This window comes from Paenibacillus provencensis (genome assembly GCF_042678545.1).
Lineage (GTDB): Bacteria > Bacillota > Bacilli > Paenibacillales > Paenibacillaceae > Paenibacillus > Paenibacillus provencensis.
The window spans coordinates 691660-749330 of sequence record NZ_JBHTKX010000001.1; the positions used below are offsets into that span (position 1 = coordinate 691660).

Here is a 57671-nt window from a genome sequence, read left to right on the forward strand (position 1 = left end):
CATGCCGGGTGCATCCCCAATAGGCTCAGGTCAAGGTTTAAATAATCCAAGAGCACTGGAGCTGATCATTGAACAGGCGGTTGTTCCTGTTATAATTGATGCAGGTATTCGGTCTCCTCGTGATGCTTCCTATGCAATGGAGCTTGGGGCGGATGCTGTGCTGCTGAATTCCGCAGTTTCTGGAGCAGGAGACCCTGTGAAAATGGCGGAAGCGATGAAATATGCCATATGGGCGGGAAGGAAAGCCTACGAGTCTGGAATGATCCCGGTCAAACGCTACGCATCGGCAAGCAGTCCGATGGAAGGGATGATTCATAAGTGAATAGATCGCAAAGTACAGAAGATATAAGCGCAGCTGCAAAAGCAACACCTGATCGATACTCGAGACAGGAGCTATTCGTGCCATTCGGCAAAGAAGGACAGCAGAAGCTGAGTAACAGCAATGTGGTCGTTATAGGAGCCGGGGCGCTTGGAACTGGAATTGCAGAAACGCTGGTTCGTTCAGGTGTAGGTCGTTTAACTATAGCTGATCGAGACTATGTTGAATGGAGCAATCTCCAGCGACAGCAGCTGTACAGTGAAGCAGATGCAATATCCCGTCTTCCTAAGGCAGTCGCTGCCAAGAACAGACTTCGTCATATTAATTCTGAAGTAAATATTGATGCTCATGTTATGGATGTAGGCGCAGAGGAATTAGAAGAAATCATCATTGGCTCAGATTTGATAATGGATGCCACGGATAATTTTGATACTCGGCTGATCATCAATGATATTGCTCAGAAGAACAACAAGCCCTGGATTTACGGAGGTTGTGTCGGCAGCTACGGTATTACATATACCATTTTACCTGGAGAAACCCCTTGCTTGAATTGCTTGCTGGGTGAGGTCCCGCTTGGTGGTGATACCTGCGATACGGCAGGAATTCTTCCACAAGCAGTCCAGATGGTTACAGCGAATCAGACAGCAGAGGCGTTTAAGCTCCTTACCGGAAACTATGATGCGCTAAGGAGAAAGCTTCTCAGTTTTGACATGTGGCGTAATGAATATACCACGATAGGTGTTGATTTGGCGAAGAATCCGAACTGCCTATCCTGCGGGCATCAGCGAACTTATCCTTTTCTTAGTGCAGCAAACACGGATCGATCAGATGTGTTGTGTGGGCGGGACACCGTACAGATTAGGCCTGCACGTAGAAGAGAGCTTGATCTTCAAGAAACGGCTGATCGTTTACGCAGCCTAGATCAAGGCAAAGTTGAGGTGAATCCTTTTCTTGTCTCTTTTCAGCTAAAAGAAACGGTTCGACTGGTCATATTCAAGGATGGAAGAGCGCTGGTTCACGGAACGAAGGATATATCGGAAGCAAGAACGATTTACCATCGATATTTTGGCTGATAAAAAGGAGTTGCACAACAAAAATCCATTCGTTATCGAATGGATTTTTGTTGTTGAACTCAATCCTTGCTCTGTACTACAAGCAGAATACCTTCTTTAATTGTTATTGTCCCTGTTGTGTCCACAATTTGATTACTGATACCGAGCGAGTCTCCGATTGACAGAACAGCATTGGATAGAGGGTACATAAAACCATCAAGATCAATACCGCGAACCTCAGTCGTTAAAGGGAGTATAGATACGTAGTCATATTCACTCTTATGTAAAGTAATACGAGAATCCGTTGCAGTAATCAGGTTGTTTCTGTTTAGAATGCTGCAGCGTACACCCTGCTTGAGAGTTTTGGATAAGATCTGTATATTCGCCAGCGTGTGGTCGAGTCTTGAACCTGTTGCACCAAAAATAACAATTTCTGCTGGATCAAAGGAATAGGCATATTTGAGGGCGAGCTCTGTATCAGACAGATCCTTATCGATGGGATCACACCTGACGACTTGATGACTATTTTCTTCAATGCATCTATATTGCTCTTCTGATACAGAATCAAAATCTCCAACAGCTAAATTAAGTGTGAGATGCTGATTTACTAAATACCAAGCACCGTAATCCGCACCGATTAAGATGTCATCTGCATTCAGCTTCTCAATATATTCCTCATGAAGATCCCCGCCTGTAAAGATGGCAACTCTAGTGTTGGGCATTTGGCCACTTCCTTGCTACTTGTTGTTCATTTCTATTGAGTATAATCCACAAATAATAGTTGCACAAATGGACGGCACTTGACTACAATGGTACAAGTGTAAATATGACCTAATGAGTGAGGTATAGATGGCAAGTGGAAATGAATGTGTTTGAGATTTTTAGTATTATCGGAACGATCGCCTTTGCAATGTCTGGTGCCTTCGTTGCAATGGAGGAAGATTATGATATATTAGGTGTCATCGTTCTCGGTATGGTGACGGCATTTGGCGGCGGAGTCATACGAAATATATTGATTGGCGTACCCGTGACTACATTATGGAGTCAAGGAACGTTTATTATGCTGGCTTTGTTTTCCATTGCGATTGCTTTTATTCTCCCAAATCCATGGATCGGCCATTGGAAGAAGACAGAAATGTTCTTTGATGCTATTGGATTGTCGGCTTTTGCCATTCAGGGCGGACTCTATGCTGCCGATATGAATCATCCCATCAGTGCAGTAATTGTAGCTGCAGTGTTGACCGGGATTGGTGGAGGAATTATTAGAGATCTGCTGGCTGGACGCAAGCCGCTGGTTCTCAGAGATGAAATATATGCGGTGTGGGCTATTTTGGCAGGGCTGATGATCGGACTTCATATTGCGGACAGCACCGTGAGCTTGCTGATTTTGTTTGGTGCGGTTGTCTTTTTCCGTATGCTGTCCGTTCACTATCGATGGAGGCTGCCGAAGCGTACGCTACAAACTGTAGAAAAAGAAACTTCGGTAGCACCAAACAAACAGCACACTTTGAATAAATAATTGATTTGCTGGCTATATCCTCTTGCACAATTGGGGAGTTGTAGTTATGAAGTGAAGAAGATTAGATAGAATGCTGGAAGGGAAGCGTGGAAGAGATGATTCGCGTACTATTCGTATGCCTGGGCAACATTTGCAGATCACCGATGGCGGAGGCCATTTTTCGCCACAAAGTGAAAGAGCGGCAATTGGAGGAGCGCATTCTGGTTGATTCAGCTGGGACAGGGGATTGGCATATTGGAAAGCCTCCTCATGAAGGAACACAGAAGATTTTGAACCTTCACTCGGTAAGCTTTGAAGGTATGACAGCAAGACAAGTAACAGATAGTGACTTTGGTTCCTTTGATTATATCGTGTGCATGGATGATTCGAATGAGCGCAATGTCCGAAAATTACCCGGTGCAGAACAAGCGAACATATTAAAATTTATGGATCTACTCCCCGATGAAATACACAGAGAGGTGCCTGATCCCTATTACACAGGGAATTTTGATGAGGTGCACAGACTGATTGATCTGGGAAGTGACGCGCTGCTGGATCAAATTACGATAGAGAAGCTGAAATAAAAAAACAGACCGGCTCAAGCTCAAGCAGAGCCGGTTTTTTTGTGTCAAAAATTGGTGTATGATAGAAGCTGGATGTAAACGCTAACACCAATATTGGGCTAAGCGGGGAGGAGAGAGTGCTCCTTCCCGAAGTGACTGTATTATTGTTTATCCAGGAAGTATTCGAGCGCGCCTGGAAGCTCATTTTGCCAAAATCCCCACTGATGGCGTCCGTCTTTTTCAGCATACTTCACTTTGGCACCACGCGCTTCTAACAAGTCACGAGTGTTCTGATTCATTTCTACGAAGTTGAAGATGCCATAATCGGTCTCGAAGCTGTCCTCCTGAAGTCCCACGATCATCCACACATTTAGCCAGGACAGATCCGAGGACTTAGCATACAGCTCCTGTGATTGGGGATAGAAGGCACCGGACAAGCTGATAACTTTGCTGAACAATTCGGGATACATAAGCGCAATGTGGAGTGAAACACTGCCTCCAAGGGAGTCACCTGCAAGAATTCTTTCCTCTTTTGTGCGGCGGACTGGATATTTTTCTTCGATATAGGGAATGATTTCTTTCGCAAAGGCAGAAGTGTATGCCTCAAATTGTTGTCCAAAAGGCGCATACTCCTGAGTACGAATTTTCACGTCGACTTCAACGCCAACAATGATAAAAGGCTCTACGCCTTCATCTAAAATTAAGCGATTGGCAGTTGTGGCTATGCGGCCGAAGTTGAAAAATTCCTCCCCGTCCTGACAGTAGACGACAGGATAGCTTAATACTTCATTGTAGCCCGGCGGGAGGTAAACCCGGAGATTTCTTTTTGCGTTCAAAAACCGGCTTTCAATTTCATCCTTAAGGATGGTTCGTTTCAAGTAGCGAGAATCCGTCATAAATCGTCACCTTTCTTCGTCTTTGTTTTGCATTCGTTTTGACAATAAGATAAGATTAACCCTAGTTGCTCGGCTAGTACAAGCAGCAGGTATTTTCCACAACTGTTATACTAATATAAAACAACTGTTATACATACAAACATAAGAAAAGCTTAAAAAAATCAACGTTTATCTTTGACGTATGTGACAAAACAGGTGTATAATAATTCTATAACAGCGGAACTTGATATTCAAATTTTTTGTTGAGGTGAAGAAAAAAATGAGCAAGGTTCCTTATGAAGTTTATACAGAGGATGTAGAGGCTCTCTCCGTATTGTCTCCTGACGGTGAAATCGTTAACAAAGACAAGATGCCTGAGCTGTCCGATGAGCAATTGAAAGAAATTATGTACCGTATGGTATTTACACGTACTTGGGACGACCGCGCAGTTAACCTGGGCCGCCAAGGACGTCTTGGATTCTACGCTCCAGTATCCGGTCAAGAAGCTTCCATGATCGGCAGTGAGTTTGCGCTTGAGAAGGAAGACTACGTAGTACCTGGTTACCGCGATATTCCACAGCTGGTATGGCATGGACTTCCGTTGTATCAAGCATTCCTGTACTCCCGTGGACATCAACATGGTGGTCAAATTCCTGACGGTGTAAACGTGATGATGCCGCAAATCATCATCGGTGCTCAAATTTTGCACGCGATGGGTATTGCTATGGGCTTCAAACTGAAAAGCCAAAAGAACGTTGCGATCACTTACACAGGTGATGGCGGTTCTTCCGAAGGTGACTTCTACGAAGGTCTGAACTTTGCAGGACGTTTCAAACTGCCGGTTATTTTCTTCGTGCAAAACAATGGCTATGCCATTACAACACCTTTCTCCAAACAAACTGCATCTCTGTCTATTGCACATAAAGCAGTAGCAGCTGGTATCAAAGGCATCAAAGTTGACGGAATGGACGTATTCGCAGTAATCACCGCTGTTAGAGAAGCTGCTGAACGTGCTCGCAACGGAGAAGGCGCTACTTTGATTGAAGCAGTGACTTACCGCTACCGTCCGCATTCCCTGTCTGACGATGCTTCCAAATATCGTACAAAAGACGAGGAAGGCGAGTGGAACGAAAAAGATCCAATCAACCGTCTTGCTAAATATCTGGAACAAAAAGGTCTTTGGACTGAAGAAGATACAGCTCGCGTGAAAGATGAAGCAAAAGCGAAAGTGAACGAAGAAATCAAACGCGCTGAGAAAACAGAAAAAATGACAATCCCTGGCTTGATTGACAGCATGTTCGAGCATACTCCAAAACATCTGGAAGAGCAAAAAGCTGATTTTCAATAAAACTTTGGTGTAAGTAATTGTTCCGCTGATCGGAACTCATATAGGCACGAACTGTTAAATGTTTAAGGAGGATATGAAGCAATGGCACAAATGAACATGAAAGAAGCAATCCGCGACGCCATGCGCGTCGAGCTTAAACGCGATCCGAATGTCCTGATTTTCGGTGAAGACGTGGGTAATGTCGGCGGTGTATTCCGTGCGACGGAAGGTTTGCAAAAAGAATTCGGCGAAGAGCGCGTATTTGATACTCCACTTGCGGAGTCCGCTATCGGCGGTCTGGCAGTAGGGCTTGGTGTAACTGGCTTCCGTCCAGTTGCAGAAATCCAATTCGTAGGTTTTATTTTTGAAGCACTGGACCAAATGGCGGTTCAAGCTGCACGTATGCGTTACCGCTCCGGCGGCCGCTACAACTCCCCGATCGTGTTCCGTACACCTTTCGGCGGCGGCGTAAAAGCAGCTGAGCTTCATACAGATTCCCTTGAAGGTTTGCTTACGCAAACACCGGGTATTAAAGTAGTAGTTCCTTCTAACCCTTACGATGCAAAAGGTCTTCTGATTGCGTCTATCCGTGATAACGATCCGGTATTCTTCATGGAGCACTTGAACCTGTATCATGCATTCCGTGCAGAAGTTCCAGAAGAAGATTACACAGTTGAGCTTGGTAAAGCGAACGTGGTACGTGAAGGTTCTGACGTAACGATTATCGCTTATGGCATGATGGTTCATACTTCTGTTAAAGCAGCAGAAGAACTGGAAAAAACAAAAGGAATCAAGGCAGAGGTTATCGATCTTCGTACGATCAGCCCGATCGACATCGATACAATCCTTGAGTCCGTTAAGAAAACAAACCGCGCTATCGTGGTTCAAGAAGCTCAAAAGAGCTCCGGCGTAGCAGCTGAAGTCATTGCCCAAATCAATGAAAAAGCAATTCTGCACCTGGAAGCACCTGTGCTACGCGTTGCTGCTCCTGACACGGTATATGCATTCGCACAAATTGAGGACTCTTGGCTCCCAACTCCTAATCGTGTAATTGATGCGGTTAACAAAGTACTTGAATTCTAATAAATAGAATGAACGATGGACGAATCGTTCGTCCTAAACAGCATAAGGAGCTGAAACTTCAGCTCCTTATGCACAGTTCTTCTATGTAGTCATCCAAAGTAGGAGGTAATACAAGTGGCAAAATTTAATTACAAATTCCCTGAGCTCGGTGAAGGTCTTCACGAAGGCGAAATCATCAAAATGCACATCAAACCAGGTGATAAAGTTACAGACGACGATATCATCATGGAAGTACAAAATGACAAGGCTGTCGTTGAAGTTCCTTGTCCAGTCAACGGTACAGTACAAGAAGTATTCGCTAAAGACGGCGACATCTTCACTGTCGGTGCTGTTGTCGCTGTAATTGATGCAGAAGGCGATATTCCTGATCAAGAAGAGGAAGAACAAGCATCTCAAGAAGCGGATGCAGCTAAAGGCGGAGCAGACACGACTTCTTCTCCAGCAGCAAGCAGCCCAAGCGAAGCAAAAGAAGGCGGAGAAAAAGAAGTTTCTTCTGCACCTGCAAAAGAAGTTCTTGCGACTCCTAGCGTTCGCAAATTTGCTCGTGAGCAAGGCGTTAACATTGCTGAAGTTACTGGAACTGGCAACAACGGTAAAGTAACTAAAGAAGATGTTGAAGCATTCAAGAACGGCGGCGGTCAAGCAGCTCCAGCAGCATCTGCAGCTGAAGAAACAAAAGAAGCAGCCAGCGCACCGGCGGCAGCAGCTAATGCTCGTGCTGAAGAAGAGCGTGTACCATTTAAAGGTATCCGCAAAGCAATTTCCAATGCGATGGTTAAATCTGCTTACACAGCACCACACGTTACAATTATGGACGAAGTCGATGTAACTGAGCTGGTTGCGTTCCGTACTCGCATGAAACCAATTGCAGAGAAAAAAGGCACGAAAGTGACTTACTTGCCATTCATCGTCAAAGCGCTTATTGCAGCTACTCGCGAGTTCCCTGTAATGAACGCAATGATCGACGAGCAAGCTAACGAAATTGTTTACAAAAAATACTACAACATCGGTATCGCTACAGATACAGATAATGGTCTGATCGTGCCTGTTATCCATGATGCAGATCGTAAGAGCATCTGGATGATCGCAGACAGCATCCGTGATCTTGCAGCACGCGGCCGAGATGGCAAACTGTCTCCTAACGAAATGAAGGGCAGCACAATTTCCATCTCGAATATCGGTTCTGCAGGCGGTATGTTCTTCACTCCGATCATCAACTTCCCTGAAGTTGCAATTCTCGGAACTGGACGCATCAGTGAAAAAGCGGTTGTTAAAGACGGTCAAGTTGTAGCAGCTCCTGTTATGGCTCTGTCCCTAAGCTTCGACCACCGTATCATTGATGGTGCAACAGCTCAAAACTTTATGAACTACATTAAATCCCTGCTCGCTAATCCCGAGCTGCTGGTAATGGAGGTATAAAACATGGTAGTAGGAGACGCTTCTCTCGATATTGATACTCTAGTCATTGGTGCTGGCCCTGGTGGTTATGTTGCTGCAATTCGTGCGGCACAGCTTGGACAAAAAGTTCTTATCGTTGACAAATCCGAGCTTGGCGGTGTGTGTCTGAACCGCGGTTGTATTCCTTCTAAAGCTTTGATCTCTGCGGCACATGCATATGAGAACGCAAAACACGCAGATCAATTCGGCGTAACTGCTGAAAACGTCAAAGTAGACTTTGCAAAAACTCAAGAATTCAAAAACGGCGTTGTTAAAAAGATGACTGGCGGCGTAAGCTCCCTTCTTAAAGGCAACAAAGTTGAAGTATTCAACGGCGAGTGCATGTTCATTAACGAAAACGAAGCGCGTGTATTCAATGATCATGAATCTCCGCGTTACCGTTTCAAAAATGCAATCATCGCTACAGGTTCCCGTCCAATCGAACTTAAGCCATTCCCGTTTGGCGGACGCATTCTGTCTTCCACTGAAGCATTGAACCTGCAAGAAGTACCTGGCAGCATGATCGTTATCGGCGGCGGCTACATTGGTGCTGAGCTTGGTCAAATGTACTCCAAATTCGGAACGAAAGTAACCATCATCGAAGGTATGGATACAGTACTTCCTGGATTTGATAAAGATATGACTACGCTTGTTGCGAAGAACATGAAGAAAACAGGCATCGAAATCGTAACAAATGCAAAAGCGGAAAGCGCTGAGCAAACAGATAAAGATGTTACTGTTAAATACAGCGTAAACGGCGAGAGCAAAGAAGTTACGGCTGACTACCTGCTTGTAACTGTAGGACGTCGTCCTAATACGGATGGTGAGCTTGGTCTTGATCTGATTGGTGTTGAGACAGACGAGCGCGGCTTCGTTAAAGTTGACAACCAAGGTCGTACGAACCATAAGCACATCTTCGCAATCGGCGACATCGTTGCAGGTCTTGCACTTGCACACAAAGCTTCTTACGAAGGTAAAGTAGCAGCAGAAGTTATCGCAGGAATGCCGTCTGTTGTTGATTATAAAGTAATGCCAGCAGTTGTGTTCACTGATCCTGAGTGCTCCAGCGTTGGTTACACTGAAAAAGAAGCAAAAGAGAAAGGATACAAAGTTAAATCCGGTAAATTCTCTTATGCAGGTAACGGTCGTGCCGTTTCCCTTGGACATCCTGAAGGCTTCGTTAAGCTTGTTGCTGATGAAGAAACAGGTCTGGTACTGGGTGGACAAATCGTGGGTCTGGAAGCTTCTAACCTGATTGCGGAAATCGGTCTTGCTATTGAGATGGGTGCTACACTTGAGGATATTTCCTTGACGATCCACGCGCATCCAACACTCGGTGAAATCGTAATGGAAGCATCTGAAGTGGTTCTGGGTCATCCAATCCACGCAATGGTACGTTAATTACTTACATTGAGTTGATTCATTAAACAGCATGCATTGATTTGGAGGCAAGAGAGCGATAACTCGTTCTCTTTGCCTCTTTTTTTCTGCTGACTGACATATGCTCAGCATGGTAAACTATTATAATAGGGAATCAATTTCATATTACATTTAGCTGCTTAAATCAAGAGTATATATAGATCGAAATGAATTAATTTGTCTATATAGTTTCGAATACACCTTTTTAATGAGTTATGAAATTGATTCAAGTTTTACCATGATGTTAATTACTTTACTTATGGAATTTCTCTTTTAATGGAATGGTTACTCAGAAAGGGGCAAGGTTTGCTGTGAAAGACTATCAAGCGCTGCTTAGAGATATTTTAGATCATGGAGTCAAAAAAGAAGATCGCACTGGAACAGGTACGATCTCTGTATTCGGACGTCAACTGCGATTTGACCTGTCCAAAGGATTTCCACTTGTAACGACAAAGCGTATCCATCTTAAATCCGTTATTCATGAACTGCTATGGTTTATTAGTGGTGAAACGAATATTCGCTATCTCAAAGAAAACGGAGTCCGTATCTGGGACGAATGGGCTGACGAGAATGGAGATTTAGGACCTGTTTATGGTTCACAGTGGAGAGCTTGGGAGACACCTGATGGAAAGTTTATAGATCAGATTGCGAACGTCATTCATTCAATCAAGAATAATCCGGATTCCAGAAGACATATCGTCAGTGCCTGGAACGTAGCCGAGATTGAACAAATGAAGCTGCCACCGTGCCATTTTGTGTTCCAATTTTATGTAGCTGGTGGAAAGCTGTCTTGTATGCTCACAATGCGCTCGGTGGATACCTTCCTGGGGCTGCCGTTTAATATTGCAAGCTATGCACTACTGACACATATGGTAGCACAGCAATGCGGCCTGGAAGTCGGCGACTTTGTATGGTCAGGAGGAGATGTTCATATCTATTCTAATCATCTGGAGCAAGTGAACACTCAGCTGGCACGTGAGCCGTACCCATTGCCGACACTCGTTATTAAACGCAAGCCAGATTCTATATTCGATTATAAATATGAAGATTTTGAGTTTGAGAATTATGAGCATCATCCCGCTATAAAGGCACAGGTATCTGTCTGATTATATAAGGAGGTATACCATGGGAATTACAATGATTTGGGCCATGAGCGCTAACGGTGTAATTGGCAAAGACAATGGCATGCCTTGGCGGCTTCCGAAGGATATGGATTTTTTCAAAGCGCAAACTACCGGGCACACCATCATTATGGGCCGCAAAACATGGGAATCCCTCAAGGGGAGAGCACTGCCTAAACGCAGAAATATCGTTCTTACTCGTCAAGAGCTCGAGCTTCCAGGTGCAGAGGTGATTCATTCGGTTATTGAGGGTGTTGAGATTGCAAAGAATGAGGAATTGTTCGTCATTGGCGGTGCCAAGGTGTATGAGGAATTTCTTCCTTACGCGGATCGGCTCATCGTCACACGAATCCATGACACGATGGAAGGGGACACCTATATGCCTGATATCAAGTGGGATGAGTGGGTTTTGACGGAAGAGATCCAGGGTGAGAAAGATGAGAAAAATCCATATGAGTTCACGTTCCAGTTTTTCAGAAAAATAGTGTAAACAGCTTGAGCAGCACGATTGAACAAACACTTTTTATGAAAACTCCGATAAATAAAATCGATCATAAGTTGACGCGATTTGTGATGAATAATACAAATTATTATGCGCATAGTCCATTTAATATCAGGATTTGCAGGTGCTACTATAGTTGAAATATAGATTTAGGCGAGCTTTTGAATGTTGTACTATTTAAAGGATATAAGCCGATTGTACAATAAGATTTAAAATTCGTTATTCGGATAAGTACAAATTGTGCTTTTTTGTGATACAATAGTCAAAAACTCTACACGAAGTGTCAACTATATCGCTATTGTTCGGATTTTATAGGATAGCCCGTATCGTTGAGACAGATGAGAATGGATGGGGGAAAATGTAACATGTCTACACCTACAGGATTTATGGAGTATAAAAGACAGCTGCCGGCTGACAGACCTCCCGAAGAGCGGATTAAGGACTGGGAGGAATTCCACAAGCACATGTCAGAAGAAGAACTCCGTACTCAAGGTGCACGATGCATGGATTGCGGAACACCTTACTGTCACACCGGGATTGATATGATCGGCGGCACTTCCGGCTGTCCGGTGCATAACCTGATCCCAGAATGGAACAATCTTGTTTACCGTGGTCTCTGGAAGGAAGCGCTTGACCGTTTGCATAAAACGAACAATTTCCCTGAGTTTACAGGTCGTGTGTGCCCTGCCCCTTGTGAAGGTTCATGTACGGTGGGCTTGATTGGTCAGCCTGTCACGATCAAGACGATAGAAGAAGCCATCATTGAAAAAGGGTTTGAAGAAGGCTGGGTCGTTCCTAACCCACCTGAAAAACGGACGGGCAAGCGTGTAGCAGTCGTTGGATCAGGTCCTGCCGGACTTGCAGCAGCAGCACAGCTGAACAAAGCTGGACACCTCGTGACGGTTTATGAGCGTGCGGATCGTGTCGGCGGACTGTTGACCTATGGTATTCCAAGCATGAAGCTGGATAAAGGTGTTGTAGAACGCCGTGTGAATCTGCTCCAAGCGGAAGGGATTACGTTCATTACGAATACAGAGATTGGCAAGGACATCTCTTCACAGGAGCTTACTGAACAATACGATGCGGTTGTATTGTGCGGAGGGGCGACGAAGCCGCGTGAGTTCAATATTGAAGGCAGCGAGCTTAACGGAGTTCATTATGCGATGGACTTCCTGAATGGAACGATCAAGAGCTACCTTGATTCCAATCTTGCAGATGGCAACTATATTTCTGCAGAAGGCAAGAAGGTAATCGTCATTGGTGGCGGTGACACTGGATCTGACTGCGTTGCCACTTCACTGCGTCATGGCGCCAAAAGTGTGACTCAGTTCGGTACTCATGAGAAGGCACCGCTAGAACGTGATCCGATTACAAATCCGTGGCCGCAATTCCCTAACGTGTACACGCTGGATTATGCACAAGAAGAAGCAAAAGCCGTGTTTGGCAATGATCCGCGTGAATTCTCCATCATGACAACTAAATTTGTAGGTGACGAGCAGGGGAACCTGAAGGAGCTGCATACCGTACAAATTCAGCGTATTGTCGATGAAACTGGCCGCAAAATCTATCAGCCGATCGAAGGCACGGAGCGTGTCTTTGAAGCGGATCTGGCTTTTATCGCCATCGGATTTGATGGACCAGAGCAAACGATTCCTCAGCAGCTCGGTCTTGAAACGACTCGTCGTTCCAACGTGAAAGCCCGTTATGGCAAATATACGACGAACGTAGACAAAGTATTTGCAGCAGGTGACATGAGACGTGGACAAAGTCTTGTTGTGTGGGCAATTAACGAGGGACGCGAAGCCGCTCGTGAAGTAGACAAATACCTGATGGGCTCCACCGTTCTCGTATAACTTATAATTTTGTAATAGCGATACCGTTAATATCTATATCCTAATATCAGCCCCTATGAACTGGAATTGGTTCATAGGGGCTTTTGTATCCCCACCCTTAACTTGAAGGAGCGAAGCGTGCGTTTTTGTTTATTGATATTCGCCCGGAAGGACCATCCATGGATGAAGCGGTCATGCGAGCATCAACAAGAATGCTTGAAACTTACGAAACATCAAGTTTTCTGCTATAATGAGGTTACTTAGAAGCAAGGAGCTTCCGTCAAATCATGAGGGAAGCTCCTTTTTGGCTCGTACAGGGCTAAAATAGGGAGGAACGGACGGATGAAGACGCTCATTATCGCGGAAAAGCCCGACATGGGACGAACGATAGCAGCCGTGGTGGAACCGCGTGCCAAAAACAACCGAACGTATCTGGAGGGAGAAAGGTACATCATTACTTGGGCGATTGGCCATCTGCTTGGACTGGCTCAGCCGGAGGCATACGATTCCAAGTATAAGAGATGGAGTATTGATGATCTGCCCATCATACCGGATCGATTCAAGATTGTACCGAATCCGAAGACCAAAGATCAGCTCAAAACCATTGGAGAGCTTGCGCGAAAAGCGAATCTGATCATTAATGCATGTGATGCAGGGCGTGAGGGTCAGTACATATTTGATCTCATTCAGCAGCAGCTTAAGCTGAACCAGCCTGTTAAGCGGCTATGGATTTCGGATTTGACAGCAGAGAGCATTAAGCGTGGCTTCGACCAGCTGCATGATGCGTCGGATTTCTATCATTTGACTGAAGCGGCAAGAGCACGGAGCGAGGCAGATTGGCTGATCGGGATGAATGCCTCCAGAGCTTTTACTACCAGACATAATGCTCTTTTGTCTGTCGGCAGAGTACAGACTCCTGTCCTTGCCCTTATCTATGACCGGGAGAAGGAGATTGAAGCCTTTGACTCGCAAACCTACTATGAAGTAGCAGCCACCTTCAAGCAGGATAAAACGGAATATCGCGGCGTATGGCAAGGGGATCGACTGACGTCTAGTGAAATTGCCCAGAATATAGCCGACAAGGTAAAAGGCAAGCCGGGTCGCGTCGACAAATACGATGTGAAGAATACGAAGGAATATCCGTTTAAGCTGTATGACCTGACGCTATTGCAACGAGAGGCCAACGCTAAATTCGGATTCCCTGCCAAAAAAACATTGGATATTGCTCAGGCGTTATATGAGAAGCACAAGGTTATTTCCTACCCGCGGACAAATTCAAATTATGTGACCGAGCAAAATATTGATGGCATGCAGAAGACACTTCAGCTCCTGAAGAATGGTCCATACGCCGAGCTGGCGGGAGGAGCTAATCCCTCACTCGTACACAAAGGCAATCGAAGTGTCTGTAATCCGCAGCGGGTCGAGGATCATCATGCCATTTTGCCAACACTCAAAAAAGCAGGCACCTTAAGTAAGGATGAGAATCAGATCTATGATCTGATCGTGCGCCGCTTTCTCTCACATTTCTATCCACCGGCAGAGTACAAGCAGCACACCGTTTTTACGGAAGTGGAAAAAGAGACATTCAAAACGAATGTGAAGGAGCTGCTGTCATTAGGCTGGAAGGTTGTTCTGCCACCAGAAGATTCAGCTGCCAAGAAACGTCGAAGCAAGAAAGACGGGGAAGATGAGGAGCAGGAGGAACATACGTCTGAACCTTTTCATCTGAACAAGGAGCAGCCGGTGTCATGCAAGAAGAGCGAAATGAAAGAGAAGCAAACTCAGCCGCCAAAGAGCTATACGGAAGGAACTCTGCTGAAAGCGATGGAGAGCGCAGGGAAGCAGATTGAGAATGATGAGCTCAGAGATGCGATGAAGGACGCTGGCCTCGGAACACCAGCGACAAGAGCGGCGACCATTGAACGGCTTAAGCAGGTTGGTTACATCCAGCTGACGGGCAAGAAGATGACGATCACGCTAAAAGGCCGCACCGCTATAGAATTAATACGAAGTGCAGGAGTCGATCTGCTCGCCTCTCCCGAAATGACAGGCCAATGGGAGCGCAGGCTGAATCAAATATCCAAGGGAGAAGCTGCTCAGGACAAGTTCATGGACAATGTCAAACGCTTTACAATCTCAATCATTGAAAAGGTCCGCGTACAGCAGCCTGCGGCGAAGAATGCCTTTGGTGACGAGGACATGACAAAAAAAGGCAGAGGAAGCCGTAGTACAAAGGGCAGTAAGCGAGGAACAAGAGGGTCGGCCTCATCGGGTACTAACACATCTAAAAGAAGTACCGTCTCTAGCGCATCATCTGCATCTACTTCCCTTGCGGCATCTAGCCGTACATCGAGCGCTGCCAAGACTTCCAGTGTACGAACAGCACTCGGCAGCTGCCCGCGCCCAGGCTGCGGCGGGACGATCATCGAAGGCAGGAAAGGATATGGCTGCAGTCATTTTAAACAAGGCTGCGGGTTTGTCATATGGAAGGATTTTGCGGGCAAACAAATCTCCGAGAAGATGCTTGAGTCATTACTGTCCAAAGGCAAGACACAACTCTTGTCATTCAAGACCCATACAGGGGCTGTGAACAAAGCTAGAATTGTGCTGACCGACCGTGCATCGGGGAAATTAACATTAGAGCGAGAGCATTAACCCGAACAGTAATCCCCGGAACATTACAGATTAACAATTAGCAGCTAATAATAAGAAAAAGAACTGTCTCACTCCCATGAATCGTTAATATCTAAGGGAGAAGGACAGTTCTTTTTATAAACCGGGGCATTAATTTTGAAGACCTGATAAGTATCCTTGGATTACATCGGGAACGTCGACGAGTTGCTTAATTGTGTATAAGGAATAGTCCTCCGGCTTGTTCAGCTGAATTACATTATATTGCCATTCCACATCCTGTTCGATGTAGATCGCGTGAATTCCTGCAGAAATCGCAGGCTCAATATCCGTCCGCAGTGAATTGCCAATCATCCAGGTGACGGAGCGGTCAAAATTCCCTTTTTGTATGATGGCTTCGAGTGCCTCAATATTTTTGTGCTTCGTAATGTAAATTCGATCATCAAAGTACTCGCCAAGCTTCATTTGGTCGATTTTGCGCTGCTGGATTATATGTTCACCACCTGTATACAGATGCAGCGTATGACCCTGGTCACGAAGCAGCTCCAATGTTTCAACCATTCCTGGGTATGCTTCAACCTCCTGCTCGTATACGCTCATGCCGAGGTCTTGAAGCTGAGCCTGCTCATCCTGGTCGATGGCACGATGATATTTTTTGGAGAAAAATACGTATGTATCAATCAGGGATTGCGGAAAATGCTGGGAGGCAAACCCGAAAATGTTAACCCCGGACACATCGATTTCTATTTGCTTCGATCTCACTTCATCAATCGTAATGTTGTAATCGCAAAACCATTCCTGCATGAGTTCGTAAAACGCACCGAGCGTTAAATTGAAATATTTGTTACAGTGTATGAGTGTATCGTCAAGATCGAATATAATCTGCTGCGGCACGTTTGATTTCATTATCTTCACTCCTTGCTGTTCTAAAGTTGTCATATTTGAATGTAAGCTTCCAGATACATATTAAGTTCTGATAGTCCGTCGGTTCTCAGGCTATATTTCTCATTCTGATCCTTGCCTAGGTGTGTCTGCAGCAAGCCTGATACACGTAGAGCCATTAGATGGGGGCGAAGAAATTCCGCGGACTGACCGAGCTCAGTTGACATCTGGTTAATCGATTTAGGTTGGTTTGATATATAACGAAGCAAGCGTAGTCTCTCGGGATCGGAAATGGCTTCCGTAAGTCTCAGCAAGCTGACAGGCGGTTCATCATCACGCTCAACAGGCACATCAACCGGATACTGAATCAATAGCATACCTTCGTAGAAGCAATACATATTAATGGGTCTGTTATGAACGGTTGGAAACAATATGATTTTGTTTAATCCCGGAATGTCCTCCACAATGAGGCCTGCTGTTGCATAGTCAACCAGTCGGTCAGGACTCATCTTGGTCAATAGCAATTCTTTCTCTGAACTGTCTTCCTCTATTAGCTTACGGTATTCGGGAAGAAGCGATTGATAATAATGCTTATCCCATAACTGAAGCAGAGGAATGTAATGATCCCGTATGCGGGAAGCTTCTTCGATCGTCAGGTCTGGAAGCACGGAATGGACCATATGAAAGAGCTCCTCGATCGGTCTTTCGGACATTTCTGCAAGGAATGGCTGCACCTCGCTTGTCTGCTCTCGCAGCGCCGTCCATGCAAATAGCACGTCATAATCGCTGAAAGGCCATGAAGCGGCAGCTCTAATGGATTCCCGAACATCCAAGCTTAGTGTGCTGTCTATGTCCTCAATCCATTCAGGACCGAGATCAAGACTGCGAACCCATCTTCTCGTCACATAGACCATAAAGCTGTTCAGCAGTTCATAAATGGGAGAAACGTCAACTTTCACCTGATAACTCATCTGTATAAACAGACCTCCTATCACAGGTATCAGCTTAACTTTTACGAAAAGTAAGCGTTCATTTCATTATCGCTTGTATTTGGGCGTATTGTCCACTATAATGTTGAATACTTTGTAACCCGTTTCCTCACCCGGAGGACTATAATAGAGGACAGTGACAGGTCGTCAGCGATGACGATTTTTCTTTTTGTTCGAGTGAAAGGTAGGTTCGCATTGCAGAAGGGAATACACCAAGAAGGATCATCAAGGCATTTTTTGATCTTAATCGCAATTATTATTGTGGCAGGCTTAAGTCAAGGTTTATTATTGCCCGTTCTTTCCATATTTATTGAGAAGATGGGAGTTTCATCAAGTGTCAACGGCATGAATGCCGCAGTCATGTATGTCGGTTCTTTTGCCATGACTTTGGTTGCAGAACGAATTCTTGGTGCAGTCGGATTTAAAAAGCTGATTGTCGCAGGAATTATTGTCGTCATGATTCCATTAATGTTATTTCCAATCATCCCGGATTTGCGGTTATGGTTTCTGCTTCGGCTCCTGGTCGGAATTGGAGACAGTGCATTACACTATGCAACACAGCTATGGGTTTTACTGGTGACCCCCGCTGGTTCAAGAGGACGAAATATATCCATCTACGGAATGTCATATGGGATTGGATTCAGTCTTGGGCCGTTAGGCATTAAATTGCTGGATTACAATCAAATGCTGCCGTTTGCAATATTGTTCCTCATTATGCTTGTTGTACTGTTCTTTGCTCTTCGACTGCCTGATACACGTCCTGAGAAAATGAGTACGAAGGACCAGGTTAAGGGACGGTACAGAAAAGGCTTCATTCTTGCCTGGTATGCACTCTTGCCGGCCTTCCTGTATGGCTATATGGAGTCGGGAATGAACAGCAACTTCCCAATATATGGGCTTAGAATCGGATTCTCCGAGAATGACATCTCGACACTCCTGCCCTTTGTGGGTATTGGCGGACTGCTGCTGCAGCTCCCGCTAGGTGCACTTAGTGACAAATATGGGCGTAAAAAGATACTGATGATCGCAGGAATATTAGGTGGTTTGTTCTTTCTGATGATTCCGGCAGTCGGCACTCACTTTTGGTACACTTTGATTCTACTTACTTTTGCCGGCGGACTCGTTGGTTCGTTCTTTTCGCTGGGGCTCGCGTATGCGGCTGATATTCTCCCTAAGCAGCTCCTTCCATCTGCGAATGTCGTTGCTTCTTTTCAATTTAATATAGGGAGCATTTTGGGACCGAATCTTGGAGGAATCATGCTGGGGCTGGGTGCTCCGGGAGCCATGTTCTGGCTCCTTGGCGGCTGCTACCTCGTATTTGGAATAGCGGGCTTCTTTTTTCGATCGAAAGAGCAGTCACATCGACTCTGATCTCAGGAATGTTTGTTCTCATATGGTAAATCGACTCTTTTTCCAATAAACTAAGAATATACAATCTACGGATAAGAGGAGTTTAAGCGTAAATGATCAGAGTAGAGAATCTAGCAAAAAGCGTAGGTCCGGACAGGCTTCCGGTACTTCGAGAGATAAGCTTTGACATGCAGCAAGGGGAATTTATCGGGATTGTGGGCGGCAGCGGGAGCGGAAAAAGTACGCTTCTTCGTTGTTTGGCCCTGAAGGATCAATGGGATAAAGGGAAATTTACGGTACATGGTACTGATATTTTTAATGCTGGTTATGCTGGTAAAAAGCAAATTAAGCGCGAATGGGCCTATTTGGAGCAGAATCCGGAATTGTTCACGAACAAAACGGTGCTCAAGAATGTACTCATCGGTCGTTCTGGGCAAACGCCTTGGTGGAGAATGGTGACTGGTATGGTACGTTCGGATGACTATATGGGAGCCATGGACATTATTGAAAATGTTGGTTTGCTCGATAAAGCCCATATGAAGGCAGGACAACTCAGTGGAGGAGAGCGGCAGCGTGTGGCTATTGCAAGAGCGCTCACCCATGGGGCCAAAGTTATTTTGGCGGATGAGCCTGTCATTGGATTGGATCCCAAATCAGCGGACAGTGTGCTTGAGAATTTCAAAAAGCTGTGCTCGGAAGAAAATGTTACTGTGATTGCCGTACTTCCTATCGAGCTGGCTGAACGTCATGCGGCTAGGATATGGGGGCTTTCCGAAGGAAGAATTGCTTTTGATATCCGGGGCCGGCGTCTTACCATGCACGAAAAAAACAAGATTTAACGAGTGGAAAGAGTGATCAGGTGTTAAATGCACAACATATAAAAAGGATAATTCATGCAGCGCTGTTATTTGCCGTACTTATGCTTCTTACTGCTTGCGCGAACGGACTTGATTCATTCAATGATCCAAAGTCGCTTATGAAAACGCCGCAACTGACATCGGAGCGGGAGAATCTGCTCAGCGTCATTCAGGGTGAATTGCCTGAAGGTTCTACGATTACACAGCCAAGAGAGATGTCCAACAAGATTATTCAGAAAGACTTGAACAATGATGGTGTGATGGAGGCAGTTGTTTTCTACGACACACCCGATGAAGAAGTGAAAATTCATGGTATGGTGCTTGAGAAGCGAGGGGTAACATGGGTTAAGAAATTAACCTTTGATGGTCTCGGATCCGTACTCAATTCATTCCGCCTGCAAGATATAACGGGAGATGACGATTTGGAAATTATCGCCGGCTTCTCCAACAGTGTAGAGCAGAATGCCCAGAACTGGCTTGCTTCTTATATTTATAACGGCAGCACACTTCAAAAGATACTGGAAATGCCTTACTCCAAGTATGTCATTGTAGATGAGTCCCGTAATCCGATGGATATGAATGGTGATGGGATTAATGATCTGACCATCATGAATATATTGCCGACAAGCGGTCAAGGAACCGTAACGGTCTACCAATATAAGGACGAAGTCTTCGAACCGATTGACAAGCTGACAATCGAAACTCGTATGAGGGACTTCTACAACGTATCTGCGGGTAAAATTTCACCCAATCATACAGGTATTTTGCTAGATATTGGTTTAGATGCATCCAATTCCTATACGGATGTTGTGTATATGGAGAACAACCAGCTTGTTGAGGCTTTTAAAGGAATTGATATCACTTTCAAGCCTAGAAAGATAATGAGTGAAGATATCAACAACGATGGTATTGTTGAATTTGGTCTGCTGGAAATCCCACCAGGCTGGGAGATGTTTGTCGACAGCGAGAAGCTCTACTTCTATTCCTTCTATCAGTGGAACGGCAAGGATGACATGACCTTTGTTATGCAGCAATATCGGGATGACCAGGATCGTTTTTACTTCAACCTTAAGCCTGAGCAGCACGGAAATGTTACACTGGATACGAAATCGGTCAAGGATAAATACCTTCGCTTCAAGCTGATTGATACGGATGAGACCGTAGCAGAGATTAATTTCTTCTCACTTGATGAATGGGAGAAAGTAAAAGATGAATGGAAACAGATCGTCCGGTCAAGTAATCAGGTGATTGGATATCGTTTACCAAAACAGGCAGGTGTAACTGAACCGGACAATATTCCGCAAGAGATGGAAGAGGAAGGAATGAGTGAATAAATGAGTAAAGTTTTGATTATGGAAGACGAGGAATCGATCCGCAGTTTTATCGTGTTGAACTTGAAGCGTAACGGCTTCGAAGTGCTTGAAGCAGGAGACGGAATGGAGGCAATGAGAATCATCAATTCTGTTAATGATATCGATATTGCTCTTCTCGACGTCATGGTTCCTGGAATTGACGGTTTTGAAGTCTGCCGCAGAATTCGGGAAACGAACGAGCGGATCGGGATTATTTTCTTGACAGCTAAGGTGCAGGAGCAAGATAAAGTATATGCCTTGTCTGTCGGAGCGGATGATCATGTTAGCAAGCCATTTAGTCCTACTGAGCTTATTGCACGAATTCAGTCACTGCTCCGGAGAGTGAACGTTCATCGTGAAACAGCTGCCAAGGTCACATTTGAATCAGGTCCGTTCTCATTAGACCTTATTTCCAAGCAGTTCAAAAGAAACGGTCAGGCTATTGAACTTACTCCGACAGAATTTTCACTGGTGCAATTTTTCCTGGAGAAAGAAAATACGCCGCTCAGCCGTGATGTTCTTCTTGATCATGTCTGGGGCAAAGAATATATGGGAGATCCCAAAATCGTGGACGTGAATATTCGGCGTCTGCGGCAAAAAATCGAAGACAATCCTTCAGAGCCGGAATACTTGCAAACGGTTTGGGGACATGGTTACAAGTGGAAGGGTAGAGCTCAATGATGAAAGGCATACGCAGGCAAATAGTTCTGCAATATTTTATTCTCGTTCTGCTTGCGCTATTGCTGATCGAATCTATTTTTCTGGTTGCGATGCAGAAATATTATTATGACAGTATCTATAATTACATCGAATCCAATTCGAAAAATGTAATCCGATACTATAATTCTTCGTTTATAGACAGCAGCAACGAAAGCTCGTTTATTTCCAATCTGATGTACTATCTCAAGCTGGACAATACATCACTTGAAATACTCGATACAGAAGGCAATGTGCTTGCATTGTCCTCGGGCTTCGAGTCCGATCGGACCATTCAGACGAGTGATATTCCTCAGGCATTGAAGGGCAGCACAGGGCGCTGGATCGGGAAAGACTCGGTAACAGGTGAGTCCGTAATGGCGGTGTCGACGAAGATCGACTACGGTAATGACAATGTATACATTGCCCGTTACGTGACAAGCATGGAGCGTGTAAACGAAGCACTGATTGATATTCTCATCTGGTCCAGTCTTATTGTCATTGGTGTACTGGTGCTTGTCTTTACGATAAGTATCGGGCTTGCCAATTCCATTGTAAGGCCCATCAACATCATTACAGGAGTCTCCGCTGAAATGGCGAAGGGCCGGTTTGATGTCCGGATCGAGGGTGATTACAAATATGAGATTGGCGAGCTTGCCTCGACGCTGAATTATATGGCCCAAGAAATTGTTCGCAGCAATCAGGTCAAGGATGATTTTATCTCCTCGATATCTCATGAGCTCAGGACTCCGCTCACCAGCATCAAAGGCTGGAATGAAACTCTTGAATCCGGCGGCTATGATCCAGATGAGACACGGATGGGTCTGAAGATTATATCTAACGAAACGAATCGATTAATTGGACTGGTTGAGGAGCTGCTCGATTTCTCTAAACTGCAGCAAAATGAAATGAAAATGGTTAAAGGCTCGGTCAGTGTACGTGAAGTCATGCAGGAAGTGATGCTGAATGTCTGGGCGAAGGCAGAGCAGAAGCATATCCAGCTTAAGCTGGATGCAGAGGAAGAGGAATATCTTATTTTGGGCGATGGCAATCGTCTGAAACAGGTGTTTCTCAATGTCATAGATAATGCAATCAAGTTCTCCCATATGAATTCTTGGATCTACATTATCCTTCAACGCAAAGATGAGTTCATTATCGTGTCTGTACAGGATACGGGAATCGGGATCAGTGAAGAGCATTTGGCGAAGGTAAAAGACCGCTTCTATCAAGTGGATCACCAGCATGGGGGTACAGGTCTGGGACTTGCTATTAGTCAGCAGCTCATTGAGCTTCATGGAGGGACAATGAGTATGCATAGTGAACTCGGCAACGGTACGACAGTTACCGTTCGCTTGCCTGCCTTACAAGAAGAGGCTCATGAGGAGCAGGATCAGCAAGGGACCATTGAAGCATGATGGCTATTAGAGGGGAGAGAGAGCATGTTAGACAATCTGGAGCTTATTAAGCAAAGAGAAGAACAAGAGGGCAACCTTGTATTGGTCAAAGCTACCCCTGAAGAAACGAATGATATTGTATTCTTGCTGAAGGAAGCAGCTGAATGGATGGTCACAAGCGCTCTGAAGCATTGGACACCGGATATGTTTACTTCAGAATCCGTTCGCTCCTATTTTGATGACCGTGAAGTATATGTCACTTATTTGAACCAAGCACCTGTCGGTATGTTCACACTGCAAGGAAGTGATCCTTCTTATTGGGGTCCTCTTAATGATGATCGTTACGGCTACTTGCATCGACTCACGGTCCGCCAAGCGTACCGCAAGCGAGGCATTAGCGAATGGCTGCTTGATGCTGCAGAAGAAATCGTGCTCTCCAAAGGTAAGAAGGCATTAAGGCTGGATTGTATTACACACAGTCCGAAGCTAAATGCATTTTATCAAGGGCTTGGATTTAAGCATCAAGGTGTAACGGACATGGGTGTCCGGGTCGTAAATTTGTACGAACGATAGAATGTAAAATTCACGCTACATTATATATGATAAGTGAAAAGAGCACTCCTAGAAGAAGGAGTGCTCTTTTCGTTTGAAAATGTTATTATGAGGATAAGCCTTCCGCACGAAGGCGGCCCGTTTTTTCATATACTTCTTTGAGCAGTCGATTAGGCTGAGAACGAACAGCAGGCTTAGAAACGACGGTCTCGTGTGGTCCAATGACCACAATTTCGTCCACTTTGCCTTTAATGACCGCGCCATCTCTAACAATGGCACCTTCGCCAATAATAGCGTGCTCAATCGTTACATTACGGCCTATTTTTGCATTCGGCATAATTACACTATCTTTAATGGAACTGGATTTTCCAATCTCGACACCGTAGAAGATGACCGAACGGTCTGCATCACCTTCAATGGCGCATGTTTCATGAACCATACAGCTGTCAAAGCTGCTTGTTCTCGGTTTATGTGCACTTGGTTTAGTACGCCATTTGCGAGTGAACATCGGCCATGTTTGTTCAGATTCCTTATTCAAGGTTACTCCGTTCAAGAGATCCATATGCGCATCCCACAGCGATTGAACAGTGCCTACATCTTTCCAATACCCGTTAAAGTTGTATACGTACAGCGGCTCCTCACTCTGCAGCATGGCTGGAATAAGGTCTTTACCGAAATCATGTCCAGAATCATGAATCGCAGCATCACGAAGCAAATGCTCCTTCAAGTAGCTCCACTTAAATACATAAATACCCATTGAAGCCAGGTTGCTTTCCGGTTTCGCTGGTTTTTCTACGAACTCGGTAACACGCATATCTTCATCAGCACCCATCACACCAAAGCGATGCGCCTCATTCCATGGCACTTCAATAACAGCAATCGTTGCTTGAGCACCTTTGTCTGTGTGGTACTGCAACAGCTCACGATAATCCATTTGATAAATGTGATCTCCGGAGAGAATAAGTACATCTTCTGGATCATGTTGATCTATAAATTCAATATTTTTATATATGGCATCCGCAGTGCCGCAATATCCTTCTTCACAACCGATATTCCATGAAGGAAGGAGTGATATACCATTTCCTCCAGTCTGGTTCAGCTTCCAAGGCTCTCCTTCACCAATATGTTGATGCAGAGATTCAGCCTCATATTGTGTTAATACTCCTACTGTATCAATTCCTGAATTTACGCAGTTGCTGAGAGGAAAATCGATTATTCGATAATTTCCACCAAAGTGAACAGCAGGTTTAGCAATGCTCGATGTCAAAGGCGCAAGGCGCTTTCCTTCTCCTCCTGCGAGCAACATGGCGATGCAATCTTTCTTAGCCATTTTCGTTTCCCTCCCGAATGTAATTGTTGACGTTGAGATATTATTAAACGGCGACCTTCGCCCGTGAAACAACCTTTTCAGAAAACATGACAAATAAATAAAAAAATTGTGTTTGAGCTATTTTTGCTATTCAAATTGGTGAAAATGGGGTAATAATGTGATTGAAATTCTAATTGAAAAAGCAGGTGATCTTTTGATCGAGAACAAATGGTTGGAACAATCCATCTCTTCTGAAGATATTTATTATTTTCATGAAGGGACATCTCATTTCAGTCATCACTTTTTGGGGGCTCACCCCGTAGTGGAAGATGGAGTTAAGGGTTACCGATTTACGGTATGGGCTCCCAACGCGATAAAAGTGGGTCTTGCTCACGATCGTAACGGTTATCACGGCCTAGGCGAGTCTGATCTCTTATATAAGATACCCGATTCAGGACTTTGGACTCGTTTTTTTCCTGAAATTATAGAAGGAATTTTTTACAAATATCATATAATTTCTCCCCATGGTGAATCCTTACTCCGTGCGGATCCGTATGCCTTCCAGGCAGAAGTAAGACCGGCAACGGCTTCGGTAACAACGGATATCGAAGGATATGTATGGCATGATGCTGCGTGGCGCCGTAAACAGAAGGAGCCATATAACAAACCGCTCCATGTATATGAAATGCATTTTGGAACATGGAAGCAAAAAGATGACATGAGTTTCTATACATACCGTGAAATGGCGGAGCTGCTCATCCCTTATCTTCTTGAAATGTCCTATACTCATGTCGAGTTCATGCCGCTGAGTGAGCATCCATACGATCTGTCTTGGGGATATCAGAATACAGGTTATTTTGCCCCAACCAGCAGATATGGTACTCCTAAAGATTTGATGTTTTTGATTGATCAGCTTCATCAAGCCGGTATAGGCGTAATTCTGGACTGGGTACCTGCTCATTTCGCCAGAGATGCACACGGACTTCGTATGTTTGATGGTACACCGCTCTACGAATATGCGGATCCACTCAAATCCGATAAGCCGGGCTGGGGGACACTGAGCTTCGATTATTCAAAGCCTGAAGTAAGATCGTTTCTGATCTCAAACGCCATTTACTGGATGGAAAAATATCATATTGATGGTCTGCGGATTGATGCGGTAACGAGTATGCTAAGGCTGGATTTTGAGAAAAGTAATGGTCAATATACATTGAATGAATTTGGCGGCGTTGAAAATTTGGAAGCCATCGATTTTATTAAACAGTTAAATACGACGATCTATCACTATTATCCTAATGCACTCATGATGGCTGAAGAATCAAGCGCTTGGCCCGGTGTGACAAGCCCTGTATTCGCTGACGGACTTGGATTCAATTACAAATGGAATATGGGCTGGATGAACGATACCTTGGAGTATTTCAAAACAGATTTTAACGAGCGGCCTCATAAGCACAATTTCCTTACCTTTCCTGTCGTTTATGCACAGGCGGACAACCACCTGCTTCCTCTCTCTCATGATGAAGTTGTTCATGGGAAGAAGTCGCTGCTTGACAAGATGCCGGGCAACTATGAGCAGAAATTTGCAGGTCTTCGTACTTTACTCGGTTATTTCATGACCTTTCCTGGCAAAAAGCTGCTCTTTATGGGAGGGGAATTCGGTCAGTTTATCGAATGGAAGGATGAAGAGCCCCTCGATTGGTTCTTGCTGGATTATGAGAGTCATCGTAAGCTTCATGCTTACTCCAAAGCGCTAAATGAATTGTATATCCGGGAAAAAGGACTATGGGAACTGGATCATGCTGGTGAAGGCTATGAATGGATATCAGCAGATGACCACTCGCAAAGTGTCATTTCCTATCTTAGAAAAGGCAAGAAGCAAGGTGATACGCTGATCGTGGTCATTAATCTTCAGCCTGTAGCTAGACAGGATTATCGTATAGGTATTGCAAGGCCTGGCTCGTATACAGAAATTTTTAATAGTGACCTTCAGGAATTCGGCGGGGAAGGGCTGCATGTAAATAACGAAATTCGCACTGAGAAAACTTCCTGGCATGGACAGCCGAACAGTCTGGTACTCAAGCTTCCGCCACTTAGTGTCGTGATTTTGAAGAAGACAACCCGTGGCAAGGTGAAGCCGGACGCTAAACCCGCAGATCTCAAAAATGAGACTACACAAGATAAGAAAAAAGCGGTCAAGCCCAAAAAACGACAATCGAAGAGAGTACTGCAGGATGTTCCGATTGTATAAACACACCAGCAGTGTATATGTAGAGCGAAAGCATTGATCAAGGAGGAAGCACAAATGAATGTACTATTCGCCGCAGCAGAAGGGCATCCATTCATCAAAACGGGAGGGCTGGCCGATGTCATCGGCGCTTTGCCTCAGGCATTGCGTAAAAATGGGGTTGATGTTCGAGTTGTGTTACCCAAATATAAAGGCATTCATGACCGTTACCGTGAGAAGATGGAGCCTGTAACGGTGACCGATGTATACGTCGGCTGGCGTAAGCAGTATTGCGGAGTAGAGCGTCTTGTTCATAACGGCGTCACATTCTATTTCCTCGATAACGAATATTACTTCGGCAGAGATGGGATATACGGTTATATGGATGATGGTGAACGATTCGCCTTCTATAATCGTGCAGTTCTGGAAGTGATACCTCTACTGGATTTCGAGCCGGATGTGATTCATTGTCATGACTGGCATACTGGAATGATCCCGCTAATCAAGATGGCACACTATGATCATCTTCCAGAGTATCAATCTATTCGAACGGTGTTCACGATTCATAATCTGTTGTATCAAGGTATATTCCCATACGAGGTACATCATGACTTGTTAAATTTGCATGACCGATATTTTACGATGGAAGGTGTAGAATATTACGGTAACCTAAACTTTATGAAAGCGGGCTTAGTCTATTCCGATCATGTAACTACCGTTAGTCCGACCTATGCTGAGGAGATTAAGACAGCTCACTATGGATATGGACTTGATGGGCTGCTTCGATCACTTGGCGGCAAGCTGTCGGGAATCGTTAATGGGATTGATACGGACAGTTATAATCCTATAAATGATAAGGATCTTGCAGCTGTATATTCCCCAGCAGATATGAAGCAAAAACAAAAAAACAAAGCTGCTCTTCAACAGGAGCTTGGATTGCCGGTTCGACCTGAGGTTCCTGTCATCGCGATGGTTACTCGTCTTGTGGAGTCCAAAGGTCTTGATCTCGTATGTAGAACACTTGATGAACTATTGTATTACGACGATGTCCAGTTTATTCTGCTGGGCACAGGTGAACATGCATACGAGCATTGGTTCTATGAGGCAGGGCTTCGTCATCCTGAGAAGATGTCAGCACAAATAAGGTTTAATGAAGGCTTGTCCAGAAGATTCTATGCCGGAAGCGATTTGTTTCTTATGCCTTCGATGTTTGAACCTTGCGGAATCAGCCAGCTGCTCGCATTGCAGTATGGAAGCATCCCGATTGTCCGGGAGACAGGTGGGTTGAATGATACGGTACAGGCTTACAACGAGTTCACTGGAGAAGGAACAGGATTCACCTTTACCAATTACAATGCACATGACATGCTGTATACCATAAGAAGAGCAATGATGTTCTATGATCGCAAAGATCATTGGCAGAAGATGATGTCCAATGCCATGAGCGGAGATTATAGCTGGGGAGTTTCTGCACAAGCCTATATCGATATTTACGAGAGTCTGATGAAGAATTAACTCCATATCATTCAAGCATTTACGGTTTAGTAAAGAGCTATAAATAATTATAAATAGGGTACCGAGAAGTGAACTCGGTACCCTATTTGCTTTGACGTGAAATTAGTTGTTGTTCGTAACACGGTGGGCCGCTTTAATGCGGCTAAGCAGCTCTGGTTGTGTAATAACATCATATGCCGTATTCCCAAGAGCCTTGGCAGCGAGAATCATACCTGAGAGTGCTCGTTCCTGCATCGCCAAATCTCTAAATTCCTTTGAGTGAAGCGCATGCTTCTCTTCAATTATTTTGATGTAGGGATGAATGGCTGGAATTTTTACAGACACATTGCCCATATCCATGGAGCCGTGATCATCTCCTGTACTGATCTCTTCCTCACGAATTCCAAGCTCTATTAAGTTGGCGCTAAAGGCATCAGACAAAGTCTCATTCGTGTTCATCTCGTCATATGAAGTTTCATAATTGGAGGTTCTCAGCGTGCAGCCGGTTTGCAGAGCAGATCCTTCTGCAATTTTGATGACACGATCAGTTAGCACTTCAAGCTCTTTCCGTGTAGATGCCCGGACATAAAACTGGGCAGAGGCGTAATCCGGAATAATGTTGGCAGCTTCACCGCCATGGTTAATAATGCCATGGATGCGGACGGTGCTCTTCACTTGTTGACGAAGTGCATTTATTCCATTAAAAGTTTGGATAACAGCATCGAGTGCATTAATCCCTTCATGGGGACTTGCGGCCGCATGTGAGGACTTGCCGAAGAACTCAAATTGAATAGCGTCCATGGCCAGGGAAGTGCCTGACTTCTCATACGCATAGAAAGGATGCGTCATCATGGCAATATCGCAGTCATCAAATAATCCGGCAGCAGCCATGGGTACTTTGGCTCCTTTTGTTTCCTCAGCAGGTGTACCGAATACTTTGATGGAACCTCCGATCTCATCAATGACCGATTTGAGACCCACTGCAGCGCCCAGACTCATCATACAGATTAAGTGATGTCCACAGGCATGTCCTAGTTCTGGAAGGGCATCGTACTCACACAGCAGTGCAATTCGCGGTCCGGGCTTCGCTGCGTTATAAGTGCCGATAAATGCTGTCGCAAGGCCAAGCACAGGTGCCTCAACTTCAAAGCCGTGGAAGATCAGCTCTTCTTTAAGTCTAGCGGATGCAAGGAACTCCTCATTCCCGAGCTCCGGGTTCTGACCAATATATAATGAAATCTCTTTGAAACGGGAACTATATTGATCAATGGTTTGATTAATGGTCTGTTTGCTCAATTCAAATCGCTCTCCTCTTGTATGCAATGCAATGTTTATAAATGAAGGTTTACATAAATCCCCAAAAGAAAAACAAACGTCTATTGATGAATGGTCTCATCACACAAGCATTATAGCATTGTAAGCACGTGAACGTCTTTAACTTTGTCGCATTTCAGCAGGTAGAGTCGATTAGTATCGGATATCTGTGAAAATTATTGGAAGTTCATTGCATATTCATACATTTTCACTTATAATGATGTTTCGATTATTAATAATTTATGATTATAAGTCAGTTAAGGAGAGACAAAGGTTGAAGAAAACATTTCGGTTGCTAATGCTCTTTATGTGCATGATCATCCTGCTTCCTGCAGGACTTCAAGCGGCTTATGCACAGGATGCAAATAGTGACAAACAAGAGTTAATATTGGGAACAAGTGCAGATTTTCCCCCTTATGAGTTTCATACAACAATAGATGGTCAAGATCAGATAGTAGGTTTTGATATCGAAATTGCGAAGGCGATCGCTGAGAAGATGGGAGCCGAGCTGGTCATTCAGGACATGGGCTTTGACAGCCTGCTTCCAGCGCTGCAGAGCGGCCGTGTTGACCTCGTAATATCCGGTATGACGCCGACGGAAGAACGTCGTCAGAGCATTGATTTTTCGGATCCCTATTATAAGGCGAGACAAGTTGTCATCGTTCGTGCTGAAGATAAGGACAAGTACCAGACAATGGCTGATCTAGAGAATACGAGGATCGGAGTTCAGAAAGGTTCTATTCAAGAGGATATCGCGATGGGTGTGCCGAATGCGAGTATAACCTCACTGGATAAGATCGGCGATATCGTAATGCAGCTTGAAACCGAGCGTGTAGATGCACTGATCGTAGAGGATACGGTTGCTGCCGGTTATCTCAACGATGATATTGTGCTCGCGGATGCTGTACCGGATGAATCCGAATCCGATGCTGCGATCGGTGTTCAAAAGGGGAACACAGAGCTGCTAGCGGTCATTAATGAAACGCTTGCTGAGCTTAAGGCTGACGACAGAATTACGGAAATGGTGGAGGAAGCAAGTCTTCTGGCAGCAGGCAAGACGGGTGAGAAAAATATTTTGGAAGTAGCTTGGGAGTATCGCAGTTACTATGCAAAAGGGATCGGATATACCTTATTGCTGTCCGCTCTCGGTGTAATCTTCGGTTTCCTGATTGGTCTTATCATTACACTGGTTCGCATGTCGGGACTTAAGATCCTTGCATGGCTGGGTACCGCTTATGTTGAAGTGCTGCGTGGAACACCGATGCTCGTTCAGCTTATGATCATTCACTATGGATTGGCACTCGTGTTCGGTATTAATCTGTCTCCACTGCAATCAGGTGTGATCACACTATCCATTAACAGCTCGGCCTATCTTGCTGAGATTTTCAGAGCAGGGATTCAGGGCGTGGACAAAGGACAGATGGAAGCAGCCCGTTCACTCGGTATGACTCGTGGAGCAGCGCTTAGACACATCATTTTGCCACAGGCAATGAAGACGGTTCTTCCGGCCATCGGGAATGAATTCATTACCATTATTAAGGAATCGTCTATTATTTCAGTCATCGGTATGATGGATATTATGTACCAGGCTAATACGGTTCGCAGTATTACGTATCAAGGTCTTAGCCCGTATATAATTGCAGCGGTCATCTACTTCATCCTTACCTTCATGCTGTCCAAGCTGCTAGGTGCATTTGAAAGGAAGTTGAGAACAAGTGATAAGCGTTAAAAATTTGCATAAATCCTTTGGAGATCTAAATATTCTGAAGGGAATCGATATCGAGATTGGCAAAGGAGAAGTTGTCGTCGTGATCGGTCCTTCGGGATCTGGCAAAAGTACATTTCTACGCTGCCTGAATCTGCTGGAAGTGCCGACAGATGGCACTATATTGTTTGAAGGCAATTCCATAACCGATCCGAAGCATAACATTAACTCTACCCGTGAAAAAATGGGCATGGTATTCCAGCATTTTAATCTGTTCCCTCATAAGACAGTTGGAGAGAACATAACGCTTGCCCCGGTCACGGTGAAGAATATTGCTGCACAAGAAGCAGACAAAATTGCAGATGATCTTCTCAAGACAGTGGGATTATCTGATAAAAAGAATATTTATCCTAACCAATTGTCAGGCGGACAAAAACAGCGTATTGCGATCGCGAGAGCTCTTGCCATGCAGCCGCATGTTATGTTGTTCGATGAACCAACCTCAGCGCTGGACCCCGAGATGGTTGGAGAGGTGCTGGATGTGATGAAGAAGCTTGCCGAAGGCGGAATGACAATGGTCATCGTGACACATGAGATGGGCTTTGCCCGCGAAGTCGGTGATCACATCCTATTCATGGATGGCGGTAAAATTGTCGAAGAAGGAACGCCAGAGGAAGTATTCACGAATCCTAAACATCCGCGCACAAAGGATTTTCTTAGCAAGGTATTATAACTATTATATCTGTAAAGAGATTAACCCCAGACATTCGTGTCTGGGGTTTTTTTGTGTATCAATAGGAGTTGATCAGATTGTTTCCAACATTTACATAATACAAGGTTACAAAATTGTGATATATTTACGTCAGTCAAATTCATGAGGGAGGACATTATGTTTAAATCTTTCAAGAAGACTAGCATTGCTGCAGCGGTCGTCTTAGGTGCGGCATTGATGGTTCAGGTAGTTCCTGCACACGCAGACAAAGTACATACTGCTGTAGAAGGAGACACATTTTACACACTATCCAAAAAGTATAAAGTGAATTTACAACAGCTTATGAATGCAAATAAAAAAATCTCGCCATACAACATCTACGGCGGATTAAAGATTACAATCCCGACAACCTCCAAGCTTACTGCCCAAGCAGCTGGCAGCAACCCAGCAGTAACTGCCAGCTTAAATGTAGACAGCTCGAACAAAGTGGTTGAAGCATGGGGTAAGAATTTCGATTACAGCAAAACGCTTAATGTCAAAGCGACAGCCTACTCCTCCGATCCTGCAGAGAACGGTGGATACGGAGCCGTTGATTATTTCGGTAATGATCTGGAGCTCGGTACCATTGCTGTCGATCCCGATATCATCCCTCTCGGTACCAAGGTACTCGTGACAGGACATTCTCATGACGGACTGCCTGACAAGGCTTTTGTAGCCACGGCGACGGATATTGGCGGAGCGATTAAAGGTAACAAGATTGATATCTTTATTCCTGGAAGCCCAAGCTTTGTAAGCAAATTTGGAATTCAGGATGTGAAATTATATTTCATTAAAGAATAAGTTGTGAAAATGGATTCGATTATTGAACGCTGTAAACCCGTGAAGAGCCGCTCTGCTTTCACGGGTTTTTTATTTTTCCAGGCTAATCCCAAGCAGCTCAGGGACAGTAACAAGCTCATATCCCAAGGCTTGGAGCCTAGTAATTACCTCAGGAAGAGCCTGAATGGTACCGCTGAGATTGGAACCTACTCCGCCCCCGCCATGCTGAAGGACAATCGCTCCAGGCCTTATCCCCGACATAATATTTCTTATCACCTCATCCTTGCCAATTCCCTTCCAGTCGAGTGAATCCACGTTCCAATTAACCACACGATAAGAATGGGCCATAGCCCACTGTAACTGCTCCTCGGTAATCTCACCGTAGGGGGGACGAATCATCTTAGGATAATAATGAATGTATGGGTATGCAGCCTGTTCTGTCTTTTGAATCTCTTTAATAAATTGATCTAGAGTCAGTCGGTTAAAGTCAGGATGTGAATAGCTGTGATTACCGATGGCATGACCTTCTTCGTGAATCCTTTTAAACAGTTCAGGGTATTTCTCAATCCGATGACCATTAGCAAAGAAGGTGGCTGTCACACCATGGCTTTTCAGAATATCAAGAATTTGCGGTGTAAACCTGGGATCAGGAACATCATCAAATGTGAGAGCAACCTTGTTAACCCTTGGTCCATTGGTCAGAAAATAATGGCTGTATTTCTTGCGGAGCTGCCCGAGAGTTGGTGAATTTTGTTCTGAGGAAGCCTTTGAAGAATCCGGTTTGTTTATGGCTGCTACTTGCTTTGTACTAATATAGGCATCTGACAAGTCTGTGAAAGTGAAAGCACTTACTATGGCAATAAAAGGCATCAAAATAAAAATGTAGTTTAACAAACGCTTCAATATAATTAACTCCTCTGTTATGTATTTGTGGCATAACTACTGCGAATTAGGCAAAATCCGGGATACGAATAAGGGGTTACTTGTTTGTTATTACCTTAGCAGGATGATATTATTCTAGAAAAAAGGACAAGGAGCTGAGATGCGTTGAGTCAATTGTTCGAGGCCTTTAAGGTGAAGGGCATGGAATTAAAAAATCGTGTTGTCATGCCGCCGATGTGTCAATACAGTGTTACGGAGGAGGACGGAATTCCCGGCGATTGGCACTATGTGCATTATGTCAGCAGAGCTGTAGGCGGTACGGGCTTGATTATCGTGGAAATGACCGGTATTCATCCGGACGGAAGAATTACCAATCTGGATACAGGTCTATGGAGTGATGAACAGATCCCTTCCTATCGAAGGCTGGTTGATGCCGTACATTCCTATGGGTGTAAGATTGGGATACAACTCGGCCATGCAGGCCGTAAGGCTCAGGATGCGAAGCCGCCTGTCGCACCTTCAGCGATTCCATTCAGCGAGCGGTATGAGGTGCCAAGAGCGCTAGAGTACGAAGAAGTGAAGCAATTGGTAATCGATTATAGAGAAGCGGCGAGAAGAGCTGTAGAGGCCGGTTTTGACACAGTTGAAATCCACGGAGCACATGGCTACTTGATTCACCAGTTTCACTCTCCCTTGACGAATAATCGCGAGGACGAATACGGTCAGGACTTATCACGATTTGGTGTTGAGATCATCACAGCGGTTAAAGAGGTGATTCCAAGTGACATGCCGATCATCATGCGTATATCCGCGAAAGAATATGTAGAGCATGGCTATGATGTTCCATATGCTGTTGAACTTGGCCAAAAATACAAGGACGCGGGTGTGGATATCTTCCATATTACCTCGGGAGGAGAAGGTCCGATCGGTTCGGATGGCGGCCCCGCTGCCAGAGCCGGATATCAGGTGGAGCTCGCGCATGTATTCAAGAGTGAGCTGGATCTTCCGGTAATTGCTGTTGGCCTGTTGGAAGATTATGAGGATGCGAGAAATGTGATTGAATCGGGTCAAGCCGATCTTGTTGCAGTCGGTCGGGGAATGCTGCGTGATCCGTATTGGGCGCTGCACGCTTCTCAAGCCATTGGCGGCAAGCAGTCTGTACCCAAACCTTATTTAAGAGGATTTTAATGTGCCGCCCCTGTCTACAGCTCCATTGAGGCAGGGATTTTTTGTGTTAAAGGTTTAGGTTTAATAAATATTTGAAACGGAATTTAAAGTGATCCGTAATATTGGATTAGAAGCAACTTGCTAAGTTATGAAGATTGATGCTTATAGAAAACCAATTTGGGAGGAATATGAAATGTCGTTTTTTAAAAGATTGCGTGATGTTACCATGTCTAACCTTAATGCACTGATTGACAAGGCTGAGGACCCGATCAAATTAACGGATCAATATATTCGTGATATGCAGGAAGACCTTGAAGATGCGGAGAAGGCCGTTGCATCTCAAATTGCCCTAGAGAAAAAATTCAAGTCTTTGTACGAGGAACAAGAAGCGTTGGTTAAGAAGCGTGAAGAGCAGGCACATACCGCTGCCAAAGCCCAGAACATCGATCTGGCTCGTCGTGCATTAGAAGAGAAGAAGAATGTTGAAGCGAAGCTTGCTGAGTACAAAGTAAGCTATGAGCAGAACAAGGCAGCAGCTGACAATCTCCGCAGTAAGCTTGAGGAGATGCGGAAGCAGCTCGCTGAAATGAAGAGCAAGCGTGAAACTCTGGTTGCCCGATATAACGCAGCCAAAGCACAAACTGAAATTAACAAGGCGATGAATGATTTTAGCTCGGATTCCGCAACAGCCGGTCTAAAACGGATGGAAGATAAAATGCTGCAGGCTGAAGCCTTGGCAGAAGCAAGCAATGAAATGAACAAGAAGGATAAATCTCTCGACGAAGAGTTTGAGAATATTGGTAAAGACCAGGCTGTTGAGGACGAACTCGCTGCACTGATGAAGCAGTACGACAATAAATAAGTATTTTATTGATGAAGAGATGAATGGATAACATGATCAGCACATATATAAGCGAGGGAGAGACCTTTACAGTTTCTCCTTCGTTTTTCTTGAGGAGTTATCTTGAACAGTGGGGGATGTAAGCCGAGATGGAATTTATGGATATTTTACGCATGCTGGTATGGACAGGATCGGGAGCTGTATTACTTTTTATACTGATGTATATCGATTCGCTGTTTACGAAGTATAAGGATTTTGCAGAAGTGAAGGCAGGCAATATGGCGGTTACAACGAGACTGATTATGAAGCTGTTTGCACAAGGATACATTTTGTCTTCGTCAATATCTGTTTCGTATCATTTAGGGGACGCATTAATTGTATCGGTTATTTCTTTTATCATTCTGCTTGTGATCGAAGCCGTGGTCCATTTTATTATTCGCAGGTTTGCTGCCTTTGATATTGATGGAGGTATGCAGCAGGGCAAGATCGGATATGGGTTGTTCTCCGGAACACTGCATATGGTTGGGGCACTGATCATTTCGGCTTCACTATAATTAAGATCGAGAAGACGTAGGGGATTGATAGATAATGAGTATATGGAAAAGAGTAACGAGTCTGTTGTCGAAGCCAAAGCCGGAGCCGCAAGAGAAGAGCATGCTGCAGCTGGCTCCTGGAGATATATGCGAGGTTTCACTCATTACTTACGAGGTCGTAGGAAGAGTGCAGAATCGTGGACGCAATGCAGTCGTGCTTACGATTCAAGACGGAAACCAGCTCGCATACTTGCATATTGAAGAGAGAGAACGACTCACATACGGACTGTATCAGCCGATTGATGGACGGCTCGACAGCCCGGATGAAGTACCGACAACAATAGAGCTTGATGACCGAGATTATCATATGGAAGAACAATACGCGGGGCATGTGCTGACAACAGGAAGAACTCCTTTCTCCCAGAGCGGAGAGCAGCATGTCTGGCAGTATCAGTCTGATGACAATCATCTGCTCAGGATTGAATGGCAAAATGGGCGTTTCATGCTGTACGAGGGAGAGCACATCATTCCAGCAGATGTTAAAGTTATTCGGGCAACCTAGGAGAGGTTAACCATGAACAAGCGTTTTTTTTACACGATCAAAATTGTACTTGTCCTCAGTTTATTCGTCTCTGTACTTAGTGGATGCGGAACAGCATCTGCGGTCAAAGAGAACTACCCGCTCGAATCTGTGAATGGCAGCGGCAATTCAACTTCCTATGTGTATCGTGCTGCGGGTATGACGGTGCCTGAAGTTGCGGATGAGCTGATGGAAGAGAGATCACCGGAAGAAGTATCTCCACAGGATACAGAGCGAATGTTCCTTGTATATCCTGATGAATTGTATCATCTCCAGCAAGATCCAGAGACACCGGAAGATACGCTTATTGAAGTAGACTCACAAGAATATGTTAGACAGAACTACAGCTCCTCCTTTCTCCAGGGATATATAACGGCATCGATTCTCGACAGTATGTTTGATTCCTTAAAAGGCGCGGGGAAATATCGGGGTTATACAACTCAGAAGACTTATAAACCGTCCCAAGGAACGTATCGGACGCCTACGGATAACGATAAGTCGATGGCACCTCCACTGACAACGAATAAGAGCGGATCCATTATCAGGAGAGGGCTAGGAGATACAGCCGACACAAGCAAGTCAACATCAGGAAATAGTGTGCTCGAACGAGGATCTTCATCATCCTCTTCTAGCAAAGGAAAGATTGAACGAGGGAAGAGCGGCGGATCAAGCATATTCTCATCTCCTAAGAAGAGCAGCCGGCCCAAAATCAAAATGGGTTCAGGGCGAATTTCAAGGCGAAGGTAAGTAGGGGAATAATTATAAGAGCTGGACCTAGAGTTGATTTAAACTTTAGTTCCAGCTCTTTTTTTGAACAGAATCCTGGAATCAGGCTGTACAGACCTTGCAGGGGCAGAAAGAAGCCGCTACACTTTGGAAAAAGATGATAAACATAAGGAGTATATGATGGCAAATATATCAACGGATCCAAAGTTCAACCGCAAAGCGATGCAAGTAGAAGCTGCTCAGCAGATGATCAGCAGGCATGTACAGGAGATGGACACAGAGCTCGTAAGCATTGATAAAGTGCATGGCCGTACGATCAGCAGAGATATTCGCGCACCGCATCCCTATCCTTATTTTCGCAGATCGGGGATGGATGGTTACGCTGTGAAGAGCAGCGATCTTGATGGGGCTTCTGGCAGGAATCAAATCTGGCTCCAAATCGTCGACGAGATTCCATGTGGATATGCATCGGACAAAGTCATCTACGCTGGAACAGCTGCCAGAATTATGACGGGAGCACAGGTGCCGGATGGAGCCGATGCCGTCGTCATGATCGAAGCAACTGAGGTCCGGAATGAAGCTGGAGCTACAGCTGTCGGTTTCAAACGTCCCATCACAGCAGGCACCAATATTACACCCATTGGTTTAGAAATTTCAGAGGGTGAGCTGCTAATCAAAAAGGGAACACTGTTGTCTGCAGGAGAAATATCGGTCCTCGCTACCTTCGGATTTCACGAGGTACCGGTATATCGCAAGCCGCAGGTCGCTATCTTCGCAACAGGAACGGAGCTGCTTCGTGTAGATGAAGAGCTGCAGCCCGGCAAAATTCGAAACAGTAACAGCTATATGCTCGTATCTCAAGTGAAGCAGGCCGGTGGTGAGCCTCATCTGCTGGGTTCGATCGTGGATGATATTGAGCTGGCACGGCATATGCTGGAGGAAGTCGTCCAGAAATACGATGTGATTATAACGACCGGTGGAGTCTCCGTGGGAGACTATGATATTATGGGAGATCTTGTGCGACAGGACGATGTGGAAATGCTGTTTAATAAGGTCATGATGCGTCCAGGCAGTGTGACGACGGCGGCTGTCGTACAACATAAATTGTTATTTGCGTTGTCTGGTAATCCAGGTGCATGTTATGTCGGGTTCGAGTTGTTCGTAAGACCAGCTCTTCGGATGATGCAGGCTTCGGATTCGCCTTATTTGGAGAAGTGGACAGCAACCTTAGGAGAAGATTACTCCAAGGTTAACAACTTTACCCGATATGTCCGGGGTAAACTAAGCATTAAGAACGGAAAAGTGTACGCATCTGCGGCAAAAGTGGACGAGTCGAGTGTCATGGTCACGATTAAAGACAGTGATTGTCTCATTATTGTTCGTCCTGAATCCAAGGGACTTAAGGCAGGGGAACCCATAGAACTGCTTAAGCTAAATACAGCATCCGGATGCTAGAAGGGGGAGCAGGATGAATTCTGGGCATACACATTTCGATCAATCGAGGATTTGGCAAGTCATCGGGTATAAGAATGCAGGAAAAACGACGCTGATTACAAGATTGGTACGGGAGCTGCGAGAAAGAGGCTATACGACGGCTGTCATTAAGCATGATGGACATGACCACTTTGATATGGATCATCCGAATACAGACAGTGGAAAGTATAGTCAAGCTGGTGCTGAAGCCGTTGCTGTCATTTCGAATTCCAGACATGCTGTCATTGAGAAGCGGAGCACATCTCTTGAAGAGATCATCGAACGATTCTCTGCCTATGATTACATTCTGGTGGAGGGCTTCAAGAGAGCTCCCTATCCTAAACTCCTGATGGTGAAAGAACAAGAGGACCTCGCTCTACTTCAGCTAGAGCAGATAAGAGCAGTTATCGCTGTCGATTCAAAAAGGCTGGATAAAGAACAGCTGCCTGACTCGGCAGCCTGTTATGATCGTGATCATGTCACGAAAATTGCAAATTTTATGATTCAGTGCGGCGTTCAATAGCTTCGGACATCGTTTTATCAGTTAGATGGGCATAAACCTCTGTCGTTTCTGTAGAGGCATGCCCCAGCTGTTCCTTGGTCTTGTAGATATCATTCTGTAAATAGTAGTCGGTTGCAAAGGAATGCCGAAGCTTATGAACAGTAAGATAGGGCTTCCCAAAGCGTTTGGCATATTTGATAATCATGGCTTGAATAGCACGTTTTGTCATGCGTTTCCCTTCCTTTTGACCATTGGGGACCGTGACGAAGAGTGCCTTTTCTTTCTTGGGTGTATGATAGCGTAATGTCCGCAGCTGCATATAGGTTAGAAGATCGTCTTTTGCCTGCTCTCTGAAATAGACTGGATTCTTGAATGTTTCATCATTGTTACCCTTGCGATATACATAGAGCACCTTGTTATTGAGATCAAGATCATCGACGTTTAGATTGACGACTTCGGATACCCGCAGTCCTGAATTGAGAATGAGACTGGCGATACACGCATCTCTTTCCTTATTTTGTTCATGGGAATACAGGGCTTGCTTATTCTTCTCGACATCCTTTGCATAGCCCTCTAATATGTATCCGATAAATTCAAGGAGCTCATCTTCCTCCAGTATTTTACCTTTGAGCTTGGCCGCTGTATCCTTGGGCTTATGAACCCGCTTGATCTCGATTTTGGCCATAATATTGCGCTTTAAGAGTGGATAAAACTCCTCATCCTCGGCAATCTGGCTGAGATAGTGAAAGAGTGAGCGAAGAGAGGACAGCTTGCGGGATATCGTGATACGGGAATTTGCGCCTTCTCTCTTCGTCGTTAAGTAGATCCGATAGCCTGTAATGCTGTCCATTCGGAGTACTTCCAGATCCTTCAAGGTGACATCTGAATTCTTCTCTGCCGTGGAGAGTCCCTCTGCACGAAGCCATGTAAAAAACGTATCATAATCCCTGACATACTCCAGCAGGGTGGAGGGTGACAGGTCCGGCAGTTTGTAGTCAATGAATTGCTGAACGAACCAGGGCATGGTTACGACACGTTCATCAAGCTTTTTACGGTCGGTTTCTTTTTGTATATTCATAGCAATGTAACCCCCGGTTTTTTTGGATTTGTATATGGATTGACCTTATTTTACCACATTGATTTTTCAAAGGAAAAAACAAGCCTGCTTAGAAGAAGGATGAAGACTAGAAAGTACGCTTGAAGGTCCGAATTGAAAGTTTTATATTTTATATAAAGGTGTTAGTGTTTAATAGACGGAGAGTATACAAAAAAAAGAACGAGCGCGAGGTGATATGAATTGGAACTAAGCCTCACCATTATATCCAGGGAAGAGAGCCAGATTATAAGGCATTTGATGCAATTTTATTTATATGATTTTACCAAGTATTTAGATATTGATGTGAACAGCGACGGGGTATTCCCCGAATATCCGAACTTGAATGAGTATTTTATCCATTCGGATAAGTTCCCCTTTCTCATTCGAAGTGGACAAGCGCCAGCCGGATTTGCCTTAGTTGAACGATTGTCTGAACGGCGAGAAGGCGATTACTATATGACGGAGTTTTTTGTTATGCAAAAATATCGTCGCAGCGGTGTTGGCACCTGGGCAGCCCAGGAACTGTTTCGTCGTTTCTCAGGCGAATGGAAGGTGTCGCAGGTCCGTACGAATGTCGTTGCGCAAGCATTCTGGAGAAAGGTGATTGGTTCTTATACGGACGGGCAGTTCCGTGAGAGGTTCCATCCGGAGTCAGGTAATCCAAGCCAGCATTTCGTCACCTGAGCTTCAGTTACGATCGCACGAGGCAATTCCGCATTCCTCCTTATCTAGATTCCTTACGGGTTTGCGCATTGTAAACGGATAATTAACCTTAATCAAACAAACCTTTACGATGAGTTGTTGGTTTTCTTTTACAATAGGATGGGAGTAAGCCGCATTTAGAGCACGGGAGGACAAATGAAATAATGAACTCGACAAATACAGTTACGATTACACTGCTCCAGACAAGTGACGTACATGGGCATATCTATCCAACCGATTATCGGGGACCGGGGGATAAGCCCCTCGGCTTTGCCAAGCTGTCAGAACTCATCCGCAAAGAAAGGATGGACGACCCGTCTCTTCTGCTGCTGGACAATGGAGATCTATTGCAGGGAACTCCCTTCATGTATCATTATGCCAAGTACGATAGAAAGGGTGTTCACCCTGCAGCGGCCGTGCTGAATACGCTGAGATTCGATGCAGCAATTATTGGCAATCATGAGTTTAATTACGGGATGGGGCTGTTAAACAGCACGATTAAGGATGCGAACTGCTCCTATCTGTCGGCTAATATCGTTAATCAGACCGATGGTCAGCCAGCGTTTGGACAGCCTTATCGTATATTTGAGATGCAGGAGGGTATTCGAGTAGCCGTTCTGGGAGTGACTACCCACTATATTCCGAATTGGGAGGAACCCTCCAACATTCAAGGCTTGGAATTCGAGGATGCGCTTGCTTCTGCGCAGCGCTGGGTAACTCACATTCGGGATACCGAGAACCCGGATGCCATCGTTGTAAGCTATCACGGCGGGTTTGAGCGTGACCCTCACACCGGAGACGCTACCGAGCCTCTAACAGGAGAGAATCAGGGTTATGAAATGTGCATGCGACTTGAAGGCATCGATGTGCTGCTCACGGGTCATCAGCACCGTCTGCTTGCCGGAGAGCTGAACGGAGTAATCTATGTGCAGCCTGGCTCTGCAGGACAGGCTATATCCAAGGTACAGCTGATGTTTAGCCGCAATCCCGAAGGTAGATGGGTAATTAGTGATAGAAATGCGATGCTCCTGTATGCAGTGGATGCAGAGGCAGATCCTGAGATCCTTGAGATCTTTGCAGAAGGTGAGCGAAGAACTCAGGCATGGCTGGATCAGCCGATCGGCAGAGTCGAGGGGGACATGACGATTGTAGACCCTATGGCTGCCAGACAGATGGATCATGCCTTTACGGAGTTCGTCAACCAGGTACAAATGGAGGCAACAGGGGCGCAAATTTCCTGTGCTGCGATATTTACCAATGAAGCGAGAGGGTTCACTGAGCACATTACGATGAGAGATGTCGTCTCCAATTATATTTATCCGAACACACTCAAAGTGCTTCTACTGTCCGGCAGCGATATCCGGGCTGCACTGGAGCAGAATGCCTGTTATTTTCGACTAAATGAGAATGGAGAGGGGCTTAGAACTTCCGAGAGTTATCTTCAGCCGAAGCCGCAGCATTTTAATTATGACATGTGGGAAGGTATTGAATATGAATTAGATATTTCAAGACCTGAGGGAAGTAGGGTCACCAAGCTGCTGTTCAGAGGCACCCCTATAGCAGATGACACTGAGTATGAGGTTGTCATGAATAGCTATCGGGCAGGAGGTGGAGGTAACTTCTCCATGCTGGTAAACAAGCCGGTAATACGGGAGATCCCGACAGATATGACAGAAATTCTGGCAAACTATATTATGAAGCGGGAAATCATACATGCTTCCTGCAATAACAACTGGAGGGTTATTTACTAAGCAATCTTCACTCTCCAATTGGGAACATAGATAAACCTCCGAACGTATTCGGAGGTTTTTGCTTGTGTTGTTTATATTTAGTGTGATTCATCGACAAACCGAGAGAAGATTAGCCATTAACGAGCTTGGAACGAAGTCTGTTGGACATCCATTCGATGAGCAGGATAAATATGACTAAGCCGATCAGGATGGAGCCGACTTGGTTCCAGCGGTAGCTGTTCATCGCGAAGATGAGAGGAGCACCAATTCCTCCTGCGCCAACAAGCCCTAAGATCGAGGCTTCACGCATATTCATGTCGAACCGGTAAATCGTCACCGACAGGAACAGTGAAAATAGCTGCGGGATTATACCGTAGCGGATTTTTTCAAAAGTGTTACAGCCTAGAGAGGTCATCGACTCCAGTACCTGCTTGTCCAGTTCTTCGATGGAGTCAACATACAATTTGGACAGCATGCCGATAGAGGTTAATCCGATGGTCAGCACCCCTGCAAACGGTCCGGGTCCAGTTACACCAATGAACATGAGTCCATATACGAGTGCGGGAATCGTGCGGATCATAATAAGCAGCAGTCTTGTAAGCCAAGCGATAGGCTTTGGCACTATATTGGATGCTGCCAAGAAAGAGAGCGGAACAGACAGCACTGCCCCGACGAGTGTTCCCAGTATGGCGATGGCTGTCGTTTGAAGCAGCAGATAAAGAACCCCTTGCTCCGTTAGACTGAACAACAGTTCAAGATCGGGAGTAACAATCCCTGTCAAAATATTCATTGCTATCGAGATTCCTTTTTGATTCACATCCTCGAAGCTTACGGTGTCTAGGGACCAGATGAATAGTATGAGCACAATAATGGTAACGGTCAAAATATATCGATGATTCCGAGGGGAAGCACTCAATTGCTTCTCAATGGTTGTCATAGCATGGATCTCCTCATGTTAACTTTTTTCTGAAATGTTCACTGATCGATTCGATGATATAAACCGTGATGACCAGTGCAAAAACAATCATGCCTACATTCGAATAATCACGCCAGCCGAGATTCTCCTTAATCAGTAGACCGATACCTCCCGCCCCTACATAACCAAGAATGGCTGCATAGCGAACGTTGCCCTCGAAGCAGAACAAGGAGGTAGATAGATAACGGGAGAGCACCTGTGGAAATATAGCATAGCGAAAAGCTTCGACCCGGTTCATGCCAATCGACTCCATGGCTTCAAACGGACCCATTTCGACGTTCTCAATTTGCTCGTACAACAATTTTCCGACATAGGAAAGCGTGAATAAAATAATTGCGACTAGACCCGCCATAGGACCGAGTCCAAAGATAAAGGTTGCGATCAAGGCGGTTACCAGTGTCGGAAGTGTTCTTAACAAGCTCATAATGATCTTAAATATAGAGGTAATCACCTTGTTCCGCATCACGTTGGAAGAAGCGAGCAGGGCGAATGGCAGGGCGAGTATCGCTCCAATCATCGATCCTAACAGCGACATTTGAAGTGTCGCGAGAAGTGCTTCCAACAGCTTGGGGAAGTAGCTCCAATTCGGAGGAACCATTTGGCCTAATATTTTGAAGAAATTTTCGATTCTTGAAAAGAGCAATTGAAGATCAAAGCCGGTTAACTGAACAGATGCTGCAGTCAGAATCGCAAGAATAACGAGAACAAGCGGAAGCCGTGTTCTTTTTTGCATAACGACTTTACCGTTATTCAGCACCATCTTCTTCGGAGGAAACAATTTATCATACATGGGTAAGTGCCACCTCCTCCGGGAGGGGAACATCGCTTAGCTTACTGCCGTAAATTTCATCCAGGGTGTCCTTCGTAACTTCAGACGGAGGACCGTCAAAGACAATCTCTCCTGCTCGAACCCCGATAATGCGCTCGGCATATTCTAGTGCAACTTCCACATGGTGGATGTTCATAATGACCGAAATATTCAAAGTTTCATTGATATTCTTAAAGTCATCCATCACAATTCGGGAGGTAACCGGGTCAAGGGAAGCGATTGGCTCGTCCGCCAGGATGATATCAGGATTCTGGGCGAGTGTCCGTGCGAGCGCAACCCGCTGCTGCTGTCCGCCGGAGAGCTGGTCTACCCGAACATAAGCCTTATCCAGTATGCCTACTTTATCTAAAGCCTCTAGTGCTTTTATTTTCTGAACTTTTGTAAATGTTCCTGTCAGCTTGCGCCACATCGGCAGATGCGGGACAAAGGCGACAAGGACATTGCTCATGACACTGATTCGGTTGACTAAGTTGAAGGATTGAAAAATCATGCCAATTCTTTTGCGAAAGTTCCGTACTTGCCTGCCTCTTAGCTTGGATACATCAACTTGATCTACGAACAACTGCCCGTCCGTAATATCATGCATGCGATTAATACATCGAATGAGGGTAGACTTACCTGCTCCGGACAGACCGATAACCGCAACGAATTCACCTTGCTCGATCTTGAGATTAATATTCTGTAGTGCAATTGTGCCGTTCTGGTAGGTCTTTTGTACATTGATAAACTCGATCATGGGTCAAGCTCCATTCCTATAGTTTTTGCTGCCGAGATGAAAAAAGGAGAACATCATTAGAAGCCTGATGCTCTCACTTTTTTAAAAGCATATCATTTTAAGTTTGATTCATTTTATCTTATTGGTTTTTCATGTTGCGAATAAGCTCTTGCGCTTCTCTTTCTCCGTCATAATCAGAGGATTGTGCTTCTTGGTAGCCCTCGTGGCTGTAAACAGCAATGACGTTCTTGCCTTCTTCTGTTTTGGCGATTTCGATAAATGCTTCCTGAAGAGCGGCTTTGAGATCATCGGTAATTACTTCACTGTTCTTGCTCACACTGATCGTATCATTGTAGATCCCTTGGGTTACACCGATGACATTCGTCTCATCCCAGATTGGGTTCGTGCGGTTGAATTCACTTGTCCATTGCTCCGCGTAATCACGTCTTGCGTCAGCAAAGGCAACGATCACATCGACCTGCTCTGCAGCCAGACGGCCAAAAGAGCTGCCGTAGGAATCGGATGTCACGACATTGGACAGATCTGTGATACTCTTCTCATAGTTGCCTTGCAGCCACAGTGTTGGATAAATATAACCTGCAGAAGAAGTCGTTGACATGACTGCCCAGTTGGCGTCATTCAATTCTTCCCATGTCAGTTCTTCGCCGTTATTGACTTTCTCTGCGAGTTCTTGTCCTTTAGCGGAAGGACCTGCGATGACCAGGGAGCGATAATATGTTGCTTGTTCACTTGTCGGTTCAGTTGGTTTGTTATCGTTCCAATCTTTTGGAGCATCAGAGTCGTTGGACAATCCTGCACGTGTTGCAGTCAGAATTACATCGGCTCCGTCATCGTACAGCGCGTAAGTTCCACCGGGAATAAAACCGATATCTGTCGTTCCTGCGGACAGTGCTTCACCGACGGCTTCGTAGGTCGTACCAACGTCAATGCTGATTTCTCCCACTTCAAAGCCTTGTGTAGACAGCTGCTCCTTCAAGAGATCTTTGAGCGGGTCAGTAGCAGTAATAATATCTTCCGGGTCTTTGGAAGGAACGAAGCTGATTTTGAGCTGATCAATTTCTTTTGTTGTGCTGGCTGCTTCGCCAGATGTTCCTGTGTTATCAGAAGCCTGTGAAGTCGTAGGCGTTGGTTCCTGTGATGAAGTGCCGGCATTAGAGCCACAGCCTGCAATCAGAGCGGTAACCAGAGTAAAAGTGGTAAGAAGCATGTTTCTTTTTTTCAATTCATAACCCCCGATAAATTTGATTATTCAAGGCAAGGCACGTATCCCTATCTTGAAAGACAAGCTTATTGTACCTTTGGAATGTTAATAATTTATAAACGTGATGTCAGCGGGGTTATAAATTTGGATAGGTTTCCATCGATTTCAACAAAATGAGTCATGTTTCGTGGTGTTTTTCGAGTGAAATGTAAAAACATTGGACTTCAGAGAAGCAAATTTCGTTATTATACCTGTGGTCGAATTTCAAAAAAAATTTACAATTAGTAATGAAATTTGTAGATATACTAGATGGAATGGCAGCGATTTATATTTTTAATGTCATTGGCTGGTTATCATAGATTTGATCATCAGTAAATTTAAGCAGACTTAACACCACAATTAAGACAGGTTTGGTTACATCCCAACTCGACGCAGAAAAGCAGCCTTTATGATTCGCTGCTTTTTTACTTTCACTTAACATAAAAAATTTTAAATAGTTGAAACCTGATTGACATTCTCTTGCATCTAACATACGAGTTGAAAGGGGGGAAGTTATGGACGTTGCAAAGGAAGTGAAAAAGGCCCAACGAGGTAACCTTAGATCATTTGAACACTTGATTAGTGCTCACAAAGTTACAATGTATCAGGTAGCAAGAACATTACTAGCCAGCGATGCTGATTGTGCAGATGCCATTCAAGAAGCAATTTTAAAGGCTTTTTCCAAACTAAAGAGCTTGAGAGAGCCCAGTTATTTTAAAACATGGCTGCTACGAATCGTTATCAATGAATGTAATCAAATCCACAGGCGAAACAAAAACGTAATTGATTTCAATGAACTAACATTCCCTTCTACCAGTGAGAAAGGATATGAAAGAGTGGAGCTAGAACAATTGCTGGCGACGCTGCCTGAAGAGGACAGGCGATTGCTGAAGCTGTATCACATTGAGGATATTTCGATTAAGGATTTAGCTGATATTTATGAAAAACCGGAAAACACCATAAAAACATGGCTGCGCCGTGCTCGTGAAAATGCCCGGTCACTCTGGGGAGAACAGGAGGAGTTAGAATGGAAAAATGGGAGCAGGAAATCATGAAGCAGGTAAACGGAGCTATGCCTGAAACGATCGAAGATCGTGTAAACCTGACTCTTAAAGGATTAAAGAGAGAGCGTAGTCGATTATTAAAGCAACGTTATGGCATCTTAACAGCAGCAATACTGCTCATCACCATAGGAATGTCCTCTTTCTCTCCAAGCTTTGCTGAATCCCTCAAATCCCTCCCGTTACTTAAGTCAGTATTCGAATTAGTCGGCGGAGTGGATGTAAAGAGAGGCAGCGAGCTTCAGCTTACAACGGAGCTTGGTCAGAAAGTTAAAATCAATGACCAAGAAATCACATTCACGGAGAGTCTGTATGATGGTTCTAAAATTAACCTGGGCTGGACTGTACCTTCGAATGATCGTGATCCGTGGGCATTTACAGAAGATATCATGTTTACGATTGATGGTAAGAGGATAGAAGATTATGGTGGGAACATATCCTATGAGAAGCTCGATAATGGTATGTATGCAGGGACAATTAGTATAGATGTCAGGGGAGATGAGCATTCATTTCCAGAGTCCTTCGTGCTCGGACTTATGTCTACAGATGAAACTATTACATACGCCAATATCCCCATCGTTCAAGAAGGTGAATATCAAACCTATACAATCGGACAAACCAAAACGTGGGATGATAATGAAGTGTTTCAAGTTGATTATGATGCTGTTACTTTATACCCAACCACCACTGAAATCTCTTTCAGTCTACCGAAGTCAACAACATTATTTTGGGATTTCCATGTGTATGACGATCAAGGACGCGTTTTACAACCAATAAGTTCAGGTGGAGGCGGATACAAGGATAAAAACCATTTTAAAGCTTATTTTGAGCCTTTCGAGATGATTCCTAATAAGATATTCATCAAACCTTACATGTTAAATCCTAGTTCAAAAATTAGTGGTGAGTGGAAAGGGGAGCCATTAACTATTGATCAAGGGAAGGCAGGATCGCTGACGATTCTGGATCAGAAAATAGAAAACAATAAGTTGACACTGACTTATGAAGCTGAAGGATATCGCATATTCGAACAACTCGATCGGATATGGCTCGAAGATAGTAAAGGGGTTCAATATCATGAGAACGATACAGCGACTCGTATTGATGGCACGAATAAGTATCAGCTTACTTTCTCCAATGTGAGTGACATAGATCCCATCTATATTAGCACTTACAAATTCAATACGAAATACCTGGAGGGTCTCGAGGTTAGCGTTGATTTAAAGCAATAGTTTGAAGAGCTAGTTAATAAATGATCTGGCATATATTTGATATCCGGCATAGCTGAGGATGAAGCTTAGTATACGAGAGAAAATATGGACCCGGCTCATCTATTGTTTCGCTTTTTTATGAGGTGGTAATACGAACATATCAGATACTTTATGAAATTGACTTTTACCCAAGGAGGCTATAATTATGGAACAGCGCTCTTATGGAAACACAGGAATGAAAGTCAGCGTGCTTGGATTCGGCGGGTCGGAAATCGGGTCCGGCATATCGAAGCCAGAGGTGGATCGGCTGCTTGGAAGTGCGATCGAAGCCGGATTGAATGTGATCGACACTGCGGAATGTTATGGAAATAGTGAGGAATTAATTGGACAGGTGCTTGGTCCCAAAAGAGAGGATGTGTATCTGTTCACCAAATGTGGACATGCTTCCGGATATGATCAATCAGATTGGGATCCGGTCATGCTGTCCAATTCGATAGACCGCAGCTTGAGAAGACTGAACACGGAATATGTGGATATGATTCATTTGCACAGCTGTTCGGAAGAAGTGCTTCGGGAAGGCTCTGTCATTGAGGTATTGAACCGGGCCAAGGAAGCAGGTAAAACAAGATTTATTGGCTACAGTGGAGATAGTAAGGATGCATTATACGCTGTTCAAACCGGTGTGTTCGATAGTCTTGAAACATCTGTGAATATAGCGGACCAAGAGGCCATTGACCTGACCATTCCTGAAGCGCGGAAGCGGGGAATGGGTGTGACGGCGAAGCGTCCGCTAGCCAACGTGGCCTGGACTTATGATACGCTTGAAGAAACGGCTTATCCATTTGTGTATTGGAATCGGTTACGGGACTTGAACTACGGATTCCTAGGTGAGAGCAATGAGGAGGTTATTGCTAAGGCGCTTAGTTTCACTTTATCCGTGCCGGGTGTAGATACGGCGATTGTAGGTACCAAGAAGCCAAATCGTTGGCAGGAGAACGCGGACCTGTTAAGAGAACGGTTACTTGCCAAGGAAGATTATGAGGTGATCCGTGACCGCTGGAGAGAAATCGCATCAGATGACTGGACAGGAAGAACATAATGATGTATTTGATCAGAACCTTAGGATGAACATATATCCTAAGGTTTTTTTATGGCAATTAACTTGAATAAGATTATTGCAATATATGAAAAGTTCATAATAGTAAAGCATGTAGGTATCTATTTTCTTTCGTCCGTCCTGCCAATTGAGTGAGTGTTTACATGTATTGACAGATAGCGATTAAGCTGAAATGATATGTACTAACTTACTTATTAGCAGAGACAGATGGAGGCATTATGAACAGTCATTTAAAACAGATTCACCCGCTCGCCTGGACCATTATTGTTGGAACGATGTTCGGAAGAATGGCCACATCGATGAGCATTCCTTTTCTGTCGATCTATCTCATTAAATCGATGGGAGCAAGTCCAGCGGAGGCAGGTATGGTTGTCGCTGTCAGCTCGCTGATCGGCGTATTTGCCAGTTTTTATGGGGGATACATATCGGATCGAATTGGACGTAAAAAAGTATTGTTATTCTCGATTTTTAGCTGGGCACTTGTATTTATCGGCTTTGCCGTGGCCAATCAGATCTGGATGTTTTTTGTTATGAACGCATTAAATGGGCTGTGTCGAGCTGTATTCGAGCCAACCTCGCGAGCGATGCTGTCGGATATTACAGATCCGAAGAACAGGCTGTTAATCTTTAATTTGAGGTATGCGGCAATCAATGTCGGTGTCGTGATCGGTCCTTTGCTCGGTTTGCAGTTTGGAACGTCGCAGAGCGGGGCCCCATTCATAGCCGCGGGATTTGTATACATATTATATGGGCTGGTTCTTATATTCCAGTTCGGAAGAAGAAGTGATATTAACCTTGGTCGTGCTACCACTGCACAGTCCGTATCTCTAAAGGGAGCTTTTGCAGTGACTAGCCGTGATCGTACCTTTATGTATGTGTTAGTAGGTTCTATATTCTGTGTGCTAGGATATGGACACTTTAGCTCAACACTCCCGCAATATCTTGAACTCAGTCCGAGCTTTGGGAATGGAGCCGAAATGTTCACTTATATGCTTTCCATGAATGCAGTGGTGGTTCTGATCGTGCAGTATCCGCTGGTAAGATGGTTCAGGAACTTTCCTCCTGCGGTTTCTTTAATTGTCGGGAATGCCTTTGTGGCCAGCAGTTTACTTGTATTCGGCTTGTTTGAATCTAGATGGACGATGATGCTTGGCGTCATTATTTTTACTATTGGAGAAGTGTTGATGTTTACCCTGATGGATCTATTGGTAGACAGAATCGCTAAACCAGAGCTGCGAGGCACCTATTTCGGCATGATCGGCTTTAATAATATGGGAAATGTACTCGCCCCGGTCATTGGAGGGTGGTTATTGACCTCGTTATCTGCAGAACAACCTCTGATGATATTTTTACCTTTGGCTTTAATGACGGCATGTGGCATTCCATTCTTGTTACTCGCTCATTGGAAAATGCGTGATCGGAATATCGATCAGCGGGCCGACAAACAGACGCCTGCTGCTAGCTGATAGGAAGGATGTTCATGTTCATTAAATTTTCAACTCAAATAACGACAGCAGGGCAACCGCCCTGCTGTCGTTATTTTATGTTTCACTACTTGCCTCGGAGCACCGTATGACCCGCCAAAAGCTGATGTAAGTCTATTAGTTCTATAGATTCCGGAGCATTCCCGGATCGGCTGCAAACGGCGAGCGAATAGTCGGGATCGATATCGTAACTTCTAAACGACCAGTTTTCTTCCACCACCTCGTGTAAGCTGGAGAATGTAATTTCTCCCGGACTGGCTATGCGAAATTCGAAAGAATCAAGGGGGATTGAAAGTCCGGCACCATTCGCTTTCACATAGCTTTCTTTAAGCGTCCACAGTTTATAGAATAGCTGCTTCTGCTCTGATGCTGCCTGGTTTCGCAGCAGCTCCCCCTCGTTCCGAGTGAAGAATCGATCTGCCAGGGACAAATCCACGTCATTTATCTCCTCAATGTCAATGCCGACAGGGCGTTGATCAAAAGCAGCTACCACCCAGGAACCTGAGTGAGAGATATTGTAGTGATACATTGGATAATGAACGAATTCAGGTTTGCCGAAGCGATTCGTTTGCCTGTCCATCTTATTGCGGGGCAGCTTCCAATGTTCGACTGCGTAGCTCTGAATCAGCAGCTCTCCGCATAGAGATCTTAATTGGTCAGCATAACGTCTGAACCTGCGGATTTTCATTTGCTGATCGAACGGCAGAGCTTCTATACATTGATTCACATCAATGGGCTGCTCAATGGCGGTATGCAATCTGACCCCAAGAATGTCCATTGGTGTTTAATGCTCACCTCCGGATGTGAATGGAGTAATCCACAAATCTGTATTCTCAAGCAGGTGCGCCAGCTGGAGCATCTCATGCTCTCTTCCTTTAGCAGACATGAATTGCACGCCCATGGGCAGCCCGGACTTACTAAGATGAAGAGGGAGACTCATCGCAGGTGTACCTGTCAAATTCGCAAGCTGTGTAAACGGCGTATACGTTAAGCTAGGCTCGAACATTTCATAGATGAGCTCTTGCTGTTTGTCTTTAGATAACTCACTAACCCTAAGCAGCTGCTGAATCTTCTCTGGCCCAGGGGTCAGTTCACCAATCTGCGGAGCCGGATAAGCATTTGCAGGTGTAATATAGAAGTCATATCGATCAAAAATGGCGGCCATTTGTGCTGCAGCAACGTCCCACTCTGCAAGACTATGTACAAATTCAGCTGCTGATAATTTTCTTCCTGCCTCGAGGAGCACCCAGCCTTCGATCTCAATGTCTTCAGCAGTAATGGCTCTTCCAAGCCCGCGCTCCATCTTCAGTACCATGGCTGCCATCTCACCGCTGTTCATCATGTAATAATTCTCCATGAGATGAACGCCGTTTACCGGACTTTGTTTTTCTTCAACGATATGTCCTTCGGATTCCAGGTATTTGACGACCTTGAGCACTGCCTCCTTGGCATCCTCACTGACAGGCGTGCCTACTGGAGAATCCATCGTATAGGCAATTCGGTATTTCCGTTCAATCGTTAAGTACATGTCTTCCAAGTATCTTCCCGGGTAAAGCGGTACCTGGAAGGCAGCTTCGTTCTGAAGCACCTGCAGTACATCGAGGAGTGCCGCACTGTCCCGCACCGTTCTTGATAAGGCAAAATCAATGGAAGCACCCTGCCACTGCCGACCAACTCCCGGTCCGACGGGAGTCCGTCCACGTGTCGGCTTTAATCCGAACAGCCCGCTGAAGGAAGCGGGGATACGAATCGAACCGCCGCCATCACTTGCTCCGGCGACAGGTATCATACCGGAGGCAACGGCTGAAGCCGATCCTCCACTGGAGCCGCCGGGAGAGTGGTCTGTATTCCAAGGGTTTCTTGAAGGGCCGTGCAGTCTAGGCTCGGTAATATTCTTGAGACCAAATTCCGGGGTGTTCGTGTGTCCAATCGGAATAAACCCGGCTCTCCGAAGCTTGGCTACGTAATGAGAATCGTAGAGTGGCTTGTGTTCAGCAAATAATTTGGAACCGGATGTAAGAGGCTCGCCGGCGATCGCTTGTGAAATGTCTTTTAACAAGATGGGAACACCTGCAAAAGGCTGGGCCAGTGTATTTACCTCGCGCGCTTCTTGCAGTGCAGCTTCGTAGCGAGTACGGACCACGGCATTAAGCTTAGGATTCAACTGATTGATTTTTTCAATGGCAGCAGATACAAGCTCTACTGGAGAGATTTGTTTATCTCTGATCAGCTGTGCGAGTCCTACTGCGTCATAAGATGTATAAGGAAAAGAAGTCATAGGCTTATTGATCATCCTTTCTAATCGTTCTCTCTATCATAACGCATAATTCCATCTGATAGGAGGGAAAGTGAAAACCTGCAAATATAAAAAAATCGCCGTCCAAATGGACAGCGACACATTAATATGACTCTAATTATATAGTCAAGCTTTAACCTCTTGCCGACTCGTTATATCCTCATCTGTGAAACTTCCACCTAAAATTGATTCCATCGGTTCTCATGTCGTGTGTGAGACCAGCTGCTCGCTACTCTGTTGCTGCTGACGCGCGAATATAAACAAAGATGTCCAAATAAGCACGAAACCAATGAGCTGAGCAGGAGTGACCAACTGTCCAAAAGCGATCCAGTTCACGAGCACACCCATCATCGGGAAGCTGAGCTCGGCAAGGGTAGCCATCGATGCTTTGGTAGAAGACAATCCTTTATAGTACAATAGCAGACTCAGCAGCCCGGGCAGCAAAGCTTGTGCCAGCAAGTTAACTCCGATACTCGTTAGTGCAGCTCCTGCCTGGGGAAGATTCATCGCTGCTCCTTCTAACCAGGTCATGACGAGGAGCAACGGCAGCGCGAGTACATATCGAAGAGAGGTCACCGTCTTGTACTGCGCCTGGCCGAGAAGCAAGCGTCCCATCACCGTAGATCCACCCCATAATGCTGCAGCGAGTAGAGATAGAAGGCTTCCTACCTTAATCCATTCATTATTCGATCCAAAAGGGACTGTAAATCCGAAGGTAAGCAAATACGTTCCCAGGATTGCGATGGTAAAGAAGAAGCCGAATCGTTTGGGCAGCGTCTCCTTAAGAATCAGCTTTGCGAGCAGTATGGCAAAGATCGGCTGCATTTTTTGCAGCAGCACAACCGCATTTAGATCACCGCTCGACAAGGCCATCGTAAAAATAATGGTAGCTAGTGCAGAACCGCCCCAGGATATGACAAGCAGCGCGAATAAATGCTTCAAACGCAGGCTTTTTAATTCAGATCGGTTTATCCATAGAATCGGTACAGCAACGAGACAGACAAGGAGGTGCTCAATCAGCACCACTTGCGTCGAGGTCATGTAGTCCAATAGATGAATACGGAACAGGGGTCCAATACCCCATAGTGCTGCTCCGAGTGCGACGAGCCAGAAGCCGGTTGAGCCCGCCGCAGGTGATGCTTTTTTGTTCGTGTGTTCCATAATCCAAACTCCTTCGTAAGTGAGAATTTGAATATGGTATCTTCAGATTGTCAAAAAACCCCCGTGATTGTGCACATATAACTATGCACTTTCAACAGGGGTGATCAAATAAACATGCGTCTCAATTATAACAACAGCATGTAATCAGTGATCTTCTCTCATCCGGACTATAACCGTCGGCCTTGGAATTACACCAAGTCAGTCGCGTGCTCAAGGAATGCTGAGCACGCGAGTCGCGGGCTTCGTTCTTCATTTGCATGAACGTCACCGCCGATTGGGATTTTCACCCTACCCCGAAGATCCAATATTCATTTGTTAAGATAGTATAAAATAGTAAGCAGATAATTAGTTGTAACCTACTCAGACATAATAATATAGTAAGCGCTATCGTAGCAATACTTTTTTTCGCAGGTAATACCAACCAACTTTTTTCTTGTTTCCGGGTAAAATTCTAGCTAGGGGCAATCTGTTAGCAAGGCATGAGCCAAATGATTCTAATTCGATGATTAAAGTTGACAACCCATACTAACTTTCACATAATAATTGTTTGTGCTCAATTGCACTAAAGCGTTGCAACATTCATCTAGGAGTGAGTTTATGGATTTATTTCGCAAGAAGCATTTTGACCTGAACAAGGGAACAGGCCTCAAGAAGACGCTTGGGGCGCTGGATCTCATATCGCTTGGGGTCGGTGCAATTATTGGTACCGGTATTTTTGTAATTACCGGACAAGCAGCTGCAGAACATGCTGGACCCGCACTAATGATATCCTTCGTTATTGCGGCCATCGTCTGTATTCTGGCAGCGTTGTGTTATTCTGAACTGGCTTCCACGGTTACAGTATCCGGAAGTGCCTATGCTTACAGCTATGCTGCATTCGGCGAAGTGATCGGATGGTTAATGGGCTGGACACTGGTATTAGAGTATGGTGTTGCTGCCGCATCGGTGGCAAGCGGTTGGTCTGCGTATGTACAAGGGCTGCTGGAAGGCTTCGGTATACATCTTCCTACCGCTATATCTGGTGCTTTTAATTTGTCGCAGGGACAAATCATAGATTTGCCGGCCGTTCTCATCATATTGGCTATTTGTTTATTACTCACCCAGGGAGCGAGAGAAACGGCAAGATTTAATGCAATGATGGTCATCGTCAAAATTGCAGTCATCATCATTTTCATTCTGGTCGGTGCATTTTATGTTAAGCCCGACAATTGGACTCCATACATGCCATTTGGTTTTACAGGGGTGATGAGCGGAGCGGCAGTTGTGTTTTTTGCCTATATTGGATTCGATGCGGTGGCCACAGCAGCAGAAGAAGTCAAAAACCCGCAGCGTAATCTCCCCATTGGCATCATTGGATCTCTTATTGTATGTATGATTATGTATTCACTTGTCGCCGTTGTCCTGACGGGGATGGTACCTTTTACGAATCTTGGGGTTGCAGATCCTGTAGCTTTTGCACTCCGCTTTGTAGGACAAGACTTTGTGGCAGGGCTTATTTCGGTTGGAGCGATCGTCGGAATTACAACGGTGCTGCTCGTTCTTTTGTTTAGTCAGACCAGGCTCTTGTTCGCGATTTCCCGGGATGGACTGCTGCCCAAGTTCTTATCCAAAGTAGATGAGAAAAGACACACCCCTGTCCGCAGTACATGGATGGTTGGTATCATTATTGCACTGCTGTGTGGATTGCTGCCGCTGGAGCAGCTTGCCAGCTTGACAATTATTGGAACACTGTTCGCTTTTGCCGTCGTATCATTAGGTGTTATTGGTCTGCGCAAGTCCAGGCCAGATCTTAAACGAGGATTTTCTGTGCCATGGGTGCCGTTTCTTCCTTTGCTGAGTGCAGCATTCTGTGTGCTGCTGATGCTTCAGCTGGACGGCTCAACTTGGGGTGGATTTGCCGTGTGGATTCTCATCGGTCTATGTATTTATTTCTTCTATGGATACCGTCACAGTGAGCTTGGAGACAAGCAAACCAGGAAGTAGTAACTTGAATAGGAAAATAAACATTCGCCCTTCTGGTTAA

The 57671-nt window shown here is 45.0% G+C and carries 52 protein-coding genes and 1 riboswitch (1 of these 53 running past the window's edge); of the genes, 37 read left to right on the forward strand and 15 right to left on the reverse strand.

Features of this window, described 5'->3' with window-relative positions:
- Positions 1 to 322 carry the end of a thiazole synthase gene (locus tag ACFQ3J_RS03415; protein ID WP_251581667.1) on the forward strand. The gene continues 446 nt to the left of window position 1, outside the view, so 322 of the gene's 768 nt are visible here — the last part of the coding sequence; its start codon lies off the left edge, out of view; its stop codon occupies positions 320 to 322.
- Complete coding sequence (locus ACFQ3J_RS03420; RefSeq protein ID WP_251581166.1) at positions 319 to 1392, forward strand: thiazole biosynthesis adenylyltransferase ThiF; 1074 nt, start codon at positions 319 to 321, stop codon at positions 1390 to 1392. The genes ACFQ3J_RS03415 and ACFQ3J_RS03420 overlap by 4 nt, the downstream gene beginning before the upstream one ends.
- Before the next feature lie 59 nt (positions 1393 to 1451).
- On the opposite strand, the gene ACFQ3J_RS03425 is transcribed toward ACFQ3J_RS03420, so the two are convergent.
- A complete protein-coding gene (locus tag ACFQ3J_RS03425) occupies positions 1452 to 2093 on the reverse strand; it encodes a thiamine diphosphokinase (protein WP_091157649.1) in 642 nt (213 codons plus the stop codon).
- Between the two features lie 140 nt (positions 2094 to 2233).
- Here ACFQ3J_RS03425 and ACFQ3J_RS03430 point away from each other — a divergent pair, with 140 nt between their 5' ends.
- Both ACFQ3J_RS03430 and ACFQ3J_RS03435 read left to right on the forward strand, forming a co-directional pair.
- Positions 2234 to 2890 (forward strand): trimeric intracellular cation channel family protein, encoded by a 657-nt coding sequence (locus ACFQ3J_RS03430; protein WP_251581168.1) that lies wholly within the window; start codon positions 2234 to 2236, stop codon positions 2888 to 2890.
- Positions 2891 to 2985: 95 nt separating this feature from the next.
- The gene (locus ACFQ3J_RS03435; RefSeq protein ID WP_091157644.1) at positions 2986 to 3453 is read left to right on the forward strand and encodes a low molecular weight protein-tyrosine-phosphatase; all 468 of its coding nucleotides are present in this window, start codon (positions 2986 to 2988) and stop codon (positions 3451 to 3453) included.
- Between the two features lie 140 nt (positions 3454 to 3593).
- On the opposite strand, the gene ACFQ3J_RS03440 is transcribed toward ACFQ3J_RS03435, so the two are convergent.
- On the reverse strand, positions 3594 to 4328 hold the full coding sequence (locus ACFQ3J_RS03440; RefSeq protein ID WP_091157641.1) for an alpha/beta hydrolase: 735 nt from the start codon (positions 4326 to 4328) through the stop codon (positions 3594 to 3596).
- A gap of 259 nt (positions 4329 to 4587) precedes the next feature.
- Here ACFQ3J_RS03440 and pdhA point away from each other — a divergent pair, with 259 nt between their 5' ends.
- The 8 genes from pdhA (at position 4588) to ACFQ3J_RS03480 (ending at position 15683) form a co-directional block, all read left to right on the forward strand.
- On the forward strand, positions 4588 to 5655 hold the full coding sequence (gene pdhA, locus ACFQ3J_RS03445; RefSeq protein WP_091157638.1) for a pyruvate dehydrogenase (acetyl-transferring) E1 component subunit alpha: 1068 nt from the start codon (positions 4588 to 4590) through the stop codon (positions 5653 to 5655).
- 81 nt (positions 5656 to 5736) lie between these two features.
- On the forward strand, positions 5737 to 6717 hold the full coding sequence (locus ACFQ3J_RS03450; RefSeq protein ID WP_076312761.1) for an alpha-ketoacid dehydrogenase subunit beta: 981 nt from the start codon (positions 5737 to 5739) through the stop codon (positions 6715 to 6717).
- Between the two features lie 114 nt (positions 6718 to 6831).
- Complete coding sequence (locus ACFQ3J_RS03455) at positions 6832 to 8136, forward strand: dihydrolipoamide acetyltransferase family protein (RefSeq protein ID WP_251581171.1); 1305 nt, start codon at positions 6832 to 6834, stop codon at positions 8134 to 8136.
- Between the two features lie 3 nt (positions 8137 to 8139).
- The gene (lpdA, locus tag ACFQ3J_RS03460) at positions 8140 to 9555 is read left to right on the forward strand and encodes a dihydrolipoyl dehydrogenase (RefSeq protein WP_251581172.1); all 1416 of its coding nucleotides are present in this window, start codon (positions 8140 to 8142) and stop codon (positions 9553 to 9555) included.
- 299 nt (positions 9556 to 9854) lie between these two features.
- Positions 9855 to 10679, forward strand: a complete 825-nt coding sequence (locus ACFQ3J_RS03465) for a thymidylate synthase (protein WP_170862425.1) — start codon at positions 9855 to 9857, stop codon at positions 10677 to 10679.
- A 19-nt stretch (positions 10680 to 10698) separates the two neighbouring features.
- Positions 10699 to 11184: a dihydrofolate reductase gene (locus ACFQ3J_RS03470; protein ID WP_091157625.1), complete on the forward strand. Its 486-nt coding sequence runs from the start codon at positions 10699 to 10701 to the stop codon at positions 11182 to 11184.
- Positions 11185 to 11561: 377 nt separating this feature from the next.
- Entirely contained in the window at positions 11562 to 13049 is a 1488-nt protein-coding gene (locus ACFQ3J_RS03475; protein WP_251581173.1) for a glutamate synthase subunit beta, read from the forward strand.
- Between the two features lie 321 nt (positions 13050 to 13370).
- Positions 13371 to 15683 (forward strand): type IA DNA topoisomerase, encoded by a 2313-nt coding sequence (locus ACFQ3J_RS03480; protein ID WP_251581174.1) that lies wholly within the window; start codon positions 13371 to 13373, stop codon positions 15681 to 15683.
- A 129-nt stretch (positions 15684 to 15812) separates the two neighbouring features.
- Here ACFQ3J_RS03480 and ACFQ3J_RS03485 read toward each other — a convergent pair whose 3' ends face one another.
- Entirely contained in the window at positions 15813 to 16565 is a 753-nt protein-coding gene (locus tag ACFQ3J_RS03485) for an HAD family hydrolase (protein WP_251581175.1), read from the reverse strand.
- 29 nt (positions 16566 to 16594) lie between these two features.
- Positions 16595 to 17512 (reverse strand): winged helix-turn-helix domain-containing protein, encoded by a 918-nt coding sequence (locus ACFQ3J_RS03490; RefSeq protein ID WP_251581176.1) that lies wholly within the window; start codon positions 17510 to 17512, stop codon positions 16595 to 16597.
- 171 nt (positions 17513 to 17683) lie between these two features.
- On the opposite strand from ACFQ3J_RS03490, the gene ACFQ3J_RS03495 reads away from it, so the two are divergent.
- From ACFQ3J_RS03495 to ACFQ3J_RS03520, 6 genes are all read left to right on the forward strand, one after another.
- Positions 17684 to 18901 carry an MFS transporter gene (locus tag ACFQ3J_RS03495; RefSeq protein WP_091157612.1) on the forward strand — a complete coding sequence of 406 codons (1218 nt, stop codon included), beginning with the start codon at positions 17684 to 17686 and terminating at the stop codon, positions 18899 to 18901.
- 92 nt (positions 18902 to 18993) lie between these two features.
- Positions 18994 to 19719 (forward strand): phosphonate ABC transporter ATP-binding protein, encoded by a 726-nt coding sequence (locus tag ACFQ3J_RS03500; RefSeq protein WP_091157610.1) that lies wholly within the window; start codon positions 18994 to 18996, stop codon positions 19717 to 19719.
- A 20-nt stretch (positions 19720 to 19739) separates the two neighbouring features.
- On the forward strand, positions 19740 to 21071 hold the full coding sequence (locus ACFQ3J_RS03505) for a hypothetical protein (RefSeq protein WP_091157607.1): 1332 nt from the start codon (positions 19740 to 19742) through the stop codon (positions 21069 to 21071).
- Positions 21072 to 21770 (forward strand): response regulator transcription factor, encoded by a 699-nt coding sequence (locus tag ACFQ3J_RS03510; protein ID WP_091157605.1) that lies wholly within the window; start codon positions 21072 to 21074, stop codon positions 21768 to 21770.
- Positions 21767 to 23200: a sensor histidine kinase gene (locus ACFQ3J_RS03515; RefSeq protein WP_251581179.1), complete on the forward strand. Its 1434-nt coding sequence runs from the start codon at positions 21767 to 21769 to the stop codon at positions 23198 to 23200. The genes ACFQ3J_RS03510 and ACFQ3J_RS03515 overlap by 4 nt, the downstream gene beginning before the upstream one ends.
- A 24-nt stretch (positions 23201 to 23224) precedes the next feature.
- Positions 23225 to 23752: a GNAT family N-acetyltransferase gene (locus tag ACFQ3J_RS03520; RefSeq protein ID WP_251581180.1), complete on the forward strand. Its 528-nt coding sequence runs from the start codon at positions 23225 to 23227 to the stop codon at positions 23750 to 23752.
- Positions 23753 to 23837: 85 nt separating this feature from the next.
- Here the strand turns inward: ACFQ3J_RS03520 and ACFQ3J_RS03525 are convergent, their stop codons facing one another.
- The gene (locus ACFQ3J_RS03525; protein WP_251581181.1) at positions 23838 to 25061 is read right to left on the reverse strand and encodes a glucose-1-phosphate adenylyltransferase; all 1224 of its coding nucleotides are present in this window, start codon (positions 25059 to 25061) and stop codon (positions 23838 to 23840) included.
- Between the two features lie 166 nt (positions 25062 to 25227).
- Here ACFQ3J_RS03525 and glgB point away from each other — a divergent pair, with 166 nt between their 5' ends.
- Entirely contained in the window at positions 25228 to 27288 is a 2061-nt protein-coding gene (glgB, locus tag ACFQ3J_RS03530; RefSeq protein ID WP_379293235.1) for a 1,4-alpha-glucan branching protein GlgB, read from the forward strand.
- A gap of 54 nt (positions 27289 to 27342) precedes the next feature.
- A complete protein-coding gene (glgA, locus tag ACFQ3J_RS03535) occupies positions 27343 to 28779 on the forward strand; it encodes a glycogen synthase GlgA (RefSeq protein ID WP_251581182.1) in 1437 nt (478 codons plus the stop codon).
- 102 nt (positions 28780 to 28881) lie between these two features.
- Here glgA and ACFQ3J_RS03540 read toward each other — a convergent pair whose 3' ends face one another.
- A complete protein-coding gene (locus tag ACFQ3J_RS03540) occupies positions 28882 to 30054 on the reverse strand; it encodes a M20 family metallopeptidase (RefSeq protein ID WP_251581183.1) in 1173 nt (390 codons plus the stop codon).
- Positions 30055 to 30346: 292 nt separating this feature from the next.
- On the opposite strand from ACFQ3J_RS03540, the gene ACFQ3J_RS03545 reads away from it, so the two are divergent.
- The 3 genes from ACFQ3J_RS03545 to ACFQ3J_RS03555 all read left to right on the forward strand — a co-directional run bounded on the left by ACFQ3J_RS03545 (position 30347) and on the right by ACFQ3J_RS03555 (position 33329).
- Positions 30347 to 31801, forward strand: a complete 1455-nt coding sequence (locus ACFQ3J_RS03545; protein WP_251581184.1) for an ABC transporter substrate-binding protein/permease — start codon at positions 30347 to 30349, stop codon at positions 31799 to 31801.
- Entirely contained in the window at positions 31788 to 32510 is a 723-nt protein-coding gene (locus ACFQ3J_RS03550) for an amino acid ABC transporter ATP-binding protein (protein ID WP_251581185.1), read from the forward strand. Before ACFQ3J_RS03545 ends, ACFQ3J_RS03550 begins: the two co-directional genes overlap by 14 nt.
- Before the next feature lie 156 nt (positions 32511 to 32666).
- Positions 32667 to 33329 (forward strand): 3D domain-containing protein, encoded by a 663-nt coding sequence (locus ACFQ3J_RS03555; RefSeq protein ID WP_091157586.1) that lies wholly within the window; start codon positions 32667 to 32669, stop codon positions 33327 to 33329.
- Positions 33330 to 33398: 69 nt separating this feature from the next.
- On the opposite strand, the gene ACFQ3J_RS03560 is transcribed toward ACFQ3J_RS03555, so the two are convergent.
- On the reverse strand, positions 33399 to 34211 hold the full coding sequence (locus tag ACFQ3J_RS03560; protein WP_251581187.1) for a polysaccharide deacetylase family protein: 813 nt from the start codon (positions 34209 to 34211) through the stop codon (positions 33399 to 33401).
- A gap of 144 nt (positions 34212 to 34355) precedes the next feature.
- On the opposite strand from ACFQ3J_RS03560, the gene ACFQ3J_RS03565 reads away from it, so the two are divergent.
- The 7 genes from ACFQ3J_RS03565 to mobB all read left to right on the forward strand — a co-directional run bounded on the left by ACFQ3J_RS03565 (position 34356) and on the right by mobB (position 40033).
- The gene (locus ACFQ3J_RS03565; protein WP_251581188.1) at positions 34356 to 35378 is read left to right on the forward strand and encodes an NADH:flavin oxidoreductase/NADH oxidase; all 1023 of its coding nucleotides are present in this window, start codon (positions 34356 to 34358) and stop codon (positions 35376 to 35378) included.
- A 172-nt stretch (positions 35379 to 35550) separates the two neighbouring features.
- Positions 35551 to 36219, forward strand: a complete 669-nt coding sequence (locus tag ACFQ3J_RS03570; RefSeq protein WP_091157582.1) for a PspA/IM30 family protein — start codon at positions 35551 to 35553, stop codon at positions 36217 to 36219.
- A 128-nt stretch (positions 36220 to 36347) separates the two neighbouring features.
- Complete coding sequence (locus ACFQ3J_RS03575) at positions 36348 to 36752, forward strand: DUF350 domain-containing protein (RefSeq protein WP_076312739.1); 405 nt, start codon at positions 36348 to 36350, stop codon at positions 36750 to 36752.
- A 34-nt stretch (positions 36753 to 36786) separates the two neighbouring features.
- Positions 36787 to 37293: a DUF4178 domain-containing protein gene (locus tag ACFQ3J_RS03580; RefSeq protein ID WP_091157579.1), complete on the forward strand. Its 507-nt coding sequence runs from the start codon at positions 36787 to 36789 to the stop codon at positions 37291 to 37293.
- A gap of 12 nt (positions 37294 to 37305) precedes the next feature.
- On the forward strand, positions 37306 to 38058 hold the full coding sequence (locus ACFQ3J_RS03585; protein ID WP_251581190.1) for a DUF4247 domain-containing protein: 753 nt from the start codon (positions 37306 to 37308) through the stop codon (positions 38056 to 38058).
- Between the two features lie 156 nt (positions 38059 to 38214).
- On the forward strand, positions 38215 to 39492 hold the full coding sequence (locus tag ACFQ3J_RS03590) for a molybdopterin molybdotransferase MoeA (protein ID WP_251581192.1): 1278 nt from the start codon (positions 38215 to 38217) through the stop codon (positions 39490 to 39492).
- Between the two features lie 13 nt (positions 39493 to 39505).
- The gene (gene mobB / locus ACFQ3J_RS03595; protein WP_251581194.1) at positions 39506 to 40033 is read left to right on the forward strand and encodes a molybdopterin-guanine dinucleotide biosynthesis protein B; all 528 of its coding nucleotides are present in this window, start codon (positions 39506 to 39508) and stop codon (positions 40031 to 40033) included.
- On the opposite strand, the gene xerS is transcribed toward mobB, so the two are convergent.
- On the reverse strand, positions 40008 to 41090 hold the full coding sequence (gene xerS / locus ACFQ3J_RS03600) for a tyrosine recombinase XerS (protein WP_091157572.1): 1083 nt from the start codon (positions 41088 to 41090) through the stop codon (positions 40008 to 40010). The two genes, mobB and xerS, sit on opposite strands and share 26 nt — an antisense overlap.
- Before the next feature lie 276 nt (positions 41091 to 41366).
- Here xerS and ACFQ3J_RS03605 point away from each other — a divergent pair, with 276 nt between their 5' ends.
- On the forward strand, positions 41367 to 41792 hold the full coding sequence (locus ACFQ3J_RS03605; protein ID WP_091157569.1) for a GNAT family N-acetyltransferase: 426 nt from the start codon (positions 41367 to 41369) through the stop codon (positions 41790 to 41792).
- A gap of 182 nt (positions 41793 to 41974) precedes the next feature.
- The gene (locus ACFQ3J_RS03610; RefSeq protein ID WP_251581196.1) at positions 41975 to 43561 is read left to right on the forward strand and encodes a bifunctional metallophosphatase/5'-nucleotidase; all 1587 of its coding nucleotides are present in this window, start codon (positions 41975 to 41977) and stop codon (positions 43559 to 43561) included.
- 109 nt (positions 43562 to 43670) lie between these two features.
- Here the strand turns inward: ACFQ3J_RS03610 and phnE (ACFQ3J_RS03615) are convergent, their stop codons facing one another.
- From phnE (ACFQ3J_RS03615) to ACFQ3J_RS03630, 4 genes are all read right to left on the reverse strand, one after another.
- On the reverse strand, positions 43671 to 44477 hold the full coding sequence (gene phnE / locus ACFQ3J_RS03615) for a phosphonate ABC transporter, permease protein PhnE (protein WP_091157564.1): 807 nt from the start codon (positions 44475 to 44477) through the stop codon (positions 43671 to 43673).
- Between the two features lie 13 nt (positions 44478 to 44490).
- Positions 44491 to 45306, reverse strand: a complete 816-nt coding sequence (phnE, locus tag ACFQ3J_RS03620; protein ID WP_091157560.1) for a phosphonate ABC transporter, permease protein PhnE — start codon at positions 45304 to 45306, stop codon at positions 44491 to 44493.
- A complete protein-coding gene (gene phnC / locus ACFQ3J_RS03625) occupies positions 45299 to 46081 on the reverse strand; it encodes a phosphonate ABC transporter ATP-binding protein (protein WP_251581199.1) in 783 nt (260 codons plus the stop codon). The genes phnE (ACFQ3J_RS03620) and phnC overlap by 8 nt, the downstream gene beginning before the upstream one ends.
- A 118-nt stretch (positions 46082 to 46199) precedes the next feature.
- Positions 46200 to 47303: a phosphate/phosphite/phosphonate ABC transporter substrate-binding protein gene (locus ACFQ3J_RS03630; protein WP_379292279.1), complete on the reverse strand. Its 1104-nt coding sequence runs from the start codon at positions 47301 to 47303 to the stop codon at positions 46200 to 46202.
- Positions 47304 to 47836: 533 nt separating this feature from the next.
- Here ACFQ3J_RS03630 and ACFQ3J_RS03635 point away from each other — a divergent pair.
- The 4 genes from ACFQ3J_RS03635 (at position 47837) to ACFQ3J_RS03650 (ending at position 52173) form a co-directional block, all read left to right on the forward strand.
- Positions 47837 to 48376, forward strand: coding sequence for an RNA polymerase sigma factor (locus ACFQ3J_RS03635; protein WP_251581201.1), 540 nt, complete (start codon positions 47837 to 47839; stop codon positions 48374 to 48376).
- Positions 48349 to 49611, forward strand: coding sequence for a DUF4179 domain-containing protein (locus ACFQ3J_RS03640; RefSeq protein WP_251581203.1), 1263 nt, complete (start codon positions 48349 to 48351; stop codon positions 49609 to 49611). The genes ACFQ3J_RS03635 and ACFQ3J_RS03640 overlap by 28 nt, the downstream gene beginning before the upstream one ends.
- 184 nt (positions 49612 to 49795) lie before the next feature.
- A complete protein-coding gene (locus ACFQ3J_RS03645; protein ID WP_251581205.1) occupies positions 49796 to 50689 on the forward strand; it encodes an aldo/keto reductase in 894 nt (297 codons plus the stop codon).
- Positions 50690 to 50925: 236 nt separating this feature from the next.
- On the forward strand, positions 50926 to 52173 hold the full coding sequence (locus ACFQ3J_RS03650; RefSeq protein ID WP_251581207.1) for an MDR family MFS transporter: 1248 nt from the start codon (positions 50926 to 50928) through the stop codon (positions 52171 to 52173).
- An 85-nt stretch (positions 52174 to 52258) separates the two neighbouring features.
- On the opposite strand, the gene ACFQ3J_RS03655 is transcribed toward ACFQ3J_RS03650, so the two are convergent.
- From ACFQ3J_RS03655 to ACFQ3J_RS03665, 3 genes are all read right to left on the reverse strand, one after another.
- Positions 52259 to 52969 carry a 4'-phosphopantetheinyl transferase family protein gene (locus ACFQ3J_RS03655; RefSeq protein WP_091157539.1) on the reverse strand — a complete coding sequence of 237 codons (711 nt, stop codon included), beginning with the start codon at positions 52967 to 52969 and terminating at the stop codon, positions 52259 to 52261.
- Positions 52970 to 52975: 6 nt separating this feature from the next.
- Complete coding sequence (locus ACFQ3J_RS03660) at positions 52976 to 54469, reverse strand: amidase (RefSeq protein ID WP_251581209.1); 1494 nt, start codon at positions 54467 to 54469, stop codon at positions 52976 to 52978.
- Positions 54470 to 54688: 219 nt separating this feature from the next.
- Positions 54689 to 55648, reverse strand: coding sequence for a DMT family transporter (locus ACFQ3J_RS03665; RefSeq protein ID WP_091157535.1), 960 nt, complete (start codon positions 55646 to 55648; stop codon positions 54689 to 54691).
- Between the two features lie 146 nt (positions 55649 to 55794).
- Positions 55795 to 55953, reverse strand: a riboswitch (FMN riboswitch).
- 292 nt (positions 55954 to 56245) lie between these two features.
- On the opposite strand from ACFQ3J_RS03665, the gene ACFQ3J_RS03670 reads away from it, so the two are divergent.
- Complete coding sequence (locus ACFQ3J_RS03670) at positions 56246 to 57631, forward strand: amino acid permease (RefSeq protein WP_251581211.1); 1386 nt, start codon at positions 56246 to 56248, stop codon at positions 57629 to 57631.
- Positions 57632 to 57671 lie beyond the last annotated feature (40 nt).

What these genes read in the sequence shown, in the direction of transcription:
- ACFQ3J_RS03425 (WP_091157649.1), bottom strand. Translation starts at nt 2,093, where the DNA reads ATGCCCAACACTAGAGTTGCCATCTTTACAGGCGGGGATCTTCATGAG.
- ACFQ3J_RS03430 (WP_251581168.1), top strand. Translation starts at nt 2,234, where the DNA reads ATGAATGTGTTTGAGATTTTTAGTATTATCGGAACGATCGCCTTTGCA.
- ACFQ3J_RS03435 (WP_091157644.1), top strand. Translation starts at nt 2,986, where the DNA reads ATGATTCGCGTACTATTCGTATGCCTGGGCAACATTTGCAGATCACCG.
- ACFQ3J_RS03440 (WP_091157641.1), bottom strand. Translation starts at nt 4,328, where the DNA reads ATGACGGATTCTCGCTACTTGAAACGAACCATCCTTAAGGATGAAATT.
- pdhA (WP_091157638.1), top strand. Translation starts at nt 4,588, where the DNA reads ATGAGCAAGGTTCCTTATGAAGTTTATACAGAGGATGTAGAGGCTCTC.
- ACFQ3J_RS03450 (WP_076312761.1), top strand. Translation starts at nt 5,737, where the DNA reads ATGGCACAAATGAACATGAAAGAAGCAATCCGCGACGCCATGCGCGTC.
- lpdA (WP_251581172.1), top strand. Translation starts at nt 8,140, where the DNA reads ATGGTAGTAGGAGACGCTTCTCTCGATATTGATACTCTAGTCATTGGT.
- ACFQ3J_RS03465 (WP_170862425.1), top strand. Translation starts at nt 9,855, where the DNA reads ATGGTTACTCAGAAAGGGGCAAGGTTTGCTGTGAAAGACTATCAAGCG.
- ACFQ3J_RS03470 (WP_091157625.1), top strand. Translation starts at nt 10,699, where the DNA reads ATGGGAATTACAATGATTTGGGCCATGAGCGCTAACGGTGTAATTGGC.
- ACFQ3J_RS03475 (WP_251581173.1), top strand. Translation starts at nt 11,562, where the DNA reads ATGTCTACACCTACAGGATTTATGGAGTATAAAAGACAGCTGCCGGCT.
- ACFQ3J_RS03480 (WP_251581174.1), top strand. Translation starts at nt 13,371, where the DNA reads ATGAAGACGCTCATTATCGCGGAAAAGCCCGACATGGGACGAACGATA.
- ACFQ3J_RS03485 (WP_251581175.1), bottom strand. Translation starts at nt 16,565, where the DNA reads ATGAAATCAAACGTGCCGCAGCAGATTATATTCGATCTTGACGATACA.
- ACFQ3J_RS03490 (WP_251581176.1), bottom strand. Translation starts at nt 17,512, where the DNA reads ATGAGTTATCAGGTGAAAGTTGACGTTTCTCCCATTTATGAACTGCTG.
- ACFQ3J_RS03495 (WP_091157612.1), top strand. Translation starts at nt 17,684, where the DNA reads ATGACGATTTTTCTTTTTGTTCGAGTGAAAGGTAGGTTCGCATTGCAG.
- ACFQ3J_RS03500 (WP_091157610.1), top strand. Translation starts at nt 18,994, where the DNA reads ATGATCAGAGTAGAGAATCTAGCAAAAAGCGTAGGTCCGGACAGGCTT.
- ACFQ3J_RS03510 (WP_091157605.1), top strand. Translation starts at nt 21,072, where the DNA reads ATGAGTAAAGTTTTGATTATGGAAGACGAGGAATCGATCCGCAGTTTT.
- ACFQ3J_RS03515 (WP_251581179.1), top strand. Translation starts at nt 21,767, where the DNA reads ATGATGAAAGGCATACGCAGGCAAATAGTTCTGCAATATTTTATTCTC.
- ACFQ3J_RS03520 (WP_251581180.1), top strand. Translation starts at nt 23,225, where the DNA reads ATGTTAGACAATCTGGAGCTTATTAAGCAAAGAGAAGAACAAGAGGGC.
- ACFQ3J_RS03525 (WP_251581181.1), bottom strand. Translation starts at nt 25,061, where the DNA reads ATGGCTAAGAAAGATTGCATCGCCATGTTGCTCGCAGGAGGAGAAGGA.
- glgA (WP_251581182.1), top strand. Translation starts at nt 27,343, where the DNA reads ATGAATGTACTATTCGCCGCAGCAGAAGGGCATCCATTCATCAAAACG.
- ACFQ3J_RS03555 (WP_091157586.1), top strand. Translation starts at nt 32,667, where the DNA reads ATGTTTAAATCTTTCAAGAAGACTAGCATTGCTGCAGCGGTCGTCTTA.
- ACFQ3J_RS03570 (WP_091157582.1), top strand. Translation starts at nt 35,551, where the DNA reads ATGTCGTTTTTTAAAAGATTGCGTGATGTTACCATGTCTAACCTTAAT.
- ACFQ3J_RS03575 (WP_076312739.1), top strand. Translation starts at nt 36,348, where the DNA reads ATGGAATTTATGGATATTTTACGCATGCTGGTATGGACAGGATCGGGA.
- ACFQ3J_RS03580 (WP_091157579.1), top strand. Translation starts at nt 36,787, where the DNA reads ATGAGTATATGGAAAAGAGTAACGAGTCTGTTGTCGAAGCCAAAGCCG.
- ACFQ3J_RS03585 (WP_251581190.1), top strand. Translation starts at nt 37,306, where the DNA reads ATGAACAAGCGTTTTTTTTACACGATCAAAATTGTACTTGTCCTCAGT.
- ACFQ3J_RS03590 (WP_251581192.1), top strand. Translation starts at nt 38,215, where the DNA reads ATGATGGCAAATATATCAACGGATCCAAAGTTCAACCGCAAAGCGATG.
- mobB (WP_251581194.1), top strand. Translation starts at nt 39,506, where the DNA reads ATGAATTCTGGGCATACACATTTCGATCAATCGAGGATTTGGCAAGTC.
- xerS (WP_091157572.1), bottom strand. Translation starts at nt 41,090, where the DNA reads ATGAATATACAAAAAGAAACCGACCGTAAAAAGCTTGATGAACGTGTC.
- ACFQ3J_RS03605 (WP_091157569.1), top strand. Translation starts at nt 41,367, where the DNA reads ATGCAATTTTATTTATATGATTTTACCAAGTATTTAGATATTGATGTG.
- ACFQ3J_RS03610 (WP_251581196.1), top strand. Translation starts at nt 41,975, where the DNA reads ATGAACTCGACAAATACAGTTACGATTACACTGCTCCAGACAAGTGAC.
- phnE (WP_091157564.1), bottom strand. Translation starts at nt 44,477, where the DNA reads ATGACAACCATTGAGAAGCAATTGAGTGCTTCCCCTCGGAATCATCGA.
- phnE (WP_091157560.1), bottom strand. Translation starts at nt 45,306, where the DNA reads ATGTATGATAAATTGTTTCCTCCGAAGAAGATGGTGCTGAATAACGGT.
- phnC (WP_251581199.1), bottom strand. Translation starts at nt 46,081, where the DNA reads ATGATCGAGTTTATCAATGTACAAAAGACCTACCAGAACGGCACAATT.
- ACFQ3J_RS03635 (WP_251581201.1), top strand. Translation starts at nt 47,837, where the DNA reads ATGGACGTTGCAAAGGAAGTGAAAAAGGCCCAACGAGGTAACCTTAGA.
- ACFQ3J_RS03640 (WP_251581203.1), top strand. Translation starts at nt 48,349, where the DNA reads ATGGAAAAATGGGAGCAGGAAATCATGAAGCAGGTAAACGGAGCTATG.
- ACFQ3J_RS03645 (WP_251581205.1), top strand. Translation starts at nt 49,796, where the DNA reads ATGGAACAGCGCTCTTATGGAAACACAGGAATGAAAGTCAGCGTGCTT.
- ACFQ3J_RS03650 (WP_251581207.1), top strand. Translation starts at nt 50,926, where the DNA reads ATGAACAGTCATTTAAAACAGATTCACCCGCTCGCCTGGACCATTATT.
- ACFQ3J_RS03655 (WP_091157539.1), bottom strand. Translation starts at nt 52,969, where the DNA reads ATGGACATTCTTGGGGTCAGATTGCATACCGCCATTGAGCAGCCCATT.
- ACFQ3J_RS03660 (WP_251581209.1), bottom strand. Translation starts at nt 54,469, where the DNA reads ATGACTTCTTTTCCTTATACATCTTATGACGCAGTAGGACTCGCACAG.
- ACFQ3J_RS03665 (WP_091157535.1), bottom strand. Translation starts at nt 55,648, where the DNA reads ATGGAACACACGAACAAAAAAGCATCACCTGCGGCGGGCTCAACCGGC.
- ACFQ3J_RS03670 (WP_251581211.1), top strand. Translation starts at nt 56,246, where the DNA reads ATGGATTTATTTCGCAAGAAGCATTTTGACCTGAACAAGGGAACAGGC.